General features: G+C 70.5%; 44 protein-coding genes and 2 pseudogenes (1 of these 46 running past the window's edge). 17 read left to right on the top strand and 29 right to left on the bottom strand.

Going from position 1 to position 57,671, the window contains the following annotated elements; all coding sequences use genetic code 11:
* Positions 1-882, bottom strand: the 5' portion of a protein-coding gene (gene gpmI, locus MQC88_RS11060; RefSeq protein WP_243322040.1) for a 2,3-bisphosphoglycerate-independent phosphoglycerate mutase. Its footprint begins 690 nt before the window's first position; only the first 882 of its 1,572 coding nucleotides appear in the window; its start codon is at positions 880-882; its stop codon lies off the left edge, out of view.
* Between the two features lie 142 nt (positions 883-1,024).
* Between gpmI and MQC88_RS11055 the strand changes: the two genes are divergently transcribed.
* From MQC88_RS11055 to MQC88_RS11045, 3 genes are all read left to right on the top strand, one after another.
* Positions 1,025-1,702, top strand: coding sequence for a DUF4097 family beta strand repeat-containing protein (locus MQC88_RS11055; protein ID WP_243322037.1), 678 nt, complete (start codon positions 1,025-1,027; stop codon positions 1,700-1,702).
* Between the two features lie 107 nt (positions 1,703-1,809).
* Positions 1,810-3,555: a M28 family metallopeptidase gene (locus MQC88_RS11050; RefSeq protein ID WP_243322035.1), complete on the top strand. Its 1,746-nt coding sequence runs from the start codon at positions 1,810-1,812 to the stop codon at positions 3,553-3,555.
* Between the two features lie 218 nt (positions 3,556-3,773).
* Entirely contained in the window at positions 3,774-4,163 is a 390-nt protein-coding gene (locus MQC88_RS11045; protein ID WP_243322034.1) for an MAPEG family protein, read from the top strand.
* 78 nt (positions 4,164-4,241) lie between these two features.
* Here MQC88_RS11045 and MQC88_RS11040 read toward each other — a convergent pair whose 3' ends face one another.
* Together MQC88_RS11040 and tyrS are read right to left on the bottom strand one after the other, a co-directional pair.
* A complete protein-coding gene (locus MQC88_RS11040; protein WP_243322032.1) occupies positions 4,242-4,757 on the bottom strand; it encodes an MgtC/SapB family protein in 516 nt (171 codons plus the stop codon).
* An 87-nt stretch (positions 4,758-4,844) separates the two neighbouring features.
* Positions 4,845-6,068 (bottom strand): tyrosine--tRNA ligase, encoded by a 1,224-nt coding sequence (gene tyrS, locus MQC88_RS11035; protein WP_243322029.1) that lies wholly within the window; start codon positions 6,066-6,068, stop codon positions 4,845-4,847.
* Positions 6,069-6,283: 215 nt separating this feature from the next.
* Here tyrS and MQC88_RS11030 point away from each other — a divergent pair, with 215 nt between their 5' ends.
* Positions 6,284-7,711: a peptidoglycan DD-metalloendopeptidase family protein gene (locus MQC88_RS11030; protein ID WP_243322027.1), complete on the top strand. Its 1,428-nt coding sequence runs from the start codon at positions 6,284-6,286 to the stop codon at positions 7,709-7,711.
* 37 nt (positions 7,712-7,748) lie between these two features.
* Positions 7,749-8,861, top strand: coding sequence for an anhydro-N-acetylmuramic acid kinase (locus MQC88_RS11025; RefSeq protein WP_243322024.1), 1,113 nt, complete (start codon positions 7,749-7,751; stop codon positions 8,859-8,861).
* A gap of 19 nt (positions 8,862-8,880) precedes the next feature.
* Here the strand turns inward: MQC88_RS11025 and MQC88_RS11020 are convergent, their stop codons facing one another.
* From MQC88_RS11020 to MQC88_RS11010, 3 genes are all read right to left on the bottom strand, one after another.
* Complete coding sequence (locus MQC88_RS11020) at positions 8,881-9,192, bottom strand: hypothetical protein (RefSeq protein ID WP_243322022.1); 312 nt, start codon at positions 9,190-9,192, stop codon at positions 8,881-8,883.
* Between the two features lie 92 nt (positions 9,193-9,284).
* Positions 9,285-10,607, bottom strand: coding sequence for an AmpG family muropeptide MFS transporter (locus MQC88_RS11015; RefSeq protein ID WP_243322020.1), 1,323 nt, complete (start codon positions 10,605-10,607; stop codon positions 9,285-9,287).
* A complete protein-coding gene (locus tag MQC88_RS11010; protein ID WP_243322018.1) occupies positions 10,604-11,377 on the bottom strand; it encodes an exodeoxyribonuclease III in 774 nt (257 codons plus the stop codon). Before MQC88_RS11010 ends, MQC88_RS11015 begins: the two co-directional genes overlap by 4 nt.
* A 77-nt stretch (positions 11,378-11,454) precedes the next feature.
* Between MQC88_RS11010 and MQC88_RS11005 the strand changes: the two genes are divergently transcribed.
* The 3 genes from MQC88_RS11005 (at position 11,455) to MQC88_RS10995 (ending at position 13,416) form a co-directional block, all read left to right on the top strand.
* A complete protein-coding gene (locus tag MQC88_RS11005; RefSeq protein ID WP_243322015.1) occupies positions 11,455-11,991 on the top strand; it encodes a GNAT family N-acetyltransferase in 537 nt (178 codons plus the stop codon).
* Positions 11,992-11,995: 4 nt separating this feature from the next.
* On the top strand, positions 11,996-12,667 hold the full coding sequence (gene pyrE, locus MQC88_RS11000; RefSeq protein WP_243322013.1) for an orotate phosphoribosyltransferase: 672 nt from the start codon (positions 11,996-11,998) through the stop codon (positions 12,665-12,667).
* A 71-nt stretch (positions 12,668-12,738) separates the two neighbouring features.
* Entirely contained in the window at positions 12,739-13,416 is a 678-nt protein-coding gene (locus MQC88_RS10995) for a hypothetical protein (protein WP_243322011.1), read from the top strand.
* Between the two features lie 88 nt (positions 13,417-13,504).
* Here MQC88_RS10995 and sppA read toward each other — a convergent pair whose 3' ends face one another.
* Both sppA and MQC88_RS10985 read right to left on the bottom strand, forming a co-directional pair.
* Positions 13,505-15,391 carry a signal peptide peptidase SppA gene (sppA, locus tag MQC88_RS10990; RefSeq protein ID WP_243322008.1) on the bottom strand — a complete coding sequence of 629 codons (1,887 nt, stop codon included), beginning with the start codon at positions 15,389-15,391 and terminating at the stop codon, positions 13,505-13,507.
* 88 nt (positions 15,392-15,479) lie between these two features.
* Positions 15,480-16,862: an MATE family efflux transporter gene (locus MQC88_RS10985; protein WP_243322006.1), complete on the bottom strand. Its 1,383-nt coding sequence runs from the start codon at positions 16,860-16,862 to the stop codon at positions 15,480-15,482.
* A gap of 124 nt (positions 16,863-16,986) precedes the next feature.
* Here MQC88_RS10985 and MQC88_RS10980 point away from each other — a divergent pair, with 124 nt between their 5' ends.
* Both MQC88_RS10980 and MQC88_RS10975 read left to right on the top strand, forming a co-directional pair.
* Positions 16,987-18,147, top strand: coding sequence for a DUF3667 domain-containing protein (locus tag MQC88_RS10980; RefSeq protein ID WP_243322004.1), 1,161 nt, complete (start codon positions 16,987-16,989; stop codon positions 18,145-18,147).
* Complete coding sequence (locus MQC88_RS10975) at positions 18,144-18,479, top strand: DUF4286 family protein (protein WP_243322002.1); 336 nt, start codon at positions 18,144-18,146, stop codon at positions 18,477-18,479. The genes MQC88_RS10980 and MQC88_RS10975 overlap by 4 nt, the downstream gene beginning before the upstream one ends.
* Positions 18,480-18,585: 106 nt before the next feature.
* Here the strand turns inward: MQC88_RS10975 and MQC88_RS10970 are convergent, their stop codons facing one another.
* A complete protein-coding gene (locus MQC88_RS10970; protein ID WP_243321975.1) occupies positions 18,586-19,218 on the bottom strand; it encodes a DUF3106 domain-containing protein in 633 nt (210 codons plus the stop codon).
* Positions 19,205-20,203, bottom strand: coding sequence for a hypothetical protein (locus MQC88_RS10965; protein WP_243321974.1), 999 nt, complete (start codon positions 20,201-20,203; stop codon positions 19,205-19,207). Before MQC88_RS10965 ends, MQC88_RS10970 begins: the two co-directional genes overlap by 14 nt.
* 447 nt (positions 20,204-20,650) lie before the next feature.
* Here MQC88_RS10965 and MQC88_RS10960 point away from each other — a divergent pair, with 447 nt between their 5' ends.
* Positions 20,651-22,852, top strand: coding sequence for a primosomal protein N' (locus MQC88_RS10960; protein ID WP_243321973.1), 2,202 nt, complete (start codon positions 20,651-20,653; stop codon positions 22,850-22,852).
* Positions 22,853-22,969: 117 nt separating this feature from the next.
* Here the strand turns inward: MQC88_RS10960 and MQC88_RS10955 are convergent, their stop codons facing one another.
* The 8 genes and pseudogenes from MQC88_RS10955 to rhlB all read right to left on the bottom strand — a co-directional run bounded on the left by MQC88_RS10955 (position 22,970) and on the right by rhlB (position 29,968).
* A complete protein-coding gene (locus MQC88_RS10955) occupies positions 22,970-23,437 on the bottom strand; it encodes a DUF1203 domain-containing protein (protein ID WP_243321972.1) in 468 nt (155 codons plus the stop codon).
* A gap of 155 nt (positions 23,438-23,592) precedes the next feature.
* Entirely contained in the window at positions 23,593-24,471 is an 879-nt protein-coding gene (gene rpoH / locus MQC88_RS10950) for an RNA polymerase sigma factor RpoH (RefSeq protein ID WP_243321971.1), read from the bottom strand.
* A gap of 110 nt (positions 24,472-24,581) precedes the next feature.
* On the bottom strand, positions 24,582-25,334 hold the full coding sequence (gene ung, locus MQC88_RS10945) for a uracil-DNA glycosylase (RefSeq protein WP_243321969.1): 753 nt from the start codon (positions 25,332-25,334) through the stop codon (positions 24,582-24,584).
* A gap of 182 nt (positions 25,335-25,516) precedes the next feature.
* A pseudogene (locus MQC88_RS13140) lies at positions 25,517-25,879 on the bottom strand (response regulator); the annotation flags it as partial.
* Positions 25,858-26,377 (bottom strand): annotated as a pseudogene (locus MQC88_RS13135) (response regulator); the annotation flags it as partial. The pseudogenes MQC88_RS13135 and MQC88_RS13140, both read right to left, overlap by 22 nt.
* Complete coding sequence (ftsX, locus tag MQC88_RS10935) at positions 26,377-27,324, bottom strand: permease-like cell division protein FtsX (RefSeq protein ID WP_243321965.1); 948 nt, start codon at positions 27,322-27,324, stop codon at positions 26,377-26,379. The pseudogene MQC88_RS13135 and the gene ftsX, both read right to left, overlap by 1 nt.
* Complete coding sequence (gene ftsE / locus MQC88_RS10930) at positions 27,317-28,006, bottom strand: cell division ATP-binding protein FtsE (protein WP_243321963.1); 690 nt, start codon at positions 28,004-28,006, stop codon at positions 27,317-27,319. The genes ftsX and ftsE overlap by 8 nt, the downstream gene beginning before the upstream one ends.
* A gap of 225 nt (positions 28,007-28,231) precedes the next feature.
* Positions 28,232-29,968, bottom strand: a complete 1,737-nt coding sequence (gene rhlB / locus MQC88_RS10925; protein ID WP_243321961.1) for an ATP-dependent RNA helicase RhlB — start codon at positions 29,966-29,968, stop codon at positions 28,232-28,234.
* Positions 29,969-30,164: 196 nt separating this feature from the next.
* Between rhlB and trxA the strand changes: the two genes are divergently transcribed.
* Together trxA and rho are read left to right on the top strand one after the other, a co-directional pair.
* The gene (gene trxA / locus MQC88_RS10920; RefSeq protein ID WP_243321959.1) at positions 30,165-30,491 is read left to right on the top strand and encodes a thioredoxin TrxA; all 327 of its coding nucleotides are present in this window, start codon (positions 30,165-30,167) and stop codon (positions 30,489-30,491) included.
* A 298-nt stretch (positions 30,492-30,789) separates the two neighbouring features.
* Entirely contained in the window at positions 30,790-32,463 is a 1,674-nt protein-coding gene (rho, locus tag MQC88_RS10915) for a transcription termination factor Rho (protein ID WP_243321957.1), read from the top strand.
* Between the two features lie 73 nt (positions 32,464-32,536).
* Here rho and MQC88_RS10910 read toward each other — a convergent pair whose 3' ends face one another.
* The 4 genes from MQC88_RS10910 to MQC88_RS10895 form a co-directional block, all read right to left on the bottom strand.
* Complete coding sequence (locus tag MQC88_RS10910) at positions 32,537-33,040, bottom strand: hypothetical protein (protein WP_243321955.1); 504 nt, start codon at positions 33,038-33,040, stop codon at positions 32,537-32,539.
* Between the two features lie 17 nt (positions 33,041-33,057).
* Entirely contained in the window at positions 33,058-33,558 is a 501-nt protein-coding gene (locus MQC88_RS10905) for an EF-hand domain-containing protein (protein ID WP_243321953.1), read from the bottom strand.
* Entirely contained in the window at positions 33,555-34,718 is a 1,164-nt protein-coding gene (locus MQC88_RS10900) for a TIGR03032 family protein (protein ID WP_243321952.1), read from the bottom strand. Before MQC88_RS10900 ends, MQC88_RS10905 begins: the two co-directional genes overlap by 4 nt.
* A 229-nt stretch (positions 34,719-34,947) precedes the next feature.
* Positions 34,948-40,197 carry a hypothetical protein gene (locus MQC88_RS10895; protein ID WP_243321949.1) on the bottom strand — a complete coding sequence of 1,750 codons (5,250 nt, stop codon included), beginning with the start codon at positions 40,195-40,197 and terminating at the stop codon, positions 34,948-34,950.
* 1,002 nt (positions 40,198-41,199) lie between these two features.
* Between MQC88_RS10895 and MQC88_RS10885 the strand changes: the two genes are divergently transcribed.
* Positions 41,200-42,918 carry a hypothetical protein gene (locus tag MQC88_RS10885; protein ID WP_243321948.1) on the top strand — a complete coding sequence of 573 codons (1,719 nt, stop codon included), beginning with the start codon at positions 41,200-41,202 and terminating at the stop codon, positions 42,916-42,918.
* Positions 42,919-43,180: 262 nt separating this feature from the next.
* Here MQC88_RS10885 and MQC88_RS10880 read toward each other — a convergent pair whose 3' ends face one another.
* The gene (locus MQC88_RS10880; RefSeq protein WP_243321946.1) at positions 43,181-43,957 is read right to left on the bottom strand and encodes an energy transducer TonB; all 777 of its coding nucleotides are present in this window, start codon (positions 43,955-43,957) and stop codon (positions 43,181-43,183) included.
* Between the two features lie 20 nt (positions 43,958-43,977).
* Between MQC88_RS10880 and MQC88_RS10875 the strand changes: the two genes are divergently transcribed.
* Entirely contained in the window at positions 43,978-45,792 is a 1,815-nt protein-coding gene (locus MQC88_RS10875; RefSeq protein ID WP_243321944.1) for a monovalent cation:proton antiporter-2 (CPA2) family protein, read from the top strand.
* A 116-nt stretch (positions 45,793-45,908) separates the two neighbouring features.
* On the opposite strand, the gene MQC88_RS10870 is transcribed toward MQC88_RS10875, so the two are convergent.
* The 4 genes from MQC88_RS10870 to MQC88_RS10855 form a co-directional block, all read right to left on the bottom strand.
* Positions 45,909-49,190, bottom strand: a complete 3,282-nt coding sequence (locus MQC88_RS10870) for an ankyrin repeat domain-containing protein (protein WP_425491624.1) — start codon at positions 49,188-49,190, stop codon at positions 45,909-45,911.
* Positions 49,183-49,455, bottom strand: coding sequence for a YcgL domain-containing protein (locus MQC88_RS10865; RefSeq protein ID WP_243321942.1), 273 nt, complete (start codon positions 49,453-49,455; stop codon positions 49,183-49,185). Before MQC88_RS10865 ends, MQC88_RS10870 begins: the two co-directional genes overlap by 8 nt.
* A gap of 147 nt (positions 49,456-49,602) precedes the next feature.
* A complete protein-coding gene (cydB, locus tag MQC88_RS10860; protein WP_243321940.1) occupies positions 49,603-50,616 on the bottom strand; it encodes a cytochrome d ubiquinol oxidase subunit II in 1,014 nt (337 codons plus the stop codon).
* Positions 50,613-52,061, bottom strand: a complete 1,449-nt coding sequence (locus MQC88_RS10855; protein ID WP_243322340.1) for a cytochrome ubiquinol oxidase subunit I — start codon at positions 52,059-52,061, stop codon at positions 50,613-50,615. Before MQC88_RS10855 ends, cydB begins: the two co-directional genes overlap by 4 nt.
* A gap of 240 nt (positions 52,062-52,301) precedes the next feature.
* Between MQC88_RS10855 and MQC88_RS10850 the strand changes: the two genes are divergently transcribed.
* Complete coding sequence (locus tag MQC88_RS10850) at positions 52,302-54,704, top strand: S9 family peptidase (protein WP_243321938.1); 2,403 nt, start codon at positions 52,302-52,304, stop codon at positions 54,702-54,704.
* A 110-nt stretch (positions 54,705-54,814) separates the two neighbouring features.
* Positions 54,815-55,726: an oxygen-dependent coproporphyrinogen oxidase gene (gene hemF, locus MQC88_RS10845; protein ID WP_243321937.1), complete on the top strand. Its 912-nt coding sequence runs from the start codon at positions 54,815-54,817 to the stop codon at positions 55,724-55,726.
* A gap of 21 nt (positions 55,727-55,747) precedes the next feature.
* On the opposite strand, the gene MQC88_RS10840 is transcribed toward hemF, so the two are convergent.
* Together MQC88_RS10840 and MQC88_RS10835 are read right to left on the bottom strand one after the other, a co-directional pair.
* A complete protein-coding gene (locus MQC88_RS10840) occupies positions 55,748-56,236 on the bottom strand; it encodes a DUF421 domain-containing protein (protein WP_243321935.1) in 489 nt (162 codons plus the stop codon).
* Positions 56,237-56,650: 414 nt separating this feature from the next.
* The coding region (locus MQC88_RS10835) for a DNA polymerase (RefSeq protein ID WP_243321933.1) at positions 56,651-57,671 on the bottom strand (1,021 nt) is incomplete at its 5' end.

The following is a 57,671-nucleotide window of genomic DNA, read 5'->3' as shown; positions in this document are numbered from 1 at the left end:
GCGCGCCAACCGTGGCCGCCGCGCATCGAAGCCGGCGAACCCGGGATCGACGAACGCCGCGGCCAGCTGGCGCGCGCGGTCGGCGCGGAAATTCATGAACACCACCGCGTCGCCGTCGGCCATCGGCCGTGGTTCGCCCTCGACCGGCGCGATCACGGTGGGGGCGACGAACTCGTCGGTCTCGCCGCGGGCATAGGCCGCTTCGAGCGCCGCCTGCGCGTCCAGCGCGCGGTAATCGGCGCGGGCCTCGACGATCGCATCCCAGGCGCGATGCAGGCGTTCCCAGCGCTGGTCGCGGTCCATCGCGTAATAGCGGCCGCCGATGCTGGCGATGCGGGCATTGCCAAGCTGCGCGCATTTGTCCTGCAGTGCGACCAGGCTGGGCAACGCGGACTTGGGCGGCATGTCGCGGCCATCGAGGAAAGCGTGCACCGCCACGCGCTCCACCCCGGCGCGATGCGCCAGCTCGAGCATCGCGAACAGGTGGCGCTCGTGGCTGTGTACGCCGCCGGGCGACAGCAGGCCGAGCAGATGCAGGGTGCCGCCGTCATCGACGACCGCGGCGCAGGCGGCCCGCAGTTCCGGGTTGTCGAAGAAGCTGCCGTCCTCGATTGCGGCATCGATCCGGGTCAGGTCCTGGTAGACGATGCGCCCGGCACCGAGGTTCATGTGCCCGACTTCGGAATTGCCCATTTGCCCGTCCGGCAAGCCGACATGGCGGCCGGAAGTCTCGATCAGCGTGTGCGGGCAGGTGTCCCACAGGCGCCGCCAGTGCGGCAGCCGCGCCTGCGCCAGGGCGTTGTCGGCGGGATCGTCGCGATGGCCCCAGCCGTCCAGGATCAGCAGTACCACGGGCTTGGGAACGGGAGCAGGGCTGGCCAAGGCGATCGATCCGGTGACTTCAGGCAGGGGCCGATTGTAGCGAAGCGCCGCATGCTGCCCGAGTCGTGGCACGCGACCCGCGCTTAAACCCTCGCCGCCGCAGCCGCATCCCAGCACGACACCCTGCCCATTGGACCAGACCATGACCCGTACCCGCCTCGCCATCGCACTCGCCGTCCTCGCCGCGGTCGCCACGCCCGCCTTCGCCCAGGGCCAGGACATCGATAAGGTCAACGGCAGCATCACCGCCGAAGCCGGCCAGCAGTACGGCGACCTGGAAACCGTCAATGGCAGCATCCACCTGGAAGCCCGCGCGCGGCTGGGCGACGCCGAAACCGTCAACGGCGGCATCAAGGGCGCCGACGACATCCACTCGCGCGACCTGTCGACCGTCAACGGCGGCATCCGCCTGGGCGAGCGCGCGCAGGTCGATGGCAGCGTCGAGACCGTCAACGGCTCGGTGTTCCTGGATCGCGGCAGCCGCGTGTCGCGCGGCGTGTCGACCGTCAATGGCGCCATCGGCCTGGTCGACACCGACCTGGGCGGCGGCATCGAAACGGTCAGCGGCGACATCACCGTGGGCGTGGGCTCGCACGTCAAGGGCGGGATCCACGTCGAAAAGCCGAACCGGCACGGGTTCTCGCTGCACATGGGCAAGCAGCGGCCGCCGAAGATCGTGGTCGGCCCTGACGCGGTGGTCGAAGGCGCGCTGGTGTTCGAGCGCGAAGTGACCCTGTACGTGCACGACAGCGCGCGCATCGGCACCGTCACCGGCGCCACCGTGGTGCGCTTCTCGACGCCGACGCCGCCGCAGCGCTGACCGGCGCATCCGACGCCGCCGGCCGGCGGCGTCGGCGGCCTCCCCGGCCCGACCCGCGCGAACGGCGGCTGCTAGGATCGGGATTCCACCGGTTCCGGAATTCCGCAATGCCGCATCCGTCCACTTCCCGCCCCCTGCTGCTCGCACTGGTCGCCGCCACCGCGCTGGGCGCGTGCGACCGCCAGCCGGCGTCGCCGCCCCCGGCCGCGAAGGCCCCCGCCACGGCGGCTGCCGCCTACGCCTTCCACGATGCGATCGATGCCGGCGATTTCGCCCGGCACGTCGAGGTGCTGTCGTCCGACGCCTTCGAAGGCCGCGGCCCGGGCACGCCGGGTGAGGACAATACGGTCGAATACATCCAGGCGCAGATGCAGCGCATCGGCCTGCAGCCCGGCAACCACGGGCAGTGGTTCCAGACCGTGCCGATGGTGGAGACCACCGCCGACGCGGCCACCACGCTCGCGATCGACGTCGCCGGCAAGCCGCACGTGCTCGAGTTCGGCGACGACATGGTGATCGGCACCCGCAGCGGCCAGCCGGAAGTCAAGATCGACAACAGCAAGCTGGTGTTCGTCGGCTACGGCGTCGATGCGCCGGAGCAGCAGTGGAACGACTACGCCGGCATCGACGTCAAGGGCAAGACCGTGGTGATGCTGGTCAACGATCCGGGTTTCCACGCCGGCGACGACAGCCTGTTCGAAGGCAAGCGGATGACGTACTACGGCCGCTGGACCTACAAGTTCGAGGAAGCCGCGCGCAAGGGCGCCGCCGCCGCTCTGATCATCCACGACACCCCCGGCGCGTCCTACGGCTGGGACGTGGTGCGAAGTTCCTGGTCGGGGACGCAGTACGACCTGCCGGTCGCCAGCGACCCGGCGCCGCGGCTACCGGCGCAGGGCTGGATCACCGGCGAGGCCGCGAACATGTTGTTCGCCGACGCCGGGCTGGACCTCGGCAAGCTCCGTGCCGCCGCCAACGAGCGCGGTTTCAAGCCGGTGCCCATGGACGCGACGCTGTCGCTGGACCTGAAGAGCACGATCGCCGAGAAGTCCTCGCGCAACGTCGTCGGCCTGCTCCCGGGCAGCACCCATCCCGACGAAGCCATCGTCTACATGGCGCACTGGGACCACCTCGGCAAGCACGCCGGCGAGGCGGGCGCCGACGGCAACGGCGACAACATCTACAACGGCGCGGTCGACAACGCGACCGGCGTGGCCGGCATCCTCGAGGTCGCCGAGGCATTCGCACACCAGCAACCGAAACCCGAACGCTCGCTGCTGTTCATCGCGGTGACGCTGGAGGAATCCGGCCTGCTCGGCTCGCAGTACTACGTCGCGCACCCGGCGATCCCGCTGGACAGCACGGTCGCGGTGTTCAACATCGATGCCATGGGCGTGTACGGCCGCAGTCGCGACATCACCGTGGTCGGCATGGGCAGTTCGCAGCTGGAAGACCTGCTCAAGCCCGTCGCCGAGGCACAGGGCCGCGCGCTGCACGCCGAGACCCATCCCGAGGCCGGCGGCTATTTCCGTTCCGACCACTTCAACTTCGCCAAGGCCGGGGTGCCTGCGCTGTACATCGACGGTGGCGAGGACCTGGTCGACGGCGGCAAGGCCGCGGGCGAGGCAGCGGCCAAGGACTACAACGACAACCGCTACCACAAGCCCGGCGACGAATACGACGCGTCGACCTGGAAGCTCGACGGCGCGGTCCAGGACCTGGAAACCGTGCACGCGATCGGCCGCACCCTGGCCGGATCGCGGCAGTGGCCGAACTGGTACGACGGCAATCCGTTCAAGGCCGCGCGCGACCAGGCCCTCGCCGGCCGGCAGGATGGCGCGCCGGCGAAGTAGCACGCCGGGCATGCGTCATCGAGGACGGCGCCCTGGTGGCGCCGCCCGCGTGTCCAGGGTGCGCTTTGCCGCTCGCCGCTCCCATTGCCGGCGCTTGACCGACCTGCTTTCAGGGCGATGAAGGCGGCACCCGGATGCCTCGCCGCTGCGGGCGATCCGCGCGGGCATCAGGCCGGCGGCGTTCGGCTAAGCTGCGGATTCCCTCCGGAGAACGAGCCATGGCCATCGCCTACTGGTGCATCCTGGTCGCCGCGCTGCTGCCCTACGCCTGGGTCATGATCGCCAAGGCCAGCGGCCAGCGCTACGACAACCGCGACCCGCGCGCCTGGCAGGCGCGGCAGGACAACCCGCGATCGCAGCGCGCCAACGCCGCGCAACTCAACGCCTTCGAGGCGTTCGCGCCGTTTGCCGCCAGCGTGCTGATGGCGCAGCTGGCCGGCGTCGACCCGCAGCGCATCGCCATGCTGGCGATGGCCTTCGTGGTGCTGCGGGTGCTGCATGGCGTGTTCTACATCGCCGGCATCCACGCATTGCGCAGCCTGGCGTGGTTCGGCGGCTACGCCTGCGTGCTGTGGCTGATGCTGCAGGCGGCGCTCAGGCTCGGCTGACGACGCCCGGCCGGCCGCGCCGGACGCTGGCACATCGCGGAAATCCGAAAGCGCACCCGGGGCGACCGCAGGCGGTCGTCAGCGGCGCCGCGGCCCGCTCCCGCCGTCGCGCTTGCCGGCGCCGCGCTCGATCCAGCTCAACACCACCAGGGTTGCCAGCGTCAGCAGCGTGGCGCCAAGCGCGAGCAGGTTGGCGTGCACGCCGGCGGCGATGCCGATGGTGGCGGCCATCAGCAGCGACGCGGCCGTGGTCAGGCCGCTGACGCTGTCGCCACCGCTGCGGCGGAAGATCGCGCCGGCGCCGAGGAAGCCGACCGCCGCAACCACCGCCGAGATCAGCCGCATCGCATCGAGCCGCAGGATGTCGTGCTCCGCCCGTGCTTCGTAGTGGTTGGCCAGCAGGTCGCCGAGGCCCACCAGCAACGCGGCGGCGCCGGCGACCAGCATGTGGGTGCGGAAACCGGCGGGGCGGCTCTTGAGTTCGCGCTCCACGCCGATGGCGCCGCCCAACAGCATCGCGTAGCCGACCTGGAGCAGCACCGCGAGCTGGTCGTGCCAGCCCTGGCGCGCGAAACCGGCAATCCACTCGTCCATGGCGCCAGCCTGCCGCAACGGGCGTCACGGAGGCGTGTCGCCGCATTGGTTGCGGGGAATACGCCGCGTGCGTCGCGTCGTGCGCGCCTATGCCGCGGCGACCAGCCGCACGCGCGCGAAGGTGCGCTTGCCGACCGCGAGCATGCCCTCGAACCCCGGCGCGAACACGCGCTGCGGATCCTCGACGACCTCGCCATCGATCTTCACCGCACGCTCCTTGAGCTTGCGGTTGGCTTCCGAGTTGCTCGGCGTCAGCCCGGCGGCGGTGAGCAGCGCGGCAACGCGCAGGCCTTCGGCCGGCACCGCCACATCCTGCAGCGGCAGTTGCGCGATGTCGCCCTGCCCGCGCACCGCGGCATTCCAGCCGGCGACCGCGTGCTCCGCCGCGCCTGCGCCGTGGAAGCGCGCGGCCAGTTCGCGTGCCAGCCGCAGCTTGACGTCGCGCGGATTGAGCGCACCGGACGCGATGTCGCGCTTCAGCGTCGCGACCTCGTCGATGCCGATCTCGAAGCTCAGCAGCTCGATCCAGCGCCACATCAGCTCGTCGCCGATCTTCATCGCCTTGGTGACGATGTCGATCGCCGGCTCGTCGATGCCGATGTAGTTGCCCAGCGACTTGGACATCTTCTGCACGCCGTCCAGGCCTTCCAGCAACGGCATCGTCAACACCACCTGCGGTTCCTGCCCGTAGTGTTCCTGCAGGCCCCGCCCCATCAGCAGGTTGAACTTCTGGTCGGTGCCGCCGAGCTCGACGTCGGCCTGCAGCGCCACCGAGTCGTAGCCCTGCACCAGTGGATACAGGAACTCGTGGATCGCGATGGACTGTTGCGCCGCGTAGCGCTTGCTGAAATCGTCGCGCTCGAGCATGCGCGCGACGGTGTGCTGGCCGGCCAGCCGGATCATGTCGGCGGCGGACATCTTGCCGAACCACTCGGAGTTGAAGCGCACCTCGGTGCGCTCGCGGTCGAGCACCTTGAACACCTGCGCCTCGTAGGTGCGGGCGTTGGCCAGGACGTCCTCGCGGGTCAGCGGCTTGCGGGTGGCGTTCTTGCCGGTCGGGTCGCCGATCATCCCGGTGAAATCGCCGATCAGGAACACCACCTGGTGGCCCAGCTCCTGGAACTGGCGCAGCTTGTTGAGCAGCACGGTGTGGCCGAGGTGCAGGTCCGGCGCGGTCGGGTCGAAGCCGGCCTTGACCCGCAGCGGGCGGCCGCGCCGCAGCCGGGCCTCGAGCTCCTCGCGCTTGAGGATCTCGTCGGCGCCGCGGGCCAGCAAGGCCAGGTGGGAGGGGAGGTCGGCGGCTGCGCTCACGCGGAATCCCGTGGGAACCGGACAGCGCCGAAGCGTGACCGGCATTGTGAAGGGGTCGTTAACTGGAAGTTAATCTGAATGCTTTCGGAAAAACCATCGCATTCAAGGGTTTGACGCACTCTTTTCGCCCGACTATGTTACCCGCTTGACGCGTCCATCACATCGGACCCCGGGGGAGCTGAGCTGATGAAGCCGAACATCATGGGCCTGCAAGCATGAGCTTGCCCGAGAGCCGAAGCGGCCGCCGCGCGCGCCTGGACAAGCTACGCGAAGCCGCGCTGCACCGGAAGGTCCTCGCCAAACACCTGCCCGCTGCGTTCAACGGCCGCTGGACCCGCCGCCACTGGGCGCACGCCAGCCTGTTCGCCACCCTGGGCGCGCTGGTCGCCGCGATCGTTCCGGGCTTCTCCAATCCCGTCGCCACGCAGGCATCGCTGGCGGTGCCGCGCACCACGCTGGCGCTGGCCTTGCCGGCGCTGCCGCTGGCGAAGCGGCGCGCCCCGGCCGGCGACAACTGGCAATTGCTCACCGTGCAACCCGGGCAGACCCTCGGCGCGCTGTTCGAACAACTCGACCTCCCCAGCGCGACCATGCACAAGCTGCTGGAGAAATCCAATGCGCGCAGCACGCTCGCGCGCCTGCGCCCGGGCGCGGAGATCGGCTTCGACATCGGCGCCGACGGCACGCTGCGCAGCCTGCGCTACGACCGCGACGACACCCATCGGGTCGAGCTGTCGCTGGTCGGCGACGAGGTCCGCGAGCGCGTGATCGAGCGGCCCACCACCACCCGCACCGTGGTCATCAGCGGCGAGGTCGGGCGTTCGCTGTTCTGGTCGGCGCGCAGGCAGGGGTTGTCGGGCAAGGCGATCCGCCAGCTCACCGACGACATCTTCAAGTACGACATCGACTTCAACGAGGACGTCGCCGCGAGCGACCGCTACAGCGTGGTGGTCGACCAGGTCTGGCGCGAAGGCGAGCTGATCGGCACCGGCGACATCCAGGCCGCCACCTTCACCGCGCACGGCAAGCTGTATTCGGGTTTCCGCTTCGAGCACGACGGCAAGGCCGAGTACTTCACCGCCGACGGCCGCCCGCTGAAGAAGGCGTTCATCCGCATGCCGGTGCAGTACACGCGCATCAGCTCGGGCTTCAGCGGCGCCCGCAAGCACCCGATCCTGGGCCGCACCCGCGCCCACCAGGGCGTGGACTTCGCCGCCCGCAGCGGCACCCCGATCATGGCCGCCGGCAACGCGCGGGTCGCGTTCGTCGGCTGGAAGGGCGGCTACGGCCGCACCGTGATCCTCGACCACGGCCGCGGCTACACCACCCTGTACGGGCACATGTCGCGCTTCGGCAAGGAGCGCGTCGGCCAGCGCATCGCGCAGGGCGCGCTGATCGGCTACGTCGGCATGACCGGCCTGGCCACCGGCCCGCACCTGCACTACGAATTCCGCGTCAACGGCGTGCACCGCAACCCGCTGGCGGTGACGATGCCGCCGCCGGAGCCGCTGCGCGGCGCGGCGCTGGCGCAGTTCCGCGCCCAGACCGGCAAGGCGCTGGCGCAGATCCGCAAGGTCGAGGACGTGATCTACGCCGACGCCGACACCACGCCGCCGAAGGCGAAGGCCGCGCGCAAGGGCTGAAGCCGCGGCGCCCGCGGCGCCGCACTACACTCTGCCGATGGACTCCCTGTACCTCGGCCTGATCTCCGGCACCAGCGCCGACGGCATCGATGCCGCGCTGGTGCGCTTCGAGGGCGACGACCCGCACGCACCCTGCACGCTCGTGCTTGGCCGCACCTTCGGCTGGGACGACGGCCTGCGCGCGCGCCTGGTCGCGCTCGGCCAGGGCGGCGACTGCACCTCGCTCGATGAACTCGGGATGCTCGACGTGCAGGTCGCCGGCGCCTTCGCCGACGCGGCCACCACGCTGCTCGCCGAAGCCGGCGTGGCGGCCGCGCGCGTACGCGCGCTGGGTTCCCACGGCCAGACCGTGCGCCATCGTCCCGGTGCGCAGCATCCGTTCACCATGCAGCTGGGCGACGGCAACGTCATCGCCGAGCGTAGCGGCATCACCACGGTCTGCGATTTCCGCCGTCGCGACGTCGCCGCCGGCGGGCATGGGGCCCCATTGCTGCCGGCGCTGCATGCCGCGCTGCTGCTTTCCCGCGACGAACAGCGCGCGGTGCTCAACCTCGGCGGCATCGCCAACCTGACCCTGCTGCCGCGCAGCGGCGACGTGCGCGGCTTCGACACCGGCCCCGCGAACGCGCTGCTGGATGCCTGGTGCGAACGCCAAACCGGGGCCGCCTTCGATGCCGGCGGCGCATTCGCGGCCAGTGGCGCGGTCGATGCCGCGTTGCTGCAGCGGCTGCTCGACGACCCGTGGTTCGCGCAGCCCCCGCCCAAGAGCAGCGGCCGCGAGCAGTTCCACCTGGACTGGGTCGAAGCGCGACTGCGCGGTGGCGAGCGCCCCGCCGACGTGCAGGCCACGCTGCTCGAATTGACTGCCGCCAGCATCGCAGACGCGTTGCTGGCGACCCAAGCGGACACGCAACGGCTGCTGGCCTGCGGCGGCGGCGTGCACAATCCGCGGCTGCTGCGGGCCATCGCCGCGCGCCTGCCCGCGGTGCGGGTCGATTCGACTGCGGCGCTGGGTGTCGACCCGGACTTCGTCGAGGCGATGGGGTTCGCCTGGCTGGCGCGCGAGACCCTGGCCGGGCGCCCCGGCAACCTGCCGGCGGTGACCGGTGCGCGCGGCGCGCGCGTGCTCGGCGCCATCCACCACGCCTGACCGCAACCGCGCGGCGCCGCTATTCGAGGCTGAAGCGCGCGCTGATGCTCTGGTCGGGTTCGTCCTCGGGCGGCGCGGGCGGCGCACCCGCGCGGCCGATCAGCGCGAACCCCGGGTCGCTGGGCACCTGCTCCATCGCCGCGATCGCCGCTTCCAGCGCGCCGGTCTCGCTGTCCTCGAAATGCACCGCGCCGTGGCCCTCGCAGGCGTGCAGGCCCTGCTCCAGCACCCGCAACAGGGTGTCGTGCACCGACCAGCCACGGGCATCGCCAAGGCGCTTGATGCGCTCGGCCAGCAGCGGATCGATGTCGCGCAACACGATGTCGGTCACGATGGCACCTCCTGGTCGCGTCCTGCGTGGGGCACGGCCGGCGTTACCTCACGCTCTGCGCATCCTGCGCATCCGCGCGCCCGGCCGCAAGCTCAGCCCTCGGCCGCGGCAACCGGGTCCTCGGGGGCGCGGTCGCGGATCCGCCGCCACAGCCACGCCAGCAGCAGCAGCGTCGGCACCACGGTCAACGCGCTCAGGGTGAAGAAGGTCGCATAAGACGTCGCCTCGACCAGGTAGCCCGAAACGCCGCCGGCGAACTTGCCGGGCAGGTTGGCCAGCGACACCAGCAGCGCGAACTGGGTGGCGGTGAAGTTGCGGTCGGTGAGCGCGGACATGAAGGCGATCAGCACCACGCCGGCGAAGCCCTGGAACAGGTTGTCGGCGGCGATCGCGGCGTAGAAGGCCCACAGCTCCGAGGGGTGGTGCGCCATCAGCAGGAACGCGAGGTTGGACAGCGCCACCCCGAGCGCCGCCACCAGCAGCATCCGCCGGAAGCCGAACGCGGCCACCGCGACGCCGCCGGCGAACGCGCCGGCAATGCCCATCCAGATCCCGAACAGCTTGGACACGGTGGCGATGTCGGACTTGCTGAAACCCGAGTCCAGGTAGAACGGCCCGGCCATCACCCCGATCACCTGGTCGGGGAACTTGAACAGGCCCACGAACAGCAGCAGCACCAGCCCCAGCAGCACGCCGTTGTTGCGGAAGTAGCTGGAAAACGGCTGCCAGAACGCGCCGACGACATCGATCCGGCGCACCACCGTGGCCTCGGGCGCGACCGGCTCGCGGCACAGCAGCGTCGCCGCGACCGGCACCAGCATCAACGCCGCCATCCACAGGTAGGCCGGCGTCCAGCCCTGAAAGTCGGCGATGTACAGCGCGCCGGCGCCGCCGACGATCAGGCCGAAGCGGTAGCCGAGCGTATAGGTCGCCGCCAGCGCCGCCTGCGCGGCCGCCGGCGCAACCTCGATGCGGTAGGCATCGACCACCGAATCCTGGGTGGCGCCGGCGAACGAACCGATGAGCACCCACGCGACCAGCCCGGTGACGCCCAGCTCCGGCCGCATCACCGCCAGCGCGGCCAGGCTCAAGCCCACCAGCAACTGCGAGGCCAGCAGCCACGAGCGCCGGCGGCCGAGGAACGCGGTCAGCGGGAACGCGTAGCGGTCGATCAGCGGCGCCCACAGGAACTTGAGCAGGTAGAAGAAGCTGGCCAGGCTGATCAGGCCGATGCTGCCCAGGTCCAGGCCGACGTCGCGCAGGCGCGTGGACAAGGTCATCGACGCGATCAGCAGGAACGGCAGGCCGGAGCCGAAGCCAAGCACCAGCAGCGTCATCGCCGATGGCGTGGCGAACGCGCGCTTGATCCCGGCCCAGCCCTTGTACGACGCCGGCGCCGCGGCCTTGGCGCTCACAGGGCGTAGTCCACGGTGAACGGCGCGTGGTCGGAGAAGCGCGGCGTGGCCGCGATCGCGCACCCGCGCAGGCGCTCGCGCAGCGACGGCGTGGCGAACTGGTAGTCGATGCGCCAGCCGACGTTGTTGGCGCGCGCTGCGCCGCGGTTGCTCCACCAGGTGTAGTCCTGGCCGTCGGCATGCAGCGCGCGGTAGGCGTCGACCCAGCCCTGGTCGCCTGCGCACAGGTCGTTGAGCCAGTCGCGCTCGGGCGGCAGGCAGCCGGAATTCTTCTGGTTCGACTTCCAGTTGCGGATGTCGAGCTCGCTGCGGACGATGTTCCAGTCGCCGCACAGCACGTAGTCGCGGCCGCTGGCCAGCCACTGCTGGAGGATCGGGCGCAGCCACGCCATCACCTCGAACTTGAAGCCCTGGCGCAGCTCGCCCGACGAACCCGAGGGAATGTAGAACGAGACCACGCTGAGGTTGCCGAAGCGCGCCTCCAGGTAGCGGCCTTCCTCATCGAACGGTGCCCAGCCCAGCGCCGTGCGCACTTCGTCGGGCTCGCGGCGCGCGTAGATCGCCACGCCGCTGTAGCCCTTCTTCGTGGTCGCATCGCGGAACCAGGCCTGGTAGCCCGCGGGCAGGAACGCGCTGCCGGCGAGCTGGTGCTCCTGCGCCTTGGTCTCCTGCACGCAGAGGATGTCGGCGTCCTGCGCGCCGAACCAGTCGAAGAAGCCCTTGGAAGCGGCCGAGCGCAGGCCGTTGGCGTTGAAGCTGATGATGCGCATGCACGGCCCGGTTCGCGGTTTCATCGATGATAGCAATGCCGCGGGTGGCCACCAGCGACGGCCGTATCATGGGCGGCATGGCCGTTGCGTCTTCCCCCCGGACCCAGGCGCCAGCCGCGATCGCGGTCCGGCCGGTCGATCCCACGCTCGCCGGGGCCGTGCGCGCGCTGCAGGTCGCGCCCGGGCAAGCGGACTATGTCGGCGACACCGCCTTCAACCTCGAACAGGCGCAGGCCGACCCGCGCAGCGAGGCGATGGCGATCCTGGCCGGCGACACCGTTGCCGGCTTCTATCGCCTCGACTTCGCCCCCAACGCGGTCGCCGGCCGCGACCTCGGCGCGCCCAGCGTGGGCCTGCGCGCGTTCATGCTCGATCGCGCCTGGCAGGGCCGCGGGCTCGGCAGCCGCGCGGCCGCCGCCCTGTGCGCGGACCTGCAGCGACGCCATCCTTCGCGACGCCTGCTGCTGCTGACGGTGAACTGCCGCAACGTCGCCGCCATTGCCGCCTACCGCCGCGCCGGCTTCGTCGACAGCGGCGAACTGGTCCGCGGCGGCCGCGCCGGCCCGCAGCACCTGATGCTGCGCGCGCTCGGCAACGGCGGCGTGGGACAATAACGGCATGCAACCGCATCGCCGCCGCTTCCTCGAACTCGCGCTGCAGGCACAGGCCCTGCGCTTCGGCGAGTTCACGCTCAAGTCGGGCCGCAACAGCCCGTACTTCTTCAACGCCGGGCGCTTCGACAGCGGTGCCGCGCTGGCGACCCTGGCCGGCTGCTACGCCGATGCCGTGGACGCGGCCGGCATCGAATCCGGCCTGCCGGCTTTCGACATGATTTTTGGCCCGGCCTACAAGGGCATCCCGCTGGCGACCGCGCTGGCCTGCGAATACGCCAGGCGCGGCCGCGACCTGCCGGTTGCCTTCAACCGCAAGGAAGCCAAGGACCATGGCGAGGGTGGCAGGCTGATCGGCGCCCCGCTGCAGGGCCGGCGGGTGCTGGTGGTGGACGACGTGATCACCGCCGGTACCGCGGTGCGCGAGGCGCTGGCGACGATCGCCGGCGCCGGCGGCAGGGCGGTGGCGATCGCGATCGCGCTCGACCGCCAGGAGGCGGCAGGCGAAGGCGGCGGGCGTTCGGCCGCGCAGGCGCTGGCCGCGGACGCCGGCGTGGCCGTGGTCGCGGTGGCCAGCCTCGACGACCTGCTTGCGTTCGCCGGCGAAAGCGCGGAACTTGTCGCCCAGCGCGAGCGCCTGCTCGCCTATCGCGCGCGTTACGGTTGCGCCGCGACCTGAGGCCGCCAGCACGACGCGCAACCGTCATCACGACGCATCGGCTCATCACTTGCAGAACAGGGGCTGCAACCATGACCACGATCCGCATCATCGCCATCGCTGTCCTGCTGGTCTTCAGCACCACGGCCGTCGCGCAGAAGCGCGGCGCGACGCCCGCGACCAAGAAACTTTATTGCTGGAACCAGAACGGCCAGCGGACCTGCGGCGACACCCTGCCGCCCGGTGCCACCGACCTGGCGCGTACCGAGATCAACGCCAGCAGCGGCATGCACACCGGTGAAGTCGGTCGCGCCCTGACCGGGGAGGAGCGCGCCGCCGCCGCCAGCGCCGCGCGGCAGGCCGAACTCGATGCCGCTGCGCAAGCCGCGCGCCTGCGCCGCGACCTGGCGATGGTCGAGTCCTACGCTACCGAAGCCGACCTGCGTCGCGCCTACGGCGAACGCATCAGCCTGCTCGACGAAGCGCTCAAGGCATCGACCCTGGGCGAGGCCAACCTGCGCCGCAGCATCGTCAGCCTGCTCGACCAGGCCAGCGGGCTGGAACTGGCCGGCAAGCCGGTGCCCGCCACCACCGTGGCCAACCTGCGCAACCAGCACGCCGAACTGCTGAAGCAGCAGCGCATCCTCGCCCAGCAGCGCAGCGACCGCGCCAGCCTGGACAGCGAACTGGCCGACGCGGTCGAGCGCTATCGCGCGCTGAAACAGCCGCCAGCGGCTGCTGCGCCAACGCAACCGGGACCCGGCAACTGACGCCGGCGCCGCGGCCACCACGGGACGCATGAAAAAGCCGGGCCCAGCCCGGCTTTTTCAATCCCCCGCGGCCGCTGTGCCGCCCGTGTCAGGGCCCGCAGAAGCAGTACGCCAGCGCCTTCACCGGGGCGCCACGGCCCGGCTGCAGCGCGCTGTCGAGGAAGCGCAGGTCGTGCCTGGCCTGGGGCAAGGCCCGCGCCAGCAGCGCCTTCGCAACGTTGGAATCACGCAGCACCGCACTCGCCATGCCGCTCTCGGCGAACCGGGCGAAGAAGCGTTCGAACGGGGTCGCGCCCTTCTCGATGTAACGCACCTGCCAGGCGCCAGGCTTGCCGAGTTTCGCGCGGGTGGCGGCGTCGGCGATCGCGTCCTGCAACCCGCCGAACTGGTCGACCAGCCCGCGCTGCCTGGCCTGCGCGCCGGTCCAGACGCGGCCGCGCGCGATCGCGTCGATCTCGCCCACGCTGCGCCCGCGCGCCCTGGCCACGCGCCCGGTGAAGTCGCGATAGCCCTTGTCGATCACCGCCTGCACCACCTGCCCGACCTGCGGGTCCAGCGGCCGGGTGATGTCGAAGGCGCCAGCGAACGGCGTGGTGCCGACGCCATCGGTGTGCACGCCGATCTTATCGAGGGTGCGCGGGATCGTCGGGATCAGGCCGAAGATGCCGATCGAACCGGTGATCGTCGACGGATTGGCGTAAATGCGGTCCGCATCCATGCTGATCCAGTAGCCGCCGGACGCGGCCAGGTCGCCCATCGATACCACCACCGGCTTGCCGGCGTCCTTGAGCGCGGCGACTTCGCGCCGGATCTGCTCGGAGGCATAGACCTCGCCCCCGGGCGAGTTGACCCGCAGCACCACCGCCTTGACCTGGTCGTCGTCGCGGGTGGCGCGCAGGAGTTCCGCAGTCGATTCGCCGCCGATGGTGCCGGGGGGCTGCTCGCCGCCGGTGATTTCGCCTTCGGCCACCACCACCGCCACCTGCGGGCGTTCGTCGACCGCGGCGATGCCGCGATCGATGTGCCGCAGGTAGCCGTCGAGGGTGATCTCGCGGAAGCCGTCCTCGGCGTCGGCATCGGCGATGCCGCGATCGGCGAGGATGTCGTCGACCTGCTCCTCGGTCTTGAGTCCGTCGACCAGCTTCTGCCGCAGCGCGTACTGCGCCAGGTCGCCGCCAGCCGCCTCGATCCCCTGCGGCAGGGTGTCGATGCCGGCGGCCAGTTGCCGTGGCGTGAGCCTGCGCACCTTCGCGATGTCACCGAGGTAGCGCTGCCAGATGTCGTTCATCCAGTAAAGGTCGGCTTCCTTGGCCGCCGGCGAAGCCGCATCGAGGATGTAGGGTTCGGCCGCCGACTTGTATTCGCCGACCCGGAACAGGTGCACGTCCACGCCGAGCTTGTCCTGCAGGCCCTCGCGGTAGTACTGGCGATAGCGGCCCAGGCCCTCGAGCAGCAGCCCGCCCATCGGATCGAGGTAGACCTCGTTTGCCTGCGCGGCCAACAGGTACTGGTTCTGGTCGAAGCTCTCGCCGAAGGCCACCACCTGCTTGCCGGCGGCACGCAGCTTCGCCAGTGCGTCGGCGACTTCGCGGATCGAGGCGTAGCCGGAGAACGACAGCTGGTCCACGCGCAGCAGCACGCGCTCGACGCGCTTGTCCTTGCCGGCGGCGTCGAGCGCGCGCAGCAGGTCGCGCAACTGCACCTCGCGCGCGCTGTCGTCGCCGAACGCGCGCGCGAACGCGCGGCTGGCCGGATCGGTGCTGTACTGCTCGACCAGCCGGCCCTCGGGCGCGACCACCAGGGTGGTGCGATCCAGCAGTGGGCGCGCGCCGTCGCCAGCGGCGAGCACGCCCAGCAGCACCAGCAGCAGCCCGAAGAACAGCAGGTTGAAGACCAGCCGACGGGTGAAGTTCATCGCGTCCCACAGGCCCTGGAAGAAACGGGCGATGGGGCCGCGGCGGCGGGGTTGGTTCATGCACGGGCTCCGGACAGCATGGTGACAGCGTAACGGTGCCGGGACGGGGAATCATGCCCCGAACGTCACTCGCGCCTTCGACAGCGCTTCAGGTGGGGATGACCGCAGCCCGGGCCAAGCCGCTGCTGCGCAGGAAGCGCCGGCACAGCAGCAGCGCCGCAACGCTCAGGCCGGCGATCAGGCCGACCCACATCCCCCTCGGCCCCCAGCCGAGCCAGAGCCCGAGCCCCGCTCCCAGCGGCATGCCGATGCCCCAGTACGCCAGCGCCGCCAGCAGCATCGGCACGCGCGTGTCCCGGAGTCCGCGCAGCGCGCCCGCCGACACCACCTGGATGCCGTCGGGGAACTGGAACGCCGCCGCATACAGCAGCAGCGAGGCCGCCAGCGCGGCAACCGCGGCATCGCGGGTATACAGCGCCACCACCGCGTCGTGGCCCCACAGCAGCGCCAGCGCCGAGAACGATTGCGTGCCCAGCGCCAGCGCGTAGCCGGCGAACGCGGCGCGGCGCACGTCGAACGCGTTGCCGCGCCCCAGCGCATGGCCCACGCGCACGGTCGTGGCTTCGGCCAGCCCCATCGGGATCATGAAGCAGAGGCTGGCGACGTTGATCGCGATCTGGTGCGCGGCCACCGGCACCGCGCCCAGGCGCCCGATCAGCAACGCGGTGACGATGAACAGGCTGCCCTCCATCGCCACGGTCACGCCGATCGGCAGGCCGGTGGCGAGCAGGCCGCGGATCGGCGGCCAGCGCGGGCGCTCCAGGTGCGCGAACAGCTGCAGGTCGGCGAACCGCGGCGAACGCCACAGGTACAGCGCGAATGCCGCCGCCTGCGCCCACATCATGATCGCCGACGCCATGCCCAGGCCGCCGGCGCCGCGGCCTTCGATGGCGAAACCGGGCAGGCCGTACGACCCGAACGTCAGCACGTAGCCCAGCGGCACCAGCACCAGCAAGCCGCCGAAACCCAGCAGCATCGTCGGCAGCGTCCAGTGCAGGCCGTCGCTGAGGTAGCGCATGCACAGGTACAGCGTCAGCGCCGGCACGCCCCAGCGGATGCCATGCAGGAAGGCCAGCGTGCCCGGCTGCACGTCCGCCGCGATCCCCATCGGCCGCAACGCGATCCCGACCACGCTGAGGAACGCGAACAGCAGCACGCCCAATCCCGCCGCCAACCACAGCGCCTGCCGGAACAGCGGTCCGATCTCGCCGCGGCGGCCGGCGCCGTCGAGTTGCGACACCGAGGGCGGCAGCGACATCAGCGTGCCCATCGGCACCATCATCGGCAGCCAGAACAACGCCGTGCCGACCGCCACCGACGCCAACGTCGCGGTGCCATGGTGGCCGGCGATCACGCTGTCGACGAATCCGATCAGGCCGGTCGACAGGTGCCCGACCACCAGCGGCGCGGCGAGGATCGCGGTCGTGCGCACTTCGCCGGCGAAGCGCGGGGCGTGGGTGGGAGCAGTCATCGGGGGGCGTGCGGCAACTGCGGCCGCGCACCGCGGGACGCGGACGCTGGCGCCGGGTCGCGGCGAGTCGCTATCTTAACGGGCGCGGCAGCGGCCGCCGCCCCGACCGCCCGGAGAACGCGCCATGACCGAACCCGCCGGCACGCCTGCAACCACCGCCGCGCCGGCGCCTGCCTGCCAGAACTGCGGCACGCCACTGCTGGGCCCGCACTGTTACGCGTGCGGCCAGCCGGTCAACGGCCTGGTGCGCCACTTCAGCAGCATCATCGGCGACTTCCTCGACAGCGTGCTCAATATCGATGCGCGCGTGCTGCGCACCCTGTGGCCCCTGTTCGCGCGCCCCGGTTACCTGAGCCGCGAATACTTCGCCGGCCGCCGCGTGCGTTACGTCAGCCCGGTGCGGCTGTTCGTGTTCCTGAGCATCGTCACCTTCTTCGTCGCGCAGCTGATGCTCAGCTTCGGCCCCGACGCGATCCAGTTCGACAATGGCGACAGCTTCCAGCAGGCCACCACGGTGGCCGAGGTGGAACGCGCGCGCGACCAGGCGCTGAAGGGACTCGAGCAGGCGCGCGCCGAGATCCCGGGCAACGTGCCCGGCGCGCGCGTCGGCATCGATGCCGGCGCCGCCGCCGTGCGCGACAAGGCGCGCAAGCGCATCGCCGAACTGCAGGCCAGGACGGATGGCGGGCCGCCGCCGCGCCCGGCCGGGGATGCGGCCGATGCCGACGCAACGCCCGACCTGCAGTTCAATGGTCGTCCCTGGGACCCGGTGGCCAATCCGGTGCGGGTGCGCTGGCTGCCCGGCTTCGCCAATCGCTGGATCAACCAGCAGGTCGGCAAGGGGCGCGACAACGTCGCCGCGCTGCGCAAGGATCCCAACCGGCTCAAGGATGCGGTACTCGGGGCGTTGCCGTCGACGCTGTTCGTGCTGCTGCCGATCTTCGCGCTGATGCTCAAGCTCGCCTACCTGTTCAAGCGCCGGCTGTACATGGAGCACCTGATCGTCGCGCTGCACAGCCACGCGTTCCTGTGCCTGGCGCTGCTGCTGGTGTTCGGATTCTCGGCGCTGGGCCGCGCGGCGCCGGCGGCGGCCGGATTCGCCCGCGCCGGCGAGGGCCTGCTGTTCGCCTGGATGCCGCTGTACCTGCTGCTCATGCAGAAGCGCGTGTACGCCCAGGGCTGGATCATGACCGTGCTGAAGTATTTCGTGCTCGGCGTGTGCTACCTGGTGCTGCTGTCGCTGGGCGTGGCCTTCACCGTGCTCGCCAGCCTGGTGTGGGCGTGAGCGTCGTCTACGAGGTGACACTGGAGATCGAGGCCGCGATCGCCGCCGATTACCGCGCCTGGCTGCACGCGCATGTCGACCGGATCCTCGCCCTGCCCGGCTTCACCGCCGCCCGCATCTTCGAGGTGCTGGAACCGGCGCCACCCTCCGGGACAGCGGCGCTGTGCGTGCAATACGCACTGCGCGACCGCGCCGCCCTCGACGCCTACCTGCGCGACCACGCCGCGCGGATGCGCGCCGAGGGCATCGCGCGTTTCGGCAATCGCTTCCGCGCCAGCCGCCGGATCCTCGCGCAGCTTTCCCGGGCCAGCGATGCGCCGAGCGGGACCTGACCGCAGTCGCGCGGCATTGCCCGAACGTCAACCAGGTCGTGCCCGGGCCGTCCTTCCGGTGTGACCAGCGCGCCGATGCCGAGCCGCGCCTGGAGCGCGTGCTTCGCTAACGATCCAGCCGCAGCCGCAACCATGCCGCGCGGTTGGCGGCGGAAGTGGACACCAGGTCGCGGCGCAACGCGTCGCGCTCCGGCGGCGGGGTGCGTTGCGCGAGCGTGGCCAGGTCGTCCAGTTCGGCCGGCGTCATCGCCCGCAGCACCGCGAGCAGCGGCTCGCGCTGGGCCGCCGGCACCTGCATCAGCAACGGCTGCAGCCTGGCGTAGTCGGCGCCGAGCACGGGCCCCAGCCGCCAGCCGCGACGCTCGCTCTCGTCCAGTTCCTCGAAGCGCGCGCGCAGCGCCTGCTGCTGCTCCGGCGGCAGGGCGGCGAACGCCGTCGCCGCAGTGCGCAGTTGCCATTGCTCCCGGGCCGGCAGTGCCTGCCACGCCTGCCAGCGTTCGCGCAGTTCGCGACGTTGCGCCAGCGGCAGTGCGTCCCAGGCGATGGACCGTTGCTGCAGGGCCTGGCGCTGCCACGGCGCCAGCGCCTGCAAGGTCGCCTGGCGCGCGCGCAGCTGCTGCTGCAACGGCGGCGGCAACCTCGACAGTTGCGCCTGCAACGCCGGCGGCAACGCCGCGCCCGCCACCACGGCGACAGCCGCCAGCACAGCCGCCATGCAGGCCCGCTCAAGGCGTCGCATTGCCGACCTCCTGCCCGCCGGCCGGGGCGTCGGGCAGCGGTTGCGCCGCGTCCGGCAACGGCAACGCGCTCGCCGGTTGCGCCGCGATCCCGGCGGCGTACCAGGCGTAGAACTCGAGGTCGCGCAGCAGCGCCTGGTCCGTGGCGCTGGCGGTCTGTGCGAACAGCAGCAGCTCGAAATCGCGATGGCTGAGCAGCGCGGTCGCGGCATCGAAGTTCGCCCTTGGCGCGTCGGTCGACGGCAGCGCCGCAAGTTCGATGCGCTGGCTGCTGGCGCGCTGCGGCAGCCAGGCATCCGGCCACAGGAACGTCGCCGCGAATGCCGCGACGCACAGCGCCAACGCGGCACGCAGCGATGGCAGCAGCCAGCATGGCCGGCCGGCCCTGCTGCCTGGCGCGCGGCGCCCGCGTGCGGCGGCAATCTCCGCTTGCCGACCGCGCACCGTCAACGCGGCTTCGCGCATCTGCGTGAGTTGCACCATGCGCGGCACCGGCAGCTGGCGCAGGGCTTCGCGCGCGGCCTGGTCGAGTGCCTGCCAGGCATCCGCGTCCGCGCTGCCGTCGGCGCGGCGCGGGGCCGCCCGCTGCAGCGCCAGCCGGTAGGTCGGTTCGGCGATGCCCAGCACCGCGGCGGCATCGGGTTCCGCCAGTCCGGCCACCAGCCGCAGCAGCAACGCCGCGCGTGGCCCGCGGCCCAGCCCTGCCAACGACCCGAACGGCGCTGGCCAGCCCGACTGCGCCGGAGCCCCGCGCAGGGCAGGCGCGGCCAGCAACGTGCTCCAGAAGCGTCGCGGCCAGTCGGCCACCGGCCATTGCCGGGCGCCGGCCGCGAAGACCTGCAGGGCGGCCACCAGGGCCTCGTCGCCGACGCTCGCGTCGCCGCACTGGAGCGCGGCGAACAACGCCGCGCGGCGTTCGACCCCGCGCAGGAAAGCGGTCATGGCGGCGGGCGCGGCGGCGGCCTGGGCGGGGGTACGCGCGGTCATCGGCTCGACTTCATCGCCGGCATCATACCGGCGCGCCCGCGTCCGACGAACCGGCTTGACAAGCCGCGAAACCGTGCTCCGCGAGGCGGGGCAAGGATTCCAGCGCAAACGGTTGTGCACAGCAGTATCGGTGCCGCCCTGAACGGAGCATTCACGCTATCTCCACGCCGCGTTACAACGATGTTTCACGCGCAAACCATTGATCAACATGCAATAAGTCAGTTTGGTACTTTTTTCGCCATGGGCGGATTAACGCAGGAATGTGCTTCGTTGCGCACGAATGGCCGGGCGACATGCACAGGGTTATCCACAATTCGTGTGGATAAAGGGGAAATCCCTTTCCAGCCCTGTACTTGCGATGGTTTCCTGCTGGCGGTCACAACAAGTCTCCGCAAGTCCACGCGGGGGCATCGCCAGGGTGGCGACCGCCACCGCTAGACTGGCCTGATGCCTGCTTCCGCCACCGACGCATCCGCCTGCCAGGTGGCGTTGCCGCTGCCGTTGCCGCAGGCGTTCGATTACCTCCCGGCGCAGGGCGCGGCGCTGCGCGCTGCTGCCATTGGCAGCCGGGTGCGGGTGCCGTTCGGCAACCGCGAACTGGTCGGCATCGTCACCGGCTTCGGCCCGGGGCAGGACGGCGCCCAGCTGCGTCCGCTGCTCGGCGTGCTGGATCCGGAGCCGTTGTTCCACGGCGAGCTGCTGCAGTCGCTGCGCTGGCTGGCGCGGTACACGCACGCGCCGCTGGGCGAGGTGTTGGCCACGGCGCTGCCGGCGGCGCTGCGGCGCGGCGAGCCGCTGCCCGACACCCACGCCTGGGCGTGGCAACTGAGCGAAGCCGGCCGCACCGGATGGGCACGCCTGCGCGCCGGCAGGCCGCGGCAGCTGGCCGAGCGCCTGCACGCGCGGACCTGCGACGAGGACACGCTCGATGCCCAAGCCGGTACCGGTTGGCGCAGCGCCGCGCGCGCCCTCGCGCAACGCGGCCTGGCCGAGCGCATCGCGATCCCGGCCAACGCCCTGGCCGCGATCCCGACCGCGCAAGCCCCGGTGGCCAATGCCGAACAGCGGGCCGCGATCGATGCCGTGCGTGCCGCGAGCCGCGCCGGCTTCGCGTCGCTGTTGCTGGATGGCGTCACCGGCAGCGGCAAGACCGAGGTCTACCTGCAGGCAATCGCCGATTGCCTGGCACGCGGCCGCCAGGCGTTGGTGCTGGTCCCGGAGATCGGGCTGACGCCGCAGATGCTGGCGCGCTTCCGCGCGCGCCTCGGGGTGCCCGTGCACGCCCTGCATTCGGGCCTCAACGACAACGAGCGCGCCCGGGTCTGGACCGCAGCCTGGCGCGGCGAAGCGCGGGTCATCGTCGGCACGCGTTCGGCGGTGTTCACGCCACTGCCCGACGCGGGCCTGATCGTGGTCGACGAAGAACACGATGGCAGCTACAAGCAACTCGACGGCATCCGCTACCACGCCCGCGACTTCGCGCTGGTGCGCGGCAAGGCGCTGGGCGTGCCGGTGCTGCTGGGCAGCGCCACGCCGTCGCTGGAGTCATTGCACAACGCGCGCAACGGGCGCCATGCGCACCTGCGCCTGCCGCATCGCGCCGGCGTGGCGCGGCCGCCGGTGGTGCGCGTGCTCGACGTGCGCAAGCGGCCGCTGCAGGCCGGGCTGTCGCCGGAACTGCTGGCGTCGGTACGCGGCGCGCTTGCCGGCGATGGCCAGGTGCTGGTGTTCAAGAACCGTCGCGGCTACGCGCCCGTGCTGCTGTGCCACGACTGCGGCTGGAGCGCGCAGTGCCGGCGCTGCGACGCGCCGATGACCGTCCACGGCGCCGGCCGGCGGCTGCAGTGCCATCACTGTGGCGCGCGCCAGGCGGCGCCGCCGGCTTGCCCGGACTGCGGTGGCCTCGCGCTGCAACCACAGGGCGTGGGCACGGAACGGTTGGAGGAAATCCTGGCGGAGGCGTTCAGCCAGGTGCCAGTCCTGCGCGTGGATCGCGGCAGCACGCGCCGGCGCGATGCGCTGGAAGCCTTACTGGACGGGCTCGGCGACCAGCCGGGCATTCTCGTCGGCACGCAGATGCTGGCCAAGGGCCACGACCTGCCGCATCTCACCCTGGTGGCGGTGGTCGGCGTCGACGAGGGCCTGTTCAGCGCCGACTTCCGTGCCGGCGAGAAACTCGCGCAGCTGCTGGTGCAGGTCGCCGGGCGCGCCGGGCGCGCGCACAAGCCGGGCGAAGTCGTGCTGCAGACCCACCATCCCGGGCATCCGCTGCTGCAGACCCTGGTCCACGGCGGTTACCACGCCTTCGCCGACGCCGAACTCGCGCAACGCGAGGAAGCCGGTTTCCCGCCGTTCGCGCACCTGGCGCTGCTGCGCGCGGAGGCGAAGCAGTCCGAGCCGGCGCACGCGTTCCTGCAGGCGGCGAAGACGGCGCTGCGCGACGCCGACCCGCAACTGGAACTGCACGGCCCGCTGCCGGCGCCGATGCCGCGCCGCGCCGGTTACCAGCGCGCGCAACTGCTGCTGTCGTCCCCCGACCGGCGTGCATTGCATGCCGCGCTCGAGGCCGCGATGCCCCGCCTGTATGCGCTGCCGGAATCCCGAAAGACCAGGTGGTCGCTGGATGTCGATCCGCTCGACCTGTATTGACGAGCGCGTCGCTGGGCGCGTGCGCCGTCGTGCTGCGCTGGATCGCGTGGCGATGCCGGCAGGCAACGCAGTGCGGCTGGCCAACACCGCAGCTGCGGGTTCGGCGGATCGACACGGTCAGGCGCGATCCACCCGACAGGCATAGCAGCCACGGCGCGCGTTGTGGACCTGCAGGAACGCCACCAGCGGGTCGGCGAAGAATCGTTCGACCAGGGCTTCCAGGCGCACGCCTTCGTCGACCTCGGCATCGCGCATCCAGCCCTCGGCATCGTAGGCGCGCACCGACAGCAGGCGGCTGCGTTGCTGTTCCGGCACCGTGTTGCGGAACACGGCCCGGGCACGCGCGGCCTCGCGCACGAAGATCGGGCCGCCCGCCCGGTAGGGCGTGGCGAGGTCCAGGTGCGTCCACGGCAACAGCAGCAGGGTTTCGCCCGGGGCCGCGTCTTCCAGCGTGATCCGGCACGGATACCCTGGCTGCGCATCGGCGACGACCCGCACCGCGCCATGCGCGCGCAGGGCCGCGGCATCGAGTTCGAACAGGGGCTGGAAAGGCGGCAGCGGCAGGCCGCTGATGACGTAATCCATTGCTGCACTCCGGTCGGGAGCACGCAGGATGTCGCCCGGCGTGGCGCGGCGCTATCCGATTCCTGCGCAGGAGATCCCCAGCTCCGGATCCGCCGCCACCAAACGACAACGGCCCGGTTTCCCGGGCCGTCCGCCGCGAGCGCGTTGCAGCAGGCCTATGCCGCGAACAGGGCCTTCATCTTCTTCAGCGCGTTGGCCTCGACCTGGCGGATGCGCTCGGCGGACACGCCGTATTCGTCGGCCAGTTCCTGCAGCGTGACCTTGCTGTCGGCATCGAGCCAGCGGCGCTTGATGATGTCGCGCGAACGCACGTCCAGCTGCAGCAGGCCTTCGCGCAGCAGCTCGAGCTGGTGGTCTTCGCTGTCGGCGCGCTCGTAGGCCTGCGACGGATCGTCTTCCTGCGCCATCAGGTAGGCGGCGGGTGCCGGCGGCGCGTGGTCGTCGTCGTCGTCGGAAGACAGGTCGAAGCCGATGTCGCGGCCCGACAGCCGCGATTCCATCTCCAGCACTTCGCGCTCGGAGACGTTGAGGTCCTTGGCGACCGCGGTGACTTCGGCGGCGTTCAACCAGCCCAGGCGCTTCTTGCTCTTGCGCAGGTTGAAGAACAGCTTGCGCTGCGCCTTGGTGGTGGCGACCTTGACGATGCGCCAGTTCTTGAGGATGAACTCGTGCATCTCGGCGCGGATCCAGTGCACCGCGAAGCTCACCAGGCGCACGCCCACCGCCGGGTCGAAGCGCTTGACCGCCTTCATCAGGCCGATGTTGCCTTCCTGGATCAGGTCGCCCAGCGGCAGGCCGTAGCCGTTGTAGCCGCGGGCCACGTGCACCACGAAGCGCAGGTGCGACATCACCAGTTCGCGCGCGGCGTCGAGGTCCTGGTCGTCGCGGAAGCGGCGCGCCAGTGCCTGCTCGTCTTCCACCGACAGCACCGGGATCTGGTGCACGGCGCCGATGTAGGCGTCCAGCGAGCCGAGCGCGGACGGGATCGGCAGGTTGTTGGCGACGAGGGCTTGGGACATGGTGGTCTCGGTCATGTGCGCGATTTTAGCAGTGGCCATGTATGACTGCTAATGGCCTGGATGGTTCCCTGCGTTTCATTCATGGAACACTGGCGTGCTCCATCCCCACTACAGCACGGCGGCCGTCAATCCGGTGTGGGGGCGGCACCCGGAGCGCACAAGGCCTCCGTCCAGGCCTCGCCGAGGGCGGCGCGGGGCGGCAGGGCCCAGTCGATCGGCGCCTGGCCGTGGCGGGCCAGGTACTGGTTGGCCGCGGAGAAATGGCCGCAGCCGATGAAGCCGCGGTGCGCCGACAGCGGCGAGGGGTGCGGCGCCTTCAGTACCCGGTGCCGCTGCGGGTCGATCACCTTGCCCTTGGCCTGGGCGTAGCTGCCCCAGAGCAGGAACACCAGGCCCTCGCGCTCGCGGTTCAGGGTTTCGACGATGTGGTCGGTGAAGCCCTCCCAGCCCTTGCCGGCATGGGCGCCGGCACGGCCGTCCTCGACCGTCAGCACCGCGTTGAGCAGCAGCACGCCCTGCCGCGCCCACGGCAGCAGGCAGCCGTGGTCGGGGCGGGCGACGCCGAGGTCGCGCTGCAGCTCCTTGAAGATGTTGTCCAGCGACGGTGGTATCGGCACCCCGGGAGGCACCGAGAAGCACAGCCCATGCGCCTGGCCGGCGCCGTGGTAGGGATCCTGGCCCAGGATCACCACCCTGGCCGCATCGAACGGGGTGGCGTCCAGCGCCGCGAAGATCCGCGGCCCCGGCGGGTAGACCCGCGCCCCGGCCGCCTTGCGCTGGCGCAGGAAAGCCGCCAGCTGCTGCATCTCCCCACACTGGAGGTAGTCGCCGACGCGCGCCTTCCACGAGGGTTCGAGCTGGATGCGGTCCGCGGTCATGGCCCGGCTGGACCCTGCGCGGATTCGCAGGAGTCGCGTGCCAGCCGCGCGCCGAGGTTCCGCCCAGGGCGGGCCCGATCAACCAGGCGAGTATCGGTGCGCGACTTGAGCGGGCCCGGCCTGGGTGGAACCCCTTCCCGAAGCGACGACATCCCGCCTGCAGTCCGCATCCCCGCGATGCCTCACGCGTCGAACGCGCGCTGCTCCGGCATCCGCGACACGCGCAGCTGGAACAGGGTCTTGGTCACCAGCAGCCGCTCCTCGATCGGCTTGAGCACCAGGTCGTTGGCGCCTTCGCGCAACAGCTGGCTCTGGTTGTCGCGGTTGGCGTCGCCGGTCATCACCAGCACCGGCAGCGCGCGCTTGCCGTAGCCGAAGGCACCGCGGATCTGCGACAGCAGGTCGCGGCCGCTGAGTGCGCCCTTGAGGTAGACGTCGGTCAGCACCAGGTCGGCGCCGAGGTCGCCGTCCTCGCGCCCGCGATACTGGTGAAGGTGTTCCAGCGCGCCTTCGACCTCGGCGAAGTGCAACACCTCCAGGCCGTGGCGCTGGAGCATGCGCCGGGTGGCGGCGGCGACCACGCGGCTGTCCTCGACATACAGCACGCGCGCGCCGGGCACCGGTTGTGGCTGCACGTAGCCGCGGATGAAGGCGGCCAGCGCGCTGTGGCCCAGCGCCTTGTCGAAGTAGTCGGTGACGTCGTCGTTGAGGCTGCGCGATTCCAGCCGCGACTGCACGTCGCCGGAAACCACGATCACCGGCACGTAGCTCTGCCCGGCGGCCTCGCGCACCGAATGCGCCAGCGCCAGGCCGTCGCCGTCGGGCAGCACCAGCGCGGTGGTGACCAGGTCGACCGGCGCACTGGCCAGTGCCGCGCGCGCGCTGGCCAGCCCGTCGCAGGCGATCACCTGCGCATTGGGCAGTTCGCGTTGCAGCACGTCGCCGATCAGCTTGCGCACCAGCTTCGATCCATCGACCACCAGCAGGCGCGGCGCATCGCTGACCACGTGGCGCAGGTCCTGCGCATTGTCCTGGGTGCCCATCAGGTGTCCGTCGGCCGGGTCTGGCGCAGGAAATGCCCGGTGACGACGCCGGCGCCGAGCCAGCCGAGCGCGGTGGCGCCGGCCACCACCGCGGCCGCAACCGGCAGGGTGAAGCCGGCGAGCATGAAGCGGCTGCCGTAGCTGGAGGCCAGTTCCGCCAGGGGTGCGCGCAACGCGATCGCCGCCAGCGTCAGCAGCCCGATCGCCAGCGCGCCGGCGGCGAGGCCGTACCAGGCGCCCAGGTACAGGAACGGGCGGCGGATGAAACCGTCGGTCGCGCCCAGGTGCTGCAGCACGCCGATCTCTTCGCGCCGCGACTGGATGTCCAGGCGCACGGTGTTGCCGACCACCAGCAGCGCACCCAGCCCGAGCAGCGCCGCCAGTACCAGCGCCACCCGACCGCCGAAGCGCAGCCAGCCGTCCAGGCGCTGCCGCCAGAGGGCGTCGTGCTGCACGATGTCGGCTTCCGGCAACGCCTGCAGCGAGGTCGCCAGCAAGGCCTCGTCGCCCTTCGGCGTCACGATCAGCAGGCTCGGCAGCGGGTTTGCGCCGACCGCGGCGATGGCATCGCCGAAGCCGCTGGCGCGCAGCTGCTCCAGGCCTTGTTCGGGGGTGCGCAGCTCGACCTTGCCGATGTCGTTGCGGCCGCGCAGTTCGACGGCCAGCGCCTGCGCGCGCGCGCCATCGACCGCCGGCTTCAGGAACACGCTGAGCTGGCGCGACTGCTGCACGTCGCCGGAGAAGCGCGCGAGGTTGCCCAGCACCAGCCACAGCCCCAGCGGCAACGCCAGCGCCACGGCCATCACCCCCACCGTCAGCACCGTCGACCACGGCCGGCGCAGGAACCGGCCCAGGCTCGCGGCGAAGCTGTAGAGGTGGTGGTCGATCCACGTGCCGACGCCGGAGCGCCGCGGGTCGCGGGCAGGGCTGTTGCCGGCATCACGCATCGGCCAGGTCCTCCGGCGCGATGTCGTCGGCCAGCTGGCCGTGGTCGAGCACCAGCACCCGCCGCTTCATGCGCTTGACCAGGCCCAGGTCGTGGCTGGCGACCAGCACGCTGGTGCCGCGCTCGGGCAGCGAGGAAAACAGCGCCATGATCTCGGCCGAGAGCGCCGGATCCAGGTTGCCGGTGGGTTCGTCGGCCACCAGCAGCCGCGGCTCCGCCACCACGGCGCGGGCGATGCCGACGCGCTGCTGCTCGCCGGCGGACAGTTGCGTCGGCAGCGCGCGCTCGCGCGCGCCCAGGCCGAGCCGCTCCAGCACGCTGCGCACGCGCTTGCCGATCTCGCCGCGGCGCATGCCACGCAGGATCAGCGGCAGCGCCACGTTCTCGAACACGCTGCGATCCGTGAGCAGGCGATGGTCCTGGAACACCACCCCGACCTCGCGCCGGTGCAGCGGCACCCGGCGGCCGCGCACCTTGAGCAGGTTGCGCTCGGCGAACAGCACCGCGCCGCGGCTGGGGCGTTCGGCCAGGTGGATGAGTTTCAGCAAGGTGCTCTTGCCGGCGCCGGAATGCCCGGTCACGAACAGCATCTCGCCCGGCTCCACCTCGAAGCTGACGTCGCTCAGGGCGACGTGGCCGCCGGGGTACTGCTTGCTGACGTTGTCGAAGCGCAGGACCGACATGGGCGTTGCGTCGTGCAGCGGCGAAGGAGGTCGCAGTATCGCCCGAGCGGGCGGCCACGGCCACCCGCGAATGCGGGCGGATGGCGGGCAGCATGTGCGCGCGACGGGTGCAGACGGTTGCGGATGCGGTTCACCGCAACCCCGCCATCGGGCGGCGAATCGCCACGGGTCGGCCTGCCTGGCGGGCGACGCGTGCGGGCGTCGCTGCGCCTGGGCGTGGCAGCGTCAGTGTTGCGAACGCGGCGCGCGGGTGACCAGCGATTTCAGGCCACGACCGATCCGCGACAGCAGCGACGCGTCGCCGGCCGTTCCCGCCTTGTCGGCGGCGCCGGGCTGGGCCCGCGGCACGACGCGGGTGGCGACCACTTCCGACGGTCCTTTTTTCACCGGGGCCTGGCCCGCTGCCTTGGCCGCCGGGACGCTCGCGGCCGCCTCGGCGCCCTCGATGCGCTTGCCGCCGCGACGGCGGCGACGCTTGCGCGGCGCGCGCTCGCCCTCGACGGGTGCCGCACGGGTGCTGGCAACCGGCGCCGCGGCAGCGACCTCTGGCGCTGGCGCCGCATCTGCGGCGACAGCCTGCCGGCGCGGCGGTCGCGGGCCGCGTTCGCGGCGGCCTTCGCCCGCGGCGCTGCGGCTGCCCTGGCTGCCGCGGCCGCCACTGCTGCGGCCACCACCACGGCGCTGCTCCTCGGCGGCGCGCGCTTCGCGCGCCTCGCGGAAGATCGCGCTGACGCTTTCGCCGTCCTCGGCCTGGGCTTCGACGCCTTCGCGCGGCTTGCGCGGCAGCGACACCAGCAGGTCCGGGGTGATCGGCTCGACCGGGATCTTCTGCTCGATGTAGGCCTCGATGTCCGGCAGGCCCTGCGCGTAGCGCTCGCAGGCGAAGCTGATCGCGTCGCCCTCGGCGCCCAGGCGCGCGGTGCGGCCGATGCGGTGCACGTAATCCTCGGCGTCGAACGGCAGGTCGTAGTTGTAGACGTGGCTGACGCCGTCGATGTGCAGGCCGCGCGCGGCAACGTCGGTGGCGACCAGGATCTCCAGCTGCCCCTTCTGGAACTTGCCCAGCAGCGATTCACGCTTCTTCTGCGGCACGTCGCCGGACAGCACGCCGACCCGGTAGCCGCCGCGCTCCAGAGCGCGCGCCACCCGCTCCACCCAGGCCTTGGTGTTGACGAACACCATCGTGCGCGCGCCCTCGCTGCGCGACAGCAGGCCCAGCAGCAACGGGATCTTCTCGTCGTCGGCCGGCAGGTACATCCGCTGCCGGACCGTGGAGTTGGTGATGAACTCGCTCTCCACCACGATCTTCTCGGGCTCGTTCATGTGCTCGTAGGCGAGCTCGAGCACGCGGTGGCTCAGGGTCGCCGAGAACAGCAGCGTCTGCCGTTCGGTGCGCACCGGCATCCGCCGCAGCAGGAAGCGGATGTCCTTGATGAAGCCCAGGTCGAACATGCGGTCGGCCTCGTCCAGCACGCACACCTCGCAGGCGTGCAGCGACACGACCTTGTGCTGCTTGACGTAGTCGATCAGGCGCCCGGGCGTGGCGATGATCACGTCGGCGCCGTCCTGCAGCAGCTGGCGCTGCTTGTCGTAGTCGACGCCGCCGTAGACCAGCGCGAACTTCAGGCCGAGCTGGCTGCCGAACTTCACCGCGTCCTTGTGGATCTGGATCGCCAGCTCGCGGGTCGGCGCCAGGATCAGCGCACGCGGATCCTCGGGCTTGCGCTCGGCCAGCGCAGGCCGCGTCAGCAGCCGGTTCACCACCGTGATCAGGAACGCCAGGGTCTTGCCGGTGCCGGTCTGGGCCTGGCCGGCGACGTCGCGCCCGGCCAGCGTGATCGGCAGGGTCAGCGCCTGGATCGGGGTGCAGCGGGAGAATCCGGCGGCTTCAAGGCCGGCCAGCAGCGCCGGATGCAGCTCGAAGGAGGAAAACGAAATATCGGTAAGGGGCTTGTCGCTCATGCGTTCTGGAGTGCAATCCGGTGGTCGGCGCGGCGTGGCGCGCTTGCGTGGGAGGCGTCCGCGAAGCAGACTGCCGGTCGGCGCCCGGGGTCGCGCCGCGCTTGCGGCGCGCTTGAAGCCCCGTGGAAACGCCCCAGTTTAACAGTATCCCCGGCGCTTCCCCGGCCGCGCCGGGCCGATTTCCCCAGGAGCCCCCATGAACGACACCGTGATCCACGCCACCGACGCCGATTTCGACAGCGCCGTGCTGCAGTCCGACGAGCCCGTGCTGGTCGACTTCTGGGCGCAGTGGTGCGGCCCCTGCAAGATGATCGCCCCGGCGCTGGACCAGCTGGCGGCCGAATATGCCGGCAAGGCCAAGGTGGTGAAGGTCGACATCGACCAGAACCGCAACACCGCGATGAAGTACCACGTGCGCTCGATCCCGATGCTGCTCCTGTTCAAGGACGGCCAGGTGCAGGCCACCCAGATCGGCGCGGTCGGCAAGGCCCAGCTGAGCCAGATGATCGACAAGGCGCTGTAAACCGCGCGATCGCGCGACCTGCTGCCTCCGCGCCCGCCGCCGGCCCCCGGGGCCTGGCGCCGCGACCCGGCGCTGCCATCCAAACGGGCACCCGGGCTGCCGTTCCGCCTTCCTCGCCGGCGCCCCCTGCCCGCGCGCAAGGTGAACGGGGTCCGCGCCGCCGCGCTTGCCGCCACTCCACCACGGTGCTAGTTTTCCCTTGCCCGGCGCGTGTTCCCGACGCCGCACCCCCTCTGAAACCACTCCCGCATCCGCTCGCGCTCCGCGAGCGCTCGCCGCTTTAGCGAGGAATTCGCACTTGTCCGACCAAACTTCCGACTCCGGCGACAACGCCGAGAAGCGCGTGCGCAAGCCGCGCGCCAGCAAGCCCGATGCCGCCACCGCGGCCGCGTCTGCCGAGTCCGCTCCACCCAGCCCGCCGCCAGCGGCCGCGGCGGCGCCCGCAGCCACGCCGGCCCCCGCCGCCCACGCCGGCAACGCCCCGGCCGAGGGCGGAAATGCCGCCGACAACGCCGGCAACGGCAACGACGGCAACGAAGCGCGCGAGGGCGGCCGCCAAGGCAATCGCCGCGACCGCTTCCGCAACCGCCGCGACCGCCAGCGCGACCGCTACCGCGACGACGGCCTGCCGCGCGACGACAACGACACCCCGCAGCAACAGCAGCAGCAACAGAACCGCCCGATGCCGACCATCCCGGAAGGCTTCCCGCAGTACTCGCTCGGCGACCTCAAGCGGATGCCGGCGCAGAAGCTGCTCGACATCGCCGAACAGCTGGGCATCGCCGACGGCGTCGCCCGCGCCCGCAAGCAGGACGTGATCTTCGCGCTGCTGAAGGTGCTGACCCGGCATGGCGAAGGCGTCGCCGCCGACGGCGTGCTGGAAATCCTGCCCGACGGCTTCGGCTTCCTGCGCGCCGCCGAAGCCAGCTACCTGGCCGGCCCCGACGACACCTACATCAGCCCGTCGCAGATCCGCCGCTTCAACCTGCGCACCGGCGACCACCTCTCCGGCCGCATCCGCTGGCCCAAGGACGGCGAGCGCTACTTCGCCCTCAACATCGTCGACGAAATCAACGGCGAGCCGATCGAGGCGTCGAAGAACAAGGTCCTGTTCGAGAACCTGACCGCGCTGTTCCCGCGCCGCAAGTTCAAGCTCGAGCGCGGCGACGGTTCGACCGAGGACATCACCGGCCGCATCCTCGACCTGATGGCGCCGCAGGGCAAGGGCCAGCGCGCGCTGATCGTGTCGCCGCCGAAAGCCGGCAAGACCATGATGATGCAGCAGATCGCCACCGCGATCACGACCAACCACCCCGACGTGCACATGATCGTGCTGCTGATCGACGAGCGCCCCGAGGAAGTCACCGACATGCAGCGCACCGTGCGCGGCGAGGTGATCTCCTCGACCTTCGACGAACCGGCGGCGCGCCACGTGCAGGTCGCCGAGATGGTGATCGAGCGCGCCAAGCGCCTGGTCGAGCACAAGCGCGACGTCGTCATCCTGCTCGACTCGATCACCCGCCTGGCCCGCGCCTACAACAACGTCGTGCCGTCCAGCGGCAAGGTGCTGTCCGGCGGCGTCGACGCCAACGCCCTGCACCGGCCCAAGCGCTTCTTCGGCGCCGCGCGCAACGTCGAGGAAGGCGGCAGCCTGACCATCATCGCCACCGCGCTGATCGACACCGGCAGCAAGATGGACGAGGTGATCTACGAGGAGTTCAAGGGCACCGGCAACTCCGAGGTGATCCTGAGCCGCCGCATCACCGAGAAGCGCGTGTACCCGGCGATCGACATCAATCGCTCCGGCACCCGCCGCGAGGACCTGCTGATCGAGCCGGAACTGCTGCAGAAGATCTGGATCCTGCGCAAGCTGCTGCACGGCATGGACGAGATCGGGGCGATGGAGTTCCTGCTCGACAAGATGAAGAGCACCAAGAGCAACGACGAGTTCTTCGCGTCGATGAAGCGCTAGGCGGATCCGTCGTCCTCCAGGCGGCGCCGGGCTCCGGCGTCGCCAGGCTCGCGTTGCGACGCGGGCGGCCGGCTCAGCGGGCCTTGGGGCCCCGCGGTTCCAGGAGGGTCGCGCCGTCGAAATAGGCCACGCGCAGCTGCAGCCCGCGCGGCGAATAGCCGATGAAGGTGGTCTGCGTGCCCTGCGCCATGTTGTAGCGGGCCGCAAGCCGGGGGTTCTCCAGCTCCAGCAGCAGGCCGATGCTTTCCGGGGCAGGCAGTCCCGCGTTGTACGCCTGCAGCGTCTCCTTGGCCGCCGCGAAGAACGGCCGCGCCTGGTCCTGGCCGCGCGCCTGGGCGGTGAAGAACTGGCGGTAGTAGTACATCGGCTGGCGCAGCCTCGGCAGCACCCGCAGCACCGCCGTGCCGACGCCGCAAAGCACGCCGTTTTCGTCGCGGCCCACGCACACCGCCTGGCCCGCGCGAACGGCCGCCGCGGCCGGGTCGGGCATGGCGTTGCTGCCTTGCCACATCGCCACGAGTTCTTCGGTCAGCGCGGGCGTGACCTGCTTCCAGACCGGGATGATGTCGATGGCCATGCCGGCGTCCCCCGCCACTAGCGTCCGGCCGCCGGGCCGGCCGCCGGGGCGGTCACGGGGCGCGGCGTCGCGGTGCGGCGTTCGCCCAGGTGCGAGACCAGCGCCAGGTATTCGGCGAAGTCCAGGCGCTGGTTCCTGTCGGCGTCGAACGTCGACAGCGGCGGCGCACCCTTGCCGGCACGTTTCACCAGCAGCAGGTTGCCGTACTCGGCGGCATCGATCGCGTCGTTGCCGTCGGCATCCACCGCTTCGAACTGCTGGTGCAGGCGGCCGCGCACGCCGGCCATCCGGCGCATGCCGCGGCTGCCGTCGCGGAATTCCTGCAGCGACAGGACCCCGTTGTGGTCGCGGTCCCAGGCCGCGAAGGTGGCATCGACCTGTGGCGGCGACGGTTCGGCCCGCAATGGCGGGGCCTGCGGGGAAGGCGCCGGCGCCGCCGCCTGCGCCCACGCCATCCCGGCAGCGATGGCCAGGCCCAGGCCGGCGATGGCGACGGCGATCGGCTTGCGCGGGGTCATGGCGTGGCTTGCTCCTGCGGCAGTTCGGATTCGAAGGTGATCAGGTCGCGGATCTCGGCCGTGCGCAGGCCGATCATCATCGGGTTGCGGACATTGGGCAGGAAGCTGATGTCGAAGATCTCGCTGATGTCGCCCTCGAACCGGATCCAGTTGAGCACGTCGCCGTTGACCAGCGAAACGATCTGCACGCCGCACCACGGGTCGGCGTCGCGCTTGCCCAGCTCCTCGTCAAGCTGCAGGCCCTCGAAGCGCTTGTTGCGCGGCTTCGACAGGCCGACGGCGGCGACGTTGCCGATGATCGACAGGCCACGCGCAAAGCCGGGCACGAACGCCAGCGGCACGAACTTCTTCTTCTCCATGTCGACCCAGCCCAGGTAGCCGGTGCCGGCATTGAGCAGCCACAGCCTGCCGTTGGCCCAGCGCGGCGAATGCGGCATCGACAGGCCTTCGCACACGATCTCGTCGGTCTCGATGTCGATCACCACGCCGCCGTCCTGGCGACGGTCGCGCCAGCCATCGACGGTGTCGCTCCTGCAGACGGCGGTGACGTACTTGGGCCGGCCGTCGACCATCGCCAGGCCGTTGAGGTGGCAACGGTCTTCCGGCGCGAGCTTGCTGATGAACTTCGGCTTCCAGATGGCCTTGAAGCTGTGGGTCTGGCTGAGTTCGGCCAGGCAGGAATACTTGGTGTTGACGAACACCACCTTGCCGTTGCTGCGGATGCCGAGTTCGTGGATGTCCAGGTCGCCGATGGTCTGCGCGTTCCTCGGCACGTAGCACTTGTCGAACTGGCCGTGGATGACCTCGTTGGGGCGCAGGACGTTCTCGAAGCGCCACAGCTGGTACAAGCCGCCCAGGTAGATGCGCTGGGCATTGCCGACGATGCCCATCGCGCGCTCGAAGATGCGTTCGAAGAACGACACCCGCCCCTGCTTGTCGCTGCCCACCAGGTAGACGCGGCCGGTCTGGTAGGAGGAGATCGCCAGTGCGACGCGGTTGCCGGCGAGCCAGCCGGCCAGGCCGCGCGAACAGGTCTTCTCGACCTGCAGCCTGGTGATGTCGAGGGGCGGCTTGGCCCCGGGCGCCGCCGCCTGCGTGGCGGCGGGTGCGGCCGGCGCCGCGGCGGGCTCGGCCGCGACCGTGTCCAGTCCGGTTTCCAACTCCGCCGCGCCGGCTACTTCCTGGATCCTCGCCTCTTCGCCTTGCCCTGGGTCGACGCCTTGCTTCTTTCCTGCCACTTCCTGCTCCAGCTGAATTGCGCCGACCGTCATCGCCGCCCCGCATCGCGCAGGCTGGCACGCATGATCGACCGGTCTCGGGTCCGCCATGCTGACATGCCCGGACGGGAACGGACACCCGGCGGGCTCGCCGCCGGGTGCCGGGGACCGATTACCAGCTGTAGCGCACCACCAGCTGGCCGCCGAGGAACTCGTGCTGGGCGCCGCCATCGGTCCAGTTGACGCCGCCGGTGACCGAGAAGCCGTTGTTCTGCACGCCCAGGCCGAGCTCGACCATCGCACTGGTGCCGTCGGTCCGGGTCAGGCCGTGGTAATCGCCGGCGATCGCGTAACGGTTTTCTCCATCGAACTCGCGCACCGCATTGACCGAGCCGTACGGCGTCCAGACGACACTGCCGCGGGTGATGGCCTTGCCCAGGCCCACGCCCAGCCGGCCGCGGCTGGAATCGCCGCCCTCGGGCGCGAACTCGAGCGTATCGCCGTGCAGGGCGTCGATGTTGGTGATTTCGGTCCGGGTGTACTGGGCCTGCGGCACGATGTCGATGCCCGCGACCTGCCAGCCGCTGTAGCCGGCCTCCAGGTTGAAGGCAGTGGCGTTGCCGCTGGTCAGCTGCGTGCCGCCGACCGACGACAGCTTGGCGTCGAAGTCCATCCAGCGGTAGGACGCGTCGAAGTAGAAGCCCAGCGACGAGATCCAGGTGCCATAGATGCCGACCGTGGACAGGTCGATGCGATCGCTGCCGACGCCTCCCACCAGGTGCTGGTCCGCATCCGCCTTGGCCAGCAGGACGCCGTAATTGAATCCGCCCGGCAGGGCGAAGTTGATGCCCAGCTCGCTGCCCTGGTTGGACTGCTTGAAGCGGAAGTCGTTGGCATCCGTGAAATCGGTCGCGACGTGCTGCTGGTCGACCTCGCCGTCATCGCTGAAGCCGCGGATCCACGGGCTCAGGCCACCGTCGTCCTGCCGCGGCAGGACACCCATGCGCTGCCGCCAGGTGCCGATCTGGCTGTTGATCAGGCTGTGCGCGCCGGAAGCGATCGACGCCGCCAGCACGCCAGCGTCGTTGAGGCCATCCATCGCCACGCCGACCGAGAACACGTCGGCGCTGGCGTTGCTGGCGTCGATCGTGCTGCTGATCTCGGTTTTCAGGTTGATGAAGTTGTTGGCGTTGAAACCGACCACGGTGCCGGACACGAACGAGGTGCTGCTGGAATCGCCGCTCACATAGGCGAACGCGACCGGTGCATCGTCCAGGCTCGGCACCCCCTGGAACGTGGCATTGACGACCTGCGCGGCACCGTCGGCGATGCTGCCGTCGACGTAGAGCGTGTCGCTGGTGCCGTTGAGCACGCTGACGTCCAGGTTGATGGCGCCGCCGCCGTCGAGGTCGCCGGTGATGGTCAGGATGTCGTCGGTGGCACCATCGAGGAAGTCGATCACGCCGTCGTTGACCAGCGCCTGCGCGTTCAGCGAGGGCACCGCGGGCTGGGTCAGCGACAACGACGCCAGCGCCGGCCCGCTACCCATGTCGATCGTGCCTTCGCCGGACACCAGCAGCATGCCGGCGTTGTGGAACGCATTGCCGCCGGCGGTGCTGCTGCCCAGATTGATGGCGCCATCGATGATGTGGATCGTGCCGCCGGCGAGGTTGTCGATGGTGTCGTTGCCGCCGCCGAAGTCGGTGGCATGGTTGTCGACGAACCATGTGCCACCATTGGCATTGGACAGCAGGTCATCGCCGCCGGCGGTGACCAGCGCGCCGTACAGGTCGCCCTGGTTGGTGATCTGGTCGCTGCCGTCGCCGCCGAGCACGGCGATCTCGCCTTCCGCCCCGGCAAAGACCTGCACGGTCCCGGTATTGAGCAGGGTCGAACCGGTCGCCGACGCCATGCTGACGCCGATCGCGGTCGTCGCGTCGGTGGCGTTGATCGTCCCCGAATTGGTCACGGTCACCGCACCAGCGAGCGACTGGGCCATCACGCCATAGGCGATGCCGCCATCGCCGCTGGCGGTGGCCGCGATCGTGCCTGAGTTGGTGATCGCCGCGGTTCCGTAGGCATTGGCATAGAGCCCGATCGCGCGGGAACCCGCGGCCGCGCTGGTGGCCTCGACGCCGCCGCCGTTGGCGATGCTGACCGCGCCATAGAACGAGTTGCCGAATGCACCCATGGCCTCGGCATCGTTGGCGGTCGCGGACAGCGAGCCGCCGTTGCCGAGGCTGACATCGCCGTAAAGACTGTTGCCGAGCAGGCCGATCGCGTAGTTGCCGCCATGGCTGGCTTCCGCCGTGATGGCGCCGGTGTTGCTGGCGAGGACGTCGCCCATGTAGGAAGCGCCGGCCAGGCCCACCGCCGAACCGTTGCCGGCGTAGGCGGAAATCGAGCCCGAGCTGTCCAGTGCCACGTTGCCGTCCACGGCCCCGGCATAGATGCCGGTCGCGTTCAGGTAATCCGCGCTGGCGACGATGGTGCCGGTGTTGTGGACCGACGCATCGCCATAGCTGGTCGCGTAGATGCCGAACCCGTAGCTCGCGGCGCCGTGGGCAGTCGCGGTGATCGAGCCGCTGTTGCTTACGTCGGCCGAGTCCACGCCCTGCACGTCGATGCCGGTCGCCGATTGGCCGGTCGCCACGATGCTGCCACCGTTGCCCACGCCGACATCGAGGCCGCCGGCGCGGATGCCGGTGGCATCGCCATACGCGGACTGCGACAGGATCGCGCCGCCGTTGGTGATGCCGACATCACCATAGTCGGCGCGCGCGAACACGCCCACCGCGGGCCCGGCGTAACTGTAGGCGTCAATCGCGCCGGGATTGGCCACGCTCGCGCTGCCGTAATCGGAGACTGCGAAGATGCCCACCGCCTGGTAAAAACTGTCGCTGGTAATCGTGCCGGCGTTGGTGGCGGCCGCGACGCCATAGGTCGAGCTGGAAAGGATTCCGGTGGCCTGGTCATAGCCCATTCCGACGATGTCGCCGCTGTTGGACACCAGGGCATCGCCGTAGGTGGAGCGGGCGTAGGCGCCGAATGCCGCGCTGTACGCGTACGCCACGATGGCGCCGGCATTGTCGATCGACACGTCGCCCAGCGTGGCCGCGCCGAATACGCCCAGCGCGATGCTCGCCGGCGAGTACACCTGGATCAGGCCGGTGTCGGTGTTGCCGACGTTGACATCTCCCTCGGTCGACGCGGCGAACACGCCGTAGGCATACTTGGCCTCGACGTTCACCAGGCCGCTGTTGGTCACGACGGCATCGCCGAGCTCGCTGGTCGCCTGGATGCCGCGGCCCACGTAATAGCTGGAGTACGCCGAAACCGTGCCGCTGTTGTCGACCACGCTGTCGCCCAGGCCGCTGTCGGCCTGGAGGCCGACGGCGTAGCCGACCATCGAATAGGCGACGACGTCGCCGCTGTTGTGCACGGTCGATCCGGTCTGGCTGACGACCTGGACGCCGGATGCGCTGCCTGCCAGCGAGGCCGCCACGATCGAGCCGCTGTTGTAGACGCCGGCCGCGCCGTTGGTCGAGGCCGCGAGCGCGCCATAGGCCCCGTAGTAGGTGCCTGCCGCGATGATGTCCCCGCTGTTGTCGACGCTGGCGGTGCCATTGAACGACAGCGCGAGCGCGCCATAGGAAATGCCGTCGCTGTAGGCCAGTACCGCACCGCTGTTCCCGATGCTGGAATCACCGTCGGCAAAGGTCACGATTCCGGTCGCGCCATAACCGTACTTGGTCGCCGTTGCCGCGTACACGTAGCCGCTGTTGTTGACGCTGGCACTGTTGCCGACACCGTCGGCAGAGGCGCTGATGCCGGTCGAACCGTAAATGCTGTTCGCGAGCACGTCGCCGCCGTTGTCGACGAGGATGTCGCCGCCAGTGGTGTGGACGTCGATCCCGGTCGCCAGGTAGGAATAGCTGGATTCGCCGGAGCGGACGGTGCCAGTCGAGTTGGTGACCGATGCCGGTCCGGTCGCATCGACGGAGATGCCGTAGGAGTAGCTGCCCAGCGCGCGGACGTAACCGCTGTTGCCGACGCTGGCGCCGGCGTCGCCGCCGGTGGCGTAGATGCCGAACGCCTCGCCGTAAGGGCCGGTTGCGATACCGACGACATGGTTGCTGTTGTCGACCGTGACCTGGTCGCCGCCCTCGGCCTCGATGCCCGCGGCCCAGGAATAGCCGATCGCGTTGATGGTGCCGCTGTTTCCGACATCCACGATCGCGCCCGAGGCGAAGATGCCATCGGCCAGGCCATAGTCGGAGCGGACGTTGACGGTGCCGGTGTTGTCGATGCCGACCGTGCCTGCGTAGGCGTAGCCATACAGGCCGATCGCGTCGGTGTCGGCGGTGACGCGGACCAGGCCGTCGTTGCCGATGCTGGCGTCGCCTGCGATCGAATAGGCCGAGATTCCGGTGGCCCGGCCGTAATAACCGCCGGCGCTGGCGATGACCGTGCCAGTGGCGCTGTTGCTGGCGGACACGTCGCCGTAGCCGGCGGCGTAGATGCCCCAGGCCTGCCCGTAATCACCCGTCGCGCGGCTGGTGATGGTGCCGGTGTTGTCGGCACTGGCGGCATCGTCGATCGAATAGGCGAACAGGCCGGTGGCGGTGCCATGTGCGCCGGTGGCGATGGTGGTGATGCTGCCGTCGTTGTAGACCTGCACGTCATTGCCGGCGACGGCGTAGATGCCCCAGGCCTGGCCGTCGTCGCCGGTGGCACGGGTGGTGATGATGCCGGTGGCGCTGTTGCCGATGCCGTGCGCGTAGGTGTCGGCCTCCAGTTCCAACCCTGCCGCCCAGGTATACCCCGTGGCGGAGATGTCGGCATTGTTGACGAAGCGGGTGAAGTGGTCGGAGTGGGCGAAGGCGAAGTCACTGAACCCGGTGGTCGAGGTGGTCGCCGAAAACACGCCGGGGTTGGAACTGAAATCGGTGGTGCCGCTGAGGTCGATGTAAAGGGAGTCGTCGGCACCGCTTGTCCCGCCCGGGCCCGGCATCAACCCGCCCGGAATTGCCACCAGGTCCTGCACCGCGCCGAAGGCGGCGACGTCGCCGCCGGTGGGCGCGAAGCCTGCCGACGTTGCACCAACAGCCGCGATTCCGGTTGCCGCATGCCCCGCGCGCCAGCCTTCGACCACGCTACGCGGCGCGTCGTCGTCCGCCACCCGCGTCAGGTCGACCACAGGCTGCAGCTCGAGCGCCTGGCGGTTGCCATCGCAATGCAGCACGGTCCCGGTACCCGCGGGCGCGCAGGTCCCTGCGGCGAGCACCGCGCCACTGGCACCCAGTGCCAGGGTGGTGGCCGACAGTGCCAGCACCGCGCGCACGGCGCGGGCGACGGGCGCCATTTCGATCTTGCGTGCGCGGCGCGACGTGGCCGATGCGACGGTGTGCTTGCGGTCCATGTTTTCCCCTGAGAACAAGACTGAACGATTCATCCACGACCCGGATTGCCACAGCCAAGCGCGCGGGCCTCGCGCTTGGCGAGGTCCGTGCAACAAGGTGGTGACAGCCCCCTGTCCGCGCCCGCGATGGGGGCGCAACGGCATTTATGGAACAACAGTCACGGATCTGTCAAATCCGTCGGGAAGAAGCGCGCCAGTCGCGGCGGCACGGCGATGAAGTCCGCGGCAGCAGGGACTTCCGAAGCGTCGTGGCGGCGGCGCGCCGCGTTCGTGATGTTGCAGGGCAACAATTTCCGCCGACGAACGCAGGCCCTGTAGGGTCAATCCACGGCCGCATGGGCCAGGCAGGAGGCCCCCGCGTACGGCGTCCGTGGCGACGAGATCCCCTCGACCTTCGACGAGCCGGCCGCGTGCCATGAGCAGTTCACCGAGATGATGACCGAGCGCACCAAGCACCTGCTCGGGCACAAGCGCGACGTCGTCGTCCCGCCCGACTCGATCACCGCTTGGCATGCGCCTGCAACCACGGTCCGGCGGCGTCGACGCCAACGCCATGCCCCGGCCGAAGCATTGATCAGGCGCCACGCGCCAGCAAGGCAAACGCCCCGCAACGCGGGGCGCTTCTCTTGCTGGACCCATGTTTGTCCGGAAGCCGGCTTCAAGGCTGCCGCATGTCCGTTATCAGTCGGTTCCGCTCCCACGTCGGGATTGCTGCTGGCCAAGCCTGCGCGGTGGAGAACTGCCGATGGATCGCCTGGTCGAGCGGGCGGCCGCCTCCAGGGGCACAGCGGAAGTGCCGGCTGCCGCCCGCGGCCTCGCCCATCGCGGCCCCTTGACCGCGCTGGACCGGGTTCCGCGTTGATCCCCCAGGTTGTCTTTCGGCTCGCGCGCCAGTCCGCTGCATCGGCGGCGGTTCACCGCAGGAAGGGACCCGGACGTCATCGACTTCGCGGATCCGTCGCCAGGTCCGGGGTAGCCCGGAAACATCACCGGAGGTGGCAAGTGCACGATGTGACCCCATGCCGCGGCTCGCGCCGCATCCGCGGCCTTGCCTTCGGCCTCATCGCCTGCCTCCTCGCGACGACGGCCACCGCGGCCCGCGTGCATGATCGCCATGGCGACATCGCTTTGCAGTCCGTCCCGGTCCTGGCCGGCGACGAAGTGCTGGCCGAAGCCAAGCCCGACGAATGCTTCGCCGGTGCCGGCATCGACTATCCCCCGCTCAACGCCGACGGCAGTTGCCCGGAAGGCACGCCCAAGGCCAACGAGTCCTATATCTGGGCATTTACCCAGGAAGGCGGCAGGCTCTGGTTCGGAACCATGGCCAACACCCTGTGCGTCCTCGCCGGCCAGGACAACAGCGTCGCGCCCCAGCCGCAAGGCAAGCCGGCGGTGTCCGACCTGGTGGTCTGCGAATACGGCCTCAGTCAGTACGCACGCACCTACCCGCAGATCCCCGCCTCGCTCGGGGATTGGCGCCCACCGCGCATCTACGCCTACGACCTGGCCACCCGCACCTTGATCGCCCGCAAGCTGGACGACCCGCTGATCCGCAAGACGCTCGGTTTCCGCGGCGCCGGCTCCATCGACGGCATCGTCTTCCTCGGCGGGCCTGCGCTGAACTCCAGCAGCGTGAACCTGTTCGCCTTCAAGGGCGACACCGGCCGGTTCCTGGGCTCGTGCGAGCACAAGGGCTACAACTACATCCGCGACTGGGATGTGGTCGACGGGGTGCTGTACGTCGGCGCAGGCTCGGCGACGCAGGGCGCGGTGTTGCGCTGGAACGGCACCCTGAACAGTTTCAAAGGCGACTTCTGCGGGGACTTCACCGAGGTCGGGCGCATGACCGCCGATGCGTCCAACGTCACCCGCTACGTCGGTGGCGACGGCAAGACCCGCCTGGCGGTGACGACCGTTCCGATCCGGAGCAGGACCGGCACCCCCGGCAACGGTGCTGGCGTGGGGGTCTGGCTCAGCCCGGCGCTGGGAGCCGATGGCCTGCACGAACGCGATGCCAGCGGCTGGCGCCAGGTCTGGAGTCCGGCAACCTACGATCCGGACCCGGTCACCGCGCAGTTCGGCTATTCGGGTGGCGCGGTCCAGTATTTCGATGGCTGGCTGTATTGGGGCACGATCCACTTGCAGGACAGCGGCGCGTTGCGCGTGCACCAGAAATGCACGCAAGCGTACTGCTTCGGCGTGCCCGGCTCGCCCGCCGAGCAGCAGGCGCTGGAAGATGGCGTGTACCGAAGCGCTTCGGTCTGGCGCGGTCGCTACCTGGAAAACCCGAGCAGCCGCGAGGTCCAGCTTCTGTACGGAGAAAGCGAACTGCCGGCCTGCTGCGTCGCGCCCAAGACGTTCACGATGCAGCCCACCGGTTGGAGACCGTTGTACGGGGCGTCCGGATTCGGCACCCACTCCAATGAATACATCTGGCAGATGGCCGTGTACGGCGGCCGCCTGTTCGTGGGCACCTACGACGCCGCGGTGCTGCAGGGCGCGCCAGATGCCGGCGCCGACCTCTGGCGGTTCGACGATTCCATTTCGCCTGCGGTGAACGAGGATTCCACCGGGCTTGGCGACCGGCTGAACTACGGCATCCGCGCCCTTGCGCCCCTGGATGACGGCAGCGGGCTGATCGTCGGCATGGCCAACCCGTTCAACCTCGCCCCGGGCGGCGGTTGGGAGCTGCACCTGATGCAGGAGGCCGAACCCGAATGACCGGCGTGCCACGGGGCTGGACAAGGTCAGCGCGATGGAGTTCCTGCTCGACAGGATGAGGGACACCAGGAGCAACGAGGCGTTCCTTCGCTTAGATGAAGCGCTGAACCCGCGCGAAGCAGGATAAAACGCCCCGCATCACGGGGCTTTTTGTTGACGGCGGCCACCGGCCGTCGACTCGCGCCAGGGACGCGCCCTTCCCATGCCTGGACACAAGCCCGCGTCGGCATCACCTGGCGGTGCAGCTTGTCCGAACATCGAGTCAGCCGGTCGGGTCCACCTGGACCGGCGAATCCATCACGATCGGCTCGAGTGCGCCGGCATCGGCAGCGGCAAGCCGGCATTCCGGCGAGTGCTGCGCCCGCGTCTTGATATCGCGCTGCAGCTCCGCGCGCCCCTTGCTGGTCAACACGAAGTCGATCGGAACCTTGAGCTGGGTCCGCACCGGTCTTCCATCGAGCTGTTCGGGCTGGTAATGCAATGCCTCGACCCAGGCTTGCACGGCCGCATCAAAGCCGTCGCGCTGATCGCGTATGCCGTCCGTGTAATCGATCGCCTGCAAGGTTGCGCTGCCATCGGTCTCGACGATGTATTTCGCGACCAGCGTCGCTTCCCTGCCCGCGCGCCGCGCCTGCACCGGATAGTAGGGCGCCAGCATCCTTTCGACTTGCGGGCCGTTGCCCTTGAAGTCGACCGCCAGGCGATACCCGCCGCCATCGACCGGGATCGCGCAGGCGCCGAGCGACAGGTAGGTCACGCCGGTGGCGACCTTGCCGTCCCGAGTCGGGGGGCTGAAATGCCAATTGGCCACCTTGCGCTCGATGAATTGGCGCACGGGCGGCGGCAGGTCCGGCGATACCTCGATCTGCATCGGCTTGCCGGCGGCATCCAGCTCGACCTTGGCACCTGCCTTGAACGTCACCGGCTCGGCAGCGATCGTCGCCGCCGACACCAGCAGCAGTCCCCATCCAATCACAATTCTCATCAGGACTGCTCCCTTGGCACGGCCCGGAGTATAAGCAACGCCCGCCGGCCGCATAATCCGGGCAGGAGGTGCGCATGCACGGCAGCGGTCTGGACCTGGCCCTGGTATTCCTGCTGGCCGCGGTGATCGCGGTGCCGGTGTTCAAGCGCTTTGGCCTCGGCGCGGTGCTGGGCTACCTCGCCGCGGGCGTGGTGCTGGGGCCGTACGGCATCGGCGTGGTGCGCGACGCGGGTCCGGTGCTTGCGGCCAGCGAGATCGGCGTGGTGATGCTGCTGTTCGTGATCGGGCTGGAACTGTCGGCCGCGCGCCTGCGGGTGATGCGCAAGCCGGTGTTCGGCGTCGGCGGGTTGCAGGTGGCGCTGTCGGGACTGGTACTCGGGGCCGTGGCGCTGGGCCTGGGGCTGGACTGGCGTGCCGCGGTGGTGGTCGGCTTCGGCCTCGCGTTGTCCTCGACCGCGGTGGGCCTGCAACTGCTGGCCGAGCGCAAGGCGCTGACCAGCGATCATGGCCGGCTCGCGTTCGCGATCCTGCTGTTCCAGGACCTGGCCGCGATCCCGTTGCTGGCGGCGATCCCCTTGCTGGGGCGCGTCGCCACGGAAGCGGCGACGCAACCACCGTGGTTCGCGGTGCTCAAGGCGGTTGCGGCGATCGCCGCGCTGGTGCTGGGCGGACGGGTGCTGCTGCGGCACGTGTTCCGGATCGTGGCGCGCACGCGCATGCCCGAGGTGTTCACCGCGACCGCGTTGCTGGTGGTGCTGGGCAGCGCCTGGCTGATGCAGCTGGCGGGCCTGAGCATGGGCCTGGGCGCGTTCCTGGCCGGCGTGCTGCTCGCCGATTCGGAATTCCGCCACGAACTGGAGTCGCAGATCCAGCCGTTCGAAGGGTTGCTGCTGGGCCTGTTCTTCATGGCCGTGGGCATGAGCATCGACCTCAAGCAGGTGATGGCCGAGCCGCTGCTGATCGAGGCCTGCGTGTTGGCGCTGCTGGCGGTGAAGTTCGCGATCCTGTTCGCGCTCGGCCTGCGCCCGGGCAAGCTCGACGTGCGCGGCGCGCTGATGCTCGGCAGCGTGCTGGCGCTGGGCGGCGAGTTCGCTTTCGTGGTGTTCGGCGAGGCGCAGAAGGCCGGGTTGCTGTCGGGGTTGATGCGCGACCGGCTGGTGGCGATCGTCGGCCTGTCGATGGCGCTGACGCCGCTGCTGCTGATCGCGATGTCGCGATTGTTGCCGGAAGCGCCCAGGCGCAAGCCGGCGCGTGCCTTCGACGCCATTCCCGACGAGCACCCGCAGGTGCTGATCGCCGGTTTCGGCCGCTTCGGCCAGATCATCGCGCGCCTGCTGGTGGCGCAGCGCATCGGCTTCGTGGCGATCGAGCACAGCCCCGAACAGGTCGACTTCATGCGTCGTTTCGGCAGCCAGCTGTATTACGGCGACCCCTCGCAGCCGGGCCTGCTGCGCGCGGCCGGCGCAGCCCACGTGCGCGTGTTCGTGATCACGATCGACGAGGTCGAATCCAACCTCAAGGCGGTGCGCACGATCCGCCGCGACTATCCGCAGGCCAAGGTGTTCGCGCGCGCGCGCAACCGGCGCCATGCCTGGGAACTGATGGACCTGGGCGCGCAGGTGGTGCGCGAGACCTTCCACTCCAGCCTGAAGATGGGCGAACGCGTGCTGGTGTCGCTGGGTGAACCGGAAGCGGTCGCGGCGCAGCGCGCCGAACGCTTCCGCGAGCATGACGAGAACCTGCTGCTCGCCCAGCACATGGTGTACGACGACGAGGCGGCGCTGATCCAGACCTCGCAGGAGGCGCGAAAGGACCTGGAGCAGTTGTTCGCCGCCGACCGCGGCGAGGGCACCCTGGGCGGGATCGTGGAGCGCAAGGACGCCTTGTAGGAGCGGCTTGTAGGAGCGGCTTTTAGCCGCGAGCTCCTTGCACCAAGGCGTGTGCCAACAAGCTCGCGGTTACAAGCCGCTCCTGCGAAATGCGGGAGACGGAAAGCCGGCGCGGGTCAGCGCGGCTCGCGCAGGAACCGCGCCATCGACACGCCGCCGGGGATCGCCGGCGCGTATTCGCCGGCGACGTCGACGAAGCCGCGCATCACCGCGATCTCGCGCGGGCTGCGGTTGAGGGTGTCGCGCAGGTCCGGGTCGCAACCGGCGCGCAGCAGGCGTTGGGTGATGCGCAGCAGGCCGTGCAACGCGGCCAGGTGCAGCGGGCCAAAACCGCGCGGATCCTGCACCTCGAGCACCACGTCCTCGTCGAGCAGCCGTTCCAGCCCGGCCAGCACCACCTCCTCGTCGCAGGCGGTGCCGGGTTCGGCGCGCGCGCCCAGCAACAGCAATACCGGGGTGACGTCGCCGGCGGCGATCGCGTCGGCCTCGGCGCCGGCCAGCAGCAGGGTGTCGAGCAACGCGACCAGCCGCGGCTTCTCGCGGGCGGTGAATCCGAACAGCGCCGCGCAATGCAGCGGCGTCAGGCCCTGCGCGTCGCCGGCATGGACGTTGGCGCCGGCCTGCAGCAGGCGTGCGCACAGGTCCGGCAGGCCGAGCGCGGCCGCCAGCATCAGTACGGTGACGTCGCCGGGCAGGCGCTGCTCCAGCCCGGCGCCGGCCGCCAGCAGGCCGTCGACGATTTCGCCGTGGCGCATGCTGACCGCGGCGGACAACGGCGTGGCGCCGGTGTGCGCGGCCCGTTGCGGATCGGCGCCGCGCGCCAGCAGCAGGTCGACGGTGGCCCGATGGCCGCCGCCGGCGGCGCGCAGCAACGCCGTGCAACCCTGCGCGTCGACGGTATCGACGCCGAAACCCAGGTCGAGCAGGCGCCGCACCGCGTCGGCATCGCCCACGATCGCAGCGGCCGGGACGTCGCTGGCCTGCAGTGCGCGCCGCGGCAGCGGCCAACCGCGCCAATCGAGCCAGTCGGCGAGGTCGCGACGCCCGGCCGACAGCGCCACGCCCAGCGGCGTCTGGCCGTCGGCCGCGCGCATGTCGGGCGACGCGCCGCGCATCACCAGCAGCTTCAGCGCTGCTTCGCGGCCGAGCGCGGCGGCCAGGTGCAGGGCGCTCATGCCATGGCTGTCGCGCGCGTCCAGGTCGACGCCAGCGACGATCAGGCATTCGACCAGGCGCAGCCAGCCCAGCCGGATCGCCAGCGCCAGCGGCGGATCGCCGGCAGCCGAGGACGCGAACGGATCGGCGCCGCGTTCCAGCAGGTCCAGCGCGCATTGCTCGAGCCCGCGGGCGGCCTGGTCGCCGGCCGCGCAGGCGCCCAGGAAGCGCGCCAGCCCGCCGGCGCCGGCCGGGGACACGCCACGACGCAACAGCACCTGCAACGCCGGCAGCGCCGGGGCGCCACGCGCCAGCAGCGCGAACATCGCGTTGTCGGCGAGGCCGTCGCGCGCGTCCGCATCGGCGCCGTGCGCCAGCAGCCATTCGATCCGCTGCGGCGCGGGCGGCAGTTCGTCGTCCAGCAGCAGGGCGCCGAGTTCGGCCGGCGGCAACAGCCGCACGAGATTGTCGAGCCCCTCGTAGCGGCCGCCGCGCAGGCTGTCGCGCAACAGCGCCTGCGGCGCGCGATCCGGAGGCGACGCGGCCGGCGCGTCCTCGACCACGGCGGCGGGCAAGGGATAGGCGGGATCCAGCGCCGCGACCAACGCCCAGCGCCCGGCCTGGGCGGCGTGTTCGATCGCGCGCCGGCCGTGGCGATCGACCGGCTCCGGATCGGCGCCCAGTTCCAGCAGGCGCTGCACCAGTTCCGGAACGGAGGCATCTGCGACACAGGCCAGCGCCAGCGCGCCGCGACCGTCGCCGTCCAGCACGCCGATGTCGGCACCAGCCGCGGCCAGCGCCTCCAGCGCCGGCAGCCGCGCGCCGCGCGCGGCATCGAGCAGCGGCGTGCGGCCGTGGTCGTCGCGCGCCTGCAGGTCGGCATGGGCCGCGAGCAGCGCGGCGATGATTTCGACGTGGCCGGCAAACGCGGCCTCGTGCAGCGCACTGCGGCCGTGCGCGTCGCGCGCATCGACCCGCGCCTTGTGCTTGAGCAGCAGTTGCACGCCGGCGGCATCGTCCTCCTCGCCGCTGGCGGCGGCCAGGAGCGCCGGGGTGCCACCATCGGACTGCGCGCTGGCACCACGCTCCAGCAGGAACCGCGCCAGCCGCCAGTTGCCACAGGCGCAGGCGATGCCCAGCGGCGTCAGGCCGTCATGGTTGCGTGCCTCGAGGTCGGCCGCGGCATCGCGCAGCAGGGCGGCGACGCCGGGATCGGAACTGCGCGCAGCGTGGTGCAGCGGCGTGTTGCCGCCCAGGTCGGCGGCGCGCGGATCGGCACCGTTGGCGAGCAGGGTCATCACCGCTTCCGGACGGCCGTGCCAGCTGTCACGGGTGGCGGCGAGCAGCGGCGTCATTCCGGCGTGCGCGGCGTTGAGGTCGATCCCGTGGCCGATCAGCGCGCGCAGCAGGCGCAGGTCGGGCAGCACCGCCGCCAGCACCGGCAGCGTGCGCTGGTCGCGTTCGGCATCCGGCGGCGGCGCGTGCGGGTTGGCGCCGGCCTCGAGCAGCGCCAGCGCGCGATCGACGCGGCCACTGCGGGCGGCCGCGTACAGCGCGGCATCGAGCGGTTCGCCGTCGGGCGGTGCCGCGGTGTCGTCGACGACCTGATCGCCTGGATCGAAACCGTGCTGGGCCAGCGCCGCGGCAGGCGCGGTCCGCTGCAGCAGCCAGTGCAGCAGCGGGGAGGCGACCGCCAGGGCCGCCGCCAAGCCCCAGCGCGTGGCCTCGCCGAGCAGGCCCGGCCACGCCAGCACCGTCGGCATCGCCGCCAGCACCAGCACGATCGCGGCCACGCCCAGGCCGCGCCAGGCGCCCGGATCCAGCAGCGCCAGCGCCTGCCAGTGGCGCGGCAGCGAACCGCCTTCGCCCTCGACCCCGCGCCACAGCGGCCACAAGCGCCACAACACCAGCCAGGCCAACCCGATCACCAGGCTGAGCGCCAGCGTCGCCGCCAGCGAGCCGCTGTCGAGCAGGGCCGACAAGGGCCATGCCAGCACGAGTGCCAAAGTCAACGCGGCCAGGCCCCAGAGCACCAGCAGCGCCAGCGCCTGCTGCTGCAGCGCGCGACGAACGCCGCCCTCGGTCGCGGGCCCGCCCCAGCGCGCCAGCGCCAGCGCGAAGGCCGGCTGCGCCAGGGTCGCGCCCAGCGCGGCGGCGATGCCACCGAGGCCGGCGATCGCGGCGAACAAGGCGCCGGTCCCGAGCGCGGCCAGGGGCAACATCCTGTTGCGTGGCTCAGGCATCGGTGCCCCAGTCCTCCGACATCGGATCGAGCGTGCTGGCCGGCGGGAACTGCAGGTGGAAGCCGCGCAACGCAAGGTTGCCGCGCACCACGTCCACGTCCTCGCGCGCGAGCTTGCGCCCCGGCGTCAGCGCGACCTCGAGCACGAACTGCAGGCCGCCCAGCTGGGTGCGCAGCGTCTCGGGCAGGCGCGTGAAATCATCGCGTGCGGCAAGGTACACGTACGTGTCGTCCTTGCGCAGGCTCTTGTAGACATGGGCGTGCATGGCGGCTGGCGGGGGAACGGCGCGGCGTGACGTGATGTGTCACACAGCATACCCGCAGCCAACCGGAGCGCGAACACGCCGGGGCAACCGGTGAAGACGCTGCCGCCGCCGGCACGCGCCATTCAGCTTGCGGCTGCCACCACACCCTCAGTGATAGCCGCTGTCGGCCTCGACCTTGCCGCGGAACACGCGGTAGGACCACCACGTGTAACCCAGGATCGCCGGCAGCAGGAACACCAGGCCGACGCCCACGAACAACTGCGAGGATGGCGACGACGCGGCCTCCCAGATGCTCAGCTCCGGCGGCACGATGTTCGGCCAGATGCCCAACACCAGTCCGGCGAAGCCCAGCGCGAAGAACGCCAGCGTCAGCACGAACGGGCGCGCGTCGCGACCGTGCTGCACCGCCGCGCGCCACAACGCCAGCGCATTGAGCAGCGCCAGCAGCGGCACCGGCGCCAGCCACCAGAAATGGCCGCCTTCGAACCAGCGCGCCATGATCCGCGAGTCCAGGAATGGCAGCCACGCACTGACCAGGCCCATGAACGCGACCACCACCAGCACCAGCGGCCGGGTCAGCGTGCGCGCCAGCTGCTGCAGGCGGCCTTCGGTCTTCAACACCAGCCAGGTCGCGCCCAGCAGTGCATGGCCGAACAGGACCGCGACCCCGGTCAGCATCGAGAACGGGCTGAACCACGCGAACGCACCGTGCAGGTACTTGCCGCCCTGCACCGCGTTGCCCTCGACCAGCGCCCCCAGGATCAGGCCCTGCGCGAACGCGGCGAACATCGAGCCGAGCGCGAACGCCGCGCCCCAGAACGGCTTGCCGCGCGTGGCCTTGAAGCGAAACTCGAAGGCGACGCCGCGGAAGATCAGCGCGATCAGCATCAGCAGCACCGGCAGGTACAGGGTCGACAGGATCAGCGCATAGGCCTTGGGAAAGGCCGCCAGCAGCCCTGCTCCGCCGAGCACCAGCCAGGTCTCGTTGCCGTCCCAGATCGGCGCGGCGGTGTTCATCATGTGGTCGAGCTGGTGTTCGTCCTGTGCGAACGGCGCCAGGATCCCCAGCCCGAGCACGAAGCCGTCCAGCAGCACGTACATCAGCACGCCGAAACCGATCACGCCGAACCAGAGCACCGGCAGCACCGTGGCCAGGGTCATGGCTGCGCCCCCCCCGTCACGGCCGGCGGCGTCGCGCCATCGACGGATTCGTCCGGCAGCGACAGTGGCCGCGCCGGCGTCTTCCCGCCCCCCTGCGTGTCCTTGGGCGGCTGCTTGACCGGCCCCACCAGCAACAGCTTGCGCAGGTACCAGACGCCGGCGCCGAAGATCACCGCATAGGCCATCGCGTAGACGGTGAGCGAGGACAACACCGCCGCCGCCGAGATGTTGGGGCTGACAGCGTCGCCGGTGCGCAGCAGGCCATACACCACGTACGGCTGGCGCCCGATCTCGACCACGTACCAGCCGGCGAGCAGGGCGACGAAACCCGACGCGCTCATCCAGCGCCAGCCGTCCAGCAGCCAGCGCCCGCCGCGCGAGTCGGTGTCGAACAGGCTGCCGCGCCACCATCGCCACAGCGACGCCAGCACCAGCAGCAGCATCAGCACCCCGAGGCCGACCATCACCCGGAAAGCGAAGAACACCGGCGCCACCGGCGGCCGCTCGCTCGCCGGCACCGCGGTCAGCGGCTGGATCGTGCCGTTCCACTCATGCTTGAGGATCACGCCGCCCAGGCGCGGCACCGCGACTTCGTAGTCGTTGCGCTCGGCCTGCGGGTCCGGCCACGCGAACAGCACCAGCGGCGTGCCGGCACCCGGCGCCGACTCGTGCCAGTGCGCCTCGATCGCCGCCAGCTTCACCGGCTGGTGCTCGCCGACGTCCAGCCCGTGCAGGTCGCCGGCGAGGATCTGCAGCGGTACCGCGATCGCGGCGAACGCCATCGCGTGCAGCAGCATCCGTCGCCCGGCCGCGGCATGCACGCCGCGGCGCAGGTACCACGCACTGACGCCGCCGATCACGAAACAGGTGGTGATGAACGCTGCCAGCACCATGTGCGCCAGCCGGTACGGGAACGACGGGTTGAACACGATCGCCCACCAGTCCGCCGGCAGGAAAGTGCCGTCGGCCGCAAGCGTGAAACCCCGCGGCGTCTGCATCCAGCTGTTTGCCGAGATGATCCAGAAGGTCGAGATCAGCGTGCCCAGCGCCACCATGCAGGTGGCGAAGAAATGCAACCGGTCGGTGACCTTCTTCCAGCCGAACAGCATTACCCCGAGGAAGGTCGCCTCGAGGAAGAACGCGGTCAGCACCTCGTAGCTCAGCAACGGGCCGAGGATGTTGCCGGCCTTCTCGCTCAGCACCGCCCAGTTGGTGCCGAACTGGAAGCTCATCACGATCCCCGACACCACGCCCATGCCGAACGAGACCGCGAAGATCTTCAGCCAGAAGAAATACAGGTCGCGCCAGAGGTCGTCACGGGTGCGCAGCCAGCGCCATTCGATGAACGCCAGCCAGTGCGCCAGGCCGATGGTGAACGCCGGGAACAGGATGTGGAAGGAGACGACGAAGCCGAACTGCATGCGCGACAGCAACAGCGGCGTCAGCGTCATCGCATCCACGGCCCACTCCTGCGGCGCGCGGAGGCGGCCGCCGCCCGCCATTGTGCGCCCGAAGCGCGCGTGGCGTTCACGGGCACGCAAACCGGTCGCGGAAGCCCCCCAGCCAACCGCGGCAAGCCGTTGCCGACGTGTGCGGGCCTGCGCCACCTGCATGACCTTGGCCCCGTTCGCCCCGCCCGACGGGCTGCTACCCTGCGCCGGCTCCGCTTCCGGGAACCCTTGTCGATGCATCGTTCGTCGCCCCTCGCCGCGCTGCTGCTCTCCACCCTGTTGCCTGCCGCCACCGCATCCGCGCAGGCGCCGTCCGCGCCACCGGCAACGGGACTGACGCTGTCGCAGGTGATGGCCGATCCCGACTGGGTCGGGCCGCCGGTCGAGCAGGCATGGTGGGGCTGGGACGGCCGCAGCGTGCAGTACCTGCTCAAGCGCGACGGCGCCACGATCCGCGACACCTGGCAGCAGGCAATCGACGGCGGCGCGGCGGCGCGCATCGATGGTGCCGCCCGCGCCGGCCTGGACGCCGCCGATCCGGTGTACGACGTACCGCGCGAGCGCATGGCGTTCGTGCGCAACGGCGACGTGTTCGTGCGCGACCTGCGCAGCGGCGCGCTCACCCAGGTGACCCGCAGCAACGATGACGACGCGCTGCCGCAATGGAGCAGCGACGGCGGCCTGGTCTGGCGCGTGGGCAACGCCTGGTACCGCTGGAACGCCGCCGATGGCGTGCGCCAGGCCGCGCTGGCGAAGGCGGAAAAGGCACCGGGCACGCCGCCGCCCGACGATGCCTTGCGCGAGCGCCAGTTGCGCCTGATCGGCACGCTGCGCGAGGACAAGGCGCGGCGCGACGCCGCCCGCGCGCAGGCCGATGCCTGGCAGGCGGCCGACCCGACCCGCGCTCCGCTGCCGGCCTACCTAGGCGACGACGTCACCATCGCCGACAGCGCGCTTTCCCCCGACGGCCGCTGGCTGCTGGTGGTCACCACCGCCAAGGGCGCCGACACCGGCCAGGCCGCCAAGCTCCCCAGGTATGTCACCGAAACGGGCTACGCCGAGATCGAGGAGGCGCACACCCGCGTCGGCCGCAATGCACCGCTGCCGCACGCGCTGTGGCTGGTCGATGTCCCCGCCGGCAGCGCGCGCCAGCTGCGCTTCGACGACCTGCCCGGCATCGACGTCGATCCGCTCGCGGCGTTGCGCGACGCCGCCGGCCAGAAACCGCTCCAGGGCCACCGCGCCGTGCGCCTCGAGACCGATGCCGACGGCAGCGGCCCGGCAATCCACTGGTCCGCCGATTCGCGCAACGTCGCCGTACTGCTGCGCGCGGTCGACAACAAGGATCGCTGGATCGCGACGGTCGACACCGCCAACGGCGCCCTGCAACCACGCCACCGCTTGCACGACGACGCCTGGATCAACTGGAACTTCAACGATTTCGGCTGGCTCCCCGACAACCGCACGCTGTGGTACCTGTCCGAGGAGTCCGGCTATTCGCACCTGTACGCGCTCGATGTCGACGGCGGCGCGCGCCCACGCCAGCTCACTTCCGGCCGCTGGGAAGCCTCGCAACCGCAGCCCTCGCGCGATGGCAGCCGCTTCTATTTCCTGTGCAACCGCCAGCGCCCGGTCGATTACGACGTCTGCACCGTGGCCGCCGCCGGCGGCGACGTGCGCGAGCTGACCGCGCTGCACGGCGTGGAGGGCTTCGCCCAGTCGCCGGACGGATCGCGCCTGCTGCTTCGGCATTCCGCGGCCTGGCTGCCGCCGCAGGTTGCGGTGGTCGACGCCGAAGGCCGGCACCTGCGCGAACTCACCGACACCCGCAAGCCCGCATTCAAGGCGATCGACTGGCTGGCGCCGCGGACCGTGCAGCTGCCGTCCACGCACGGCGCCGGCACCATCTGGGGCAAGTACTACGGCCCGGCGACGCTGCAACCGGGCAAGCACTATCCGCTGGTGCTGTTCGTGCACGGCGCCGGCTACCTGCAGAACGCCGAGTCGCGCTGGCCGGACTATTACCGCGAACAGATGTTCCACAACCTGCTGGTGCAGCACGGCTACCTGGTGCTCGACCTCGACTACCGCGGCAGCGAGGGCTACGGCCGCGACTGGCGCACGGCGATCTACCGCGACATGGGCCACCCGGAGCTCGACGACTACCTCGACGGCCTCGACTGGCTGGTGGCCGAACGACAGGGCGACCGCGGCCATGCCGGCATCTACGGCGGCAGCTACGGCGGCTTCATGACCTTCATGGCGCTGTTCCGCAAGCCCGGCGTGTTCAAGGCCGGAGCCGCCCTGCGCCCGGTGTCGGACTGGACCCAGTACAACCACGAATACACGTCCAACATCCTCAACACGCCGGAGCTGGACCCCGAGGCGTACCTGCGCTCTTCGCCGATCGAATACGCCGCCGGGCTGCAGGACCACCTGCTGATCGCGCACGGCATGATCGACGACAACGTGTTCTTCAAGGACTCGGTCGACATGGTCCAGAGGCTGGTCGAGCTGCGCAAGGACAAGTGGTCGATCGCGCCCTACCCGCTGGAACGCCACGGCTTCGTCCACGCCGACGCGTGGTACGACGAATACCGGCGGATCTTCGAGTTGTTCGAATCGACGCTGAAGTAGGGCCCGGACTGGCTCCGGCAACGGCGCACGCCCCGCCGTCGGAGCGCCCGTAGCGCCGCGCACGACTGGACTGCGTCGCTCCCGCGGTCAACGCCACCTACAATGCCGGCATGGAAGACTTCGACCGCGTCCGCGATTACCTCACCGGCCTGCAGGACCGCATCTGCGCGGCGATCGAGGCCGCCGACGGCCAGGCGCGCTTCGCCGAGGACCGCTGGAGCCGCGCCGAAGGCGGCGGCGGCCGCACCCGGGTGCTGCGCGATGGCGCGGTGTTCGAACAGGCGGGTATCGGCTACTCCGATGTTTCCGGGACGAAGCTGCCGCCATCGGCGAGCGCATCGCGCCCCGAGCTCGCCGGCGCCTCGTGGCGCGCGGTGGGCGTCTCGCTGGTGTTCCATCCGCGCAATCCCTACCTGCCAACCACCCACGCCAACGTGCGCCATTTCCGCGCGCAGCGCGACGGGCAAACCGTCGCGTGGTGGTTCGGCGGCGGCTTCGACCTCACCCCGTTCTACCCGTTCGACGAGGACGTGCTGCACTGGCATCGCGTCGCGCGCGCGCTGTGCGAGCCGTTCGGCGGCCAGGCGCGCTACGACGCGCACAAGCGCTGGTGCGACGAGTACTTCTTCCTCCGCCACCGCGACGAGACCCGGGGCGTCGGCGGCCTGTTCTTCGACGACCTGCACACGGACTTCGACGCGGACTTCGGCTACCTGCGCGCGGTCGGCGACGGCTTCCTCGACGCCTACCTGCCGATCGTCGAACGCCGCAAGGACACGCCGCACGGGGAACGCGAGCGCGAATTCCAGCTCTACCGCCGCGGCCGCTACGTCGAATTCAACCTGGTCTACGACCGCGGCACCCTGTTCGGGCTGCAGTCCGGCGGCCGCGCCGAATCGATCCTGATGAGCCTGCCGCCGCGGGTGCGCTGGGAGTACGGTTACGCGCCGCAAGCCGGCAGCGCCGAGGCGCGCCTGGCCGGCTACCTGCGGCCGCGCGACTGGCTGCGCAAACCGGCGTAGCCGCACGATCCGCCCTGGACGCTACCCTCCCTCGGCCTCCTTGCGGGTGACGATGGTGATGTGGCCGTTGGTCTCCAGGATCGCCTTGTGGATGTGGTCCAGTTCGCCGCAACCGGACTCGCGCATCGCCTTGTCGAAATCGGCGCGGCTGACCAGTTCGCGCTTGAGCACGTCGCGGAAGATGTGGCCGTCGCGCGCCAGTTCCACCGGCTCGCCCTCGACCAGCCGCCGCACCGGCGGATAACGCGAAGACAGCCACGCGACCAGGTAATTGAGCCCGATCAGGCACGCCGACAGGATCGCCGCGGCGCTGAGCGAGTTGTCGCCGCCGTTCATCCCGTTCTGCACCGCGTTGCCGATCAGGATCAGCAGCACCAGGTCGAACGGCGTGAACTGCCCGACCGCACGCTTGCCGGAAACGCGGATCAGCACCATCACCACCACGTAGACCACGAGCGCCCGCAACACGAACTGCCACCACGGCAGCGACAATCCCAACAGGCTTTCCATCGACGGCTCCCGGACCGGTCAGCGTCGCAAGCATCCCATACGAACCGGAGTGCACCATGATCGCGCGCGGATGCTTGCCTGGAAACACGGACCTGCCTTCCGAAGCGCAGCAAGGAGCTGCGTTCGGGGCGATGTCGCCGACACTTTTTGGCGGCGCATAAAAAAGCCCCGCGAGCCAGGGGGAGGGCTAGCGGGGCCGGGGAACGGCACCTGGGGAGGGGTAGCCGTTCCGGGATCACTCCAGGGGAGGGAGATGATCTGCGACGGACCTTGCATCCGTCGCGAAGTATCTGACCATCCCGGGCATTGATAGTTCGTGAAGATCGGAGTTAAAAAACTGTTGGGTTCAGGAATGATTCATTCCCCGGGCAAGGCCGCCGGCGGCGGTGGCGGGGGCGGCTTTCCGACCCGGCTTCAGTGGGCCTGGTCCCAGTCCTGGCCGACCCCGGAATCGACCACCAGCGGCACCCGCAATTCCGCCGCCGCCGACATCCGCCGGGTCGCGCCCGCCAGCAACTCGTCGACGAAGTCCGCATCGGCCTCGAACACCAGCTCGTCGTGCACCTGCAGCACCATCAGCACGCGTGCGCGCTGCGGCGCCAGCCAGGCGTCGATCTCGATCATCGCGCGCTTGATGATGTCGGCGGCGGTGCCCTGCATCGGCGCGTTGATCGCGGCGCGTTCGGCCCCGGCGCGCAGCCCCTGGTTGCGGGCGTGGATGTTGTCAAGGTACAGGCGCCGGCCGAACACGGTCTCGACGTAGCCGCGGTCGCGCGCCTGCTGGCGCGTGCTGTCCATGAAGTCGCGCACGCCGGGATAACGGTTGAAGTACAGCGCGATGTAGTCCTGCGCCTCGCCGCGCGCGATGCCCAGCTGCTTGGCCAGCCCGAACGCGCTCATGCCGTACATCAGCCCGAAGTTGATCGCCTTGGCTGCGCGGCGCTCGTTGCCGCTGACCTCCTCGATGGCCTTGCCGAACACTTCCGCGGCGGTCGCGCGATGGATGTCTGCGCCCGACTCGAACGCGCGCAGCAGCGCCGGGTCCTGCGACAGGTGCGCCATGATCCGCAGTTCGATCTGCGAATAGTCGCAGGCGACGATCCGGCGTCCTTGCGGGGCGACGAACGCCTTGCGGATGCGGCGGCCGTCCTCGGTGCGGATCGGGATGTTCTGCAGGTTCGGATCCGACGACGCCAGGCGCCCGGTCGCGGCGCCGGCCTGGTGGTAGCTGGTGTGCACGCGGCCGGTGTCGGGGTTGACCATTTCCGGCAGCTTGTCGGTGTAGGTGCTGCGCAGCTTGGCCAGGCCGCGGTACTCGAGGATCACCCGGGGCAGTTCGTGCTGGTCGGCGATCGCCTCGAGCGCTTCTTCGTTCACCGATGGTTGCCCGGTGGGGGTCTTCACCAGCGCTGGCAGTTTCAGCTCCTCGAACAGC

This window comes from Cognatiluteimonas sedimenti (genome assembly GCF_022808325.1).
GTDB classification, from domain to species: domain Bacteria; phylum Pseudomonadota; class Gammaproteobacteria; order Xanthomonadales; family Xanthomonadaceae; genus Cognatiluteimonas; species Cognatiluteimonas sedimenti.
Note: the sequence above shows the minus strand (reverse complement) of the source record. Positions and strands in the feature narration are given on the sequence as shown.

What these genes read in the sequence shown, in the direction of transcription:
- MQC88_RS11055 (WP_243322037.1), top strand. Translation starts at nt 1,025, where the DNA reads ATGACCCGTACCCGCCTCGCCATCGCACTCGCCGTCCTCGCCGCGGTC.
- MQC88_RS11050 (WP_243322035.1), top strand. Translation starts at nt 1,810, where the DNA reads ATGCCGCATCCGTCCACTTCCCGCCCCCTGCTGCTCGCACTGGTCGCC.
- MQC88_RS11045 (WP_243322034.1), top strand. Translation starts at nt 3,774, where the DNA reads ATGGCCATCGCCTACTGGTGCATCCTGGTCGCCGCGCTGCTGCCCTAC.
- MQC88_RS11040 (WP_243322032.1), bottom strand. Translation starts at nt 4,757, where the DNA reads ATGGACGAGTGGATTGCCGGTTTCGCGCGCCAGGGCTGGCACGACCAG.
- MQC88_RS11030 (WP_243322027.1), top strand. Translation starts at nt 6,284, where the DNA reads ATGAGCTTGCCCGAGAGCCGAAGCGGCCGCCGCGCGCGCCTGGACAAG.
- MQC88_RS11025 (WP_243322024.1), top strand. Translation starts at nt 7,749, where the DNA reads ATGGACTCCCTGTACCTCGGCCTGATCTCCGGCACCAGCGCCGACGGC.
- MQC88_RS11010 (WP_243322018.1), bottom strand. Translation starts at nt 11,377, where the DNA reads ATGCGCATCATCAGCTTCAACGCCAACGGCCTGCGCTCGGCCGCTTCC.
- MQC88_RS11005 (WP_243322015.1), top strand. Translation starts at nt 11,455, where the DNA reads ATGGCCGTTGCGTCTTCCCCCCGGACCCAGGCGCCAGCCGCGATCGCG.
- pyrE (WP_243322013.1), top strand. Translation starts at nt 11,996, where the DNA reads ATGCAACCGCATCGCCGCCGCTTCCTCGAACTCGCGCTGCAGGCACAG.
- MQC88_RS10995 (WP_243322011.1), top strand. Translation starts at nt 12,739, where the DNA reads ATGACCACGATCCGCATCATCGCCATCGCTGTCCTGCTGGTCTTCAGC.
- sppA (WP_243322008.1), bottom strand. Translation starts at nt 15,391, where the DNA reads ATGAACCAACCCCGCCGCCGCGGCCCCATCGCCCGTTTCTTCCAGGGC.
- MQC88_RS10985 (WP_243322006.1), bottom strand. Translation starts at nt 16,862, where the DNA reads ATGACTGCTCCCACCCACGCCCCGCGCTTCGCCGGCGAAGTGCGCACG.
- MQC88_RS10980 (WP_243322004.1), top strand. Translation starts at nt 16,987, where the DNA reads ATGACCGAACCCGCCGGCACGCCTGCAACCACCGCCGCGCCGGCGCCT.
- MQC88_RS10970 (WP_243321975.1), bottom strand. Translation starts at nt 19,218, where the DNA reads ATGCGACGCCTTGAGCGGGCCTGCATGGCGGCTGTGCTGGCGGCTGTC.
- MQC88_RS10965 (WP_243321974.1), bottom strand. Translation starts at nt 20,203, where the DNA reads ATGACCGCGCGTACCCCCGCCCAGGCCGCCGCCGCGCCCGCCGCCATG.
- MQC88_RS10960 (WP_243321973.1), top strand. Translation starts at nt 20,651, where the DNA reads ATGCCTGCTTCCGCCACCGACGCATCCGCCTGCCAGGTGGCGTTGCCG.
- MQC88_RS10955 (WP_243321972.1), bottom strand. Translation starts at nt 23,437, where the DNA reads ATGGATTACGTCATCAGCGGCCTGCCGCTGCCGCCTTTCCAGCCCCTG.
- rpoH (WP_243321971.1), bottom strand. Translation starts at nt 24,471, where the DNA reads ATGACCGAGACCACCATGTCCCAAGCCCTCGTCGCCAACAACCTGCCG.
- ung (WP_243321969.1), bottom strand. Translation starts at nt 25,334, where the DNA reads ATGACCGCGGACCGCATCCAGCTCGAACCCTCGTGGAAGGCGCGCGTC.
- ftsX (WP_243321965.1), bottom strand. Translation starts at nt 27,324, where the DNA reads ATGCGTGATGCCGGCAACAGCCCTGCCCGCGACCCGCGGCGCTCCGGC.
- ftsE (WP_243321963.1), bottom strand. Translation starts at nt 28,006, where the DNA reads ATGTCGGTCCTGCGCTTCGACAACGTCAGCAAGCAGTACCCCGGCGGC.
- rhlB (WP_243321961.1), bottom strand. Translation starts at nt 29,968, where the DNA reads ATGAGCGACAAGCCCCTTACCGATATTTCGTTTTCCTCCTTCGAGCTG.
- trxA (WP_243321959.1), top strand. Translation starts at nt 30,165, where the DNA reads ATGAACGACACCGTGATCCACGCCACCGACGCCGATTTCGACAGCGCC.
- MQC88_RS10910 (WP_243321955.1), bottom strand. Translation starts at nt 33,040, where the DNA reads ATGGCCATCGACATCATCCCGGTCTGGAAGCAGGTCACGCCCGCGCTG.
- MQC88_RS10905 (WP_243321953.1), bottom strand. Translation starts at nt 33,558, where the DNA reads ATGACCCCGCGCAAGCCGATCGCCGTCGCCATCGCCGGCCTGGGCCTG.
- MQC88_RS10895 (WP_243321949.1), bottom strand. Translation starts at nt 40,197, where the DNA reads ATGGACCGCAAGCACACCGTCGCATCGGCCACGTCGCGCCGCGCACGC.
- MQC88_RS10880 (WP_243321946.1), bottom strand. Translation starts at nt 43,957, where the DNA reads ATGCGGCCGGCGGGCGTTGCTTATACTCCGGGCCGTGCCAAGGGAGCA.
- MQC88_RS10875 (WP_243321944.1), top strand. Translation starts at nt 43,978, where the DNA reads ATGCACGGCAGCGGTCTGGACCTGGCCCTGGTATTCCTGCTGGCCGCG.
- MQC88_RS10870 (WP_425491624.1), bottom strand. Translation starts at nt 49,190, where the DNA reads ATGCCTGAGCCACGCAACAGGATGTTGCCCCTGGCCGCGCTCGGGACC.
- MQC88_RS10865 (WP_243321942.1), bottom strand. Translation starts at nt 49,455, where the DNA reads ATGCACGCCCATGTCTACAAGAGCCTGCGCAAGGACGACACGTACGTG.
- cydB (WP_243321940.1), bottom strand. Translation starts at nt 50,616, where the DNA reads ATGACCCTGGCCACGGTGCTGCCGGTGCTCTGGTTCGGCGTGATCGGT.
- MQC88_RS10850 (WP_243321938.1), top strand. Translation starts at nt 52,302, where the DNA reads ATGCATCGTTCGTCGCCCCTCGCCGCGCTGCTGCTCTCCACCCTGTTG.
- hemF (WP_243321937.1), top strand. Translation starts at nt 54,815, where the DNA reads ATGGAAGACTTCGACCGCGTCCGCGATTACCTCACCGGCCTGCAGGAC.
- MQC88_RS10840 (WP_243321935.1), bottom strand. Translation starts at nt 56,236, where the DNA reads ATGGAAAGCCTGTTGGGATTGTCGCTGCCGTGGTGGCAGTTCGTGTTG.